This is a genomic window from Variovorax sp. GW821-FHT06D12 (genome assembly GCF_059419205.1).
Window position 1 is genome coordinate 329,136 of record NZ_JBWKRI010000003.1, and the last position, 54,890, is coordinate 384,025.

At 68.1% G+C, this 54,890-nt stretch carries 51 protein-coding genes (2 of these 51 cut by a window edge); 24 read left to right on the forward strand and 27 right to left on the reverse strand.

Translation table 11 applies throughout. The features are described from left to right. From AC07SQ_RS12260 to AC07SQ_RS12320, 13 genes are all read left to right on the forward strand, one after another. On the forward strand, nucleotides 1–232 hold the 3' portion of the coding sequence (locus AC07SQ_RS12260; RefSeq protein ID WP_495271066.1) for a nucleotide pyrophosphohydrolase. It extends 92 nt beyond the left edge of the window; only the last 232 of its 324 coding nucleotides appear in the window; the start codon falls outside the window, past its left edge; it ends in the stop codon at nucleotides 230–232. Nucleotides 233–349: 117 nt separating this feature from the next. Continuing rightward, complete coding sequence (urtA, locus tag AC07SQ_RS12265) at nucleotides 350–1,627, forward strand: urea ABC transporter substrate-binding protein (RefSeq protein WP_095946661.1); 1,278 nt, start codon at nucleotides 350–352, stop codon at nucleotides 1,625–1,627. 192 nt (nucleotides 1,628–1,819) lie between these two features. Continuing rightward, complete coding sequence (gene urtB, locus AC07SQ_RS12270) at nucleotides 1,820–3,367, forward strand: urea ABC transporter permease subunit UrtB (protein WP_495271065.1); 1,548 nt, start codon at nucleotides 1,820–1,822, stop codon at nucleotides 3,365–3,367. Next, entirely contained in the window at nucleotides 3,364–4,584 is a 1,221-nt protein-coding gene (gene urtC / locus AC07SQ_RS12275) for an urea ABC transporter permease subunit UrtC (RefSeq protein WP_495266732.1), read from the forward strand. The genes urtB and urtC overlap by 4 nt, the downstream gene beginning before the upstream one ends. Further along, the gene (gene urtD / locus AC07SQ_RS12280) at nucleotides 4,581–5,459 is read left to right on the forward strand and encodes an urea ABC transporter ATP-binding protein UrtD (RefSeq protein WP_495271064.1); all 879 of its coding nucleotides are present in this window, start codon (nucleotides 4,581–4,583) and stop codon (nucleotides 5,457–5,459) included. The genes urtC and urtD overlap by 4 nt, the downstream gene beginning before the upstream one ends. A 263-nt stretch (nucleotides 5,460–5,722) precedes the next feature. Further along, nucleotides 5,723–6,415 (forward strand): urea ABC transporter ATP-binding subunit UrtE, encoded by a 693-nt coding sequence (gene urtE / locus AC07SQ_RS12285; RefSeq protein ID WP_062472198.1) that lies wholly within the window; start codon nucleotides 5,723–5,725, stop codon nucleotides 6,413–6,415. Nucleotides 6,416–6,524: 109 nt separating this feature from the next. Continuing rightward, complete coding sequence (locus AC07SQ_RS12290; protein WP_495271063.1) at nucleotides 6,525–7,781, forward strand: MFS transporter; 1,257 nt, start codon at nucleotides 6,525–6,527, stop codon at nucleotides 7,779–7,781. A 73-nt stretch (nucleotides 7,782–7,854) separates the two neighbouring features. Continuing rightward, the gene (locus AC07SQ_RS12295) at nucleotides 7,855–8,532 is read left to right on the forward strand and encodes a hypothetical protein (protein ID WP_495271062.1); all 678 of its coding nucleotides are present in this window, start codon (nucleotides 7,855–7,857) and stop codon (nucleotides 8,530–8,532) included. Further along, nucleotides 8,529–10,079 carry an alkaline phosphatase D family protein gene (locus AC07SQ_RS12300; protein ID WP_495271061.1) on the forward strand — a complete coding sequence of 517 codons (1,551 nt, stop codon included), beginning with the start codon at nucleotides 8,529–8,531 and terminating at the stop codon, nucleotides 10,077–10,079. The genes AC07SQ_RS12295 and AC07SQ_RS12300 overlap by 4 nt, the downstream gene beginning before the upstream one ends. An 89-nt stretch (nucleotides 10,080–10,168) precedes the next feature. After that, nucleotides 10,169–11,179: an aldo/keto reductase gene (locus AC07SQ_RS12305; RefSeq protein ID WP_447741911.1), complete on the forward strand. Its 1,011-nt coding sequence runs from the start codon at nucleotides 10,169–10,171 to the stop codon at nucleotides 11,177–11,179. A 150-nt stretch (nucleotides 11,180–11,329) separates the two neighbouring features. Beyond that, nucleotides 11,330–12,268 (forward strand): VTT domain-containing protein, encoded by a 939-nt coding sequence (locus AC07SQ_RS12310; RefSeq protein WP_495271060.1) that lies wholly within the window; start codon nucleotides 11,330–11,332, stop codon nucleotides 12,266–12,268. A 34-nt stretch (nucleotides 12,269–12,302) separates the two neighbouring features. After that, nucleotides 12,303–13,667, forward strand: coding sequence for a cache domain-containing protein (locus AC07SQ_RS12315; protein ID WP_495271059.1), 1,365 nt, complete (start codon nucleotides 12,303–12,305; stop codon nucleotides 13,665–13,667). A gap of 5 nt (nucleotides 13,668–13,672) precedes the next feature. Continuing rightward, a complete protein-coding gene (locus AC07SQ_RS12320) occupies nucleotides 13,673–14,350 on the forward strand; it encodes a response regulator transcription factor (protein ID WP_062472162.1) in 678 nt (225 codons plus the stop codon). Between the two features lie 873 nt (nucleotides 14,351–15,223). On the opposite strand, the gene AC07SQ_RS12325 is transcribed toward AC07SQ_RS12320, so the two are convergent. The 3 genes from AC07SQ_RS12325 to AC07SQ_RS12335 all read right to left on the reverse strand — a co-directional run bounded on the left by AC07SQ_RS12325 (nucleotide 15,224) and on the right by AC07SQ_RS12335 (nucleotide 17,653). After that, complete coding sequence (locus AC07SQ_RS12325) at nucleotides 15,224–15,748, reverse strand: hypothetical protein (protein WP_495271058.1); 525 nt, start codon at nucleotides 15,746–15,748, stop codon at nucleotides 15,224–15,226. Between the two features lie 99 nt (nucleotides 15,749–15,847). After that, nucleotides 15,848–16,594 (reverse strand): hypothetical protein, encoded by a 747-nt coding sequence (locus tag AC07SQ_RS12330; RefSeq protein ID WP_495276259.1) that lies wholly within the window; start codon nucleotides 16,592–16,594, stop codon nucleotides 15,848–15,850. A 405-nt stretch (nucleotides 16,595–16,999) separates the two neighbouring features. Further along, nucleotides 17,000–17,653 (reverse strand): hypothetical protein, encoded by a 654-nt coding sequence (locus AC07SQ_RS12335; protein WP_495271055.1) that lies wholly within the window; start codon nucleotides 17,651–17,653, stop codon nucleotides 17,000–17,002. A 532-nt stretch (nucleotides 17,654–18,185) separates the two neighbouring features. Between AC07SQ_RS12335 and AC07SQ_RS12340 the strand changes: the two genes are divergently transcribed. Next, entirely contained in the window at nucleotides 18,186–18,836 is a 651-nt protein-coding gene (locus AC07SQ_RS12340; protein ID WP_495271054.1) for a DUF938 domain-containing protein, read from the forward strand. Between the two features lie 105 nt (nucleotides 18,837–18,941). Then, entirely contained in the window at nucleotides 18,942–19,499 is a 558-nt protein-coding gene (locus AC07SQ_RS12345; RefSeq protein WP_495271053.1) for a C40 family peptidase, read from the forward strand. Between the two features lie 22 nt (nucleotides 19,500–19,521). Here the strand turns inward: AC07SQ_RS12345 and AC07SQ_RS12350 are convergent, their stop codons facing one another. The 9 genes from AC07SQ_RS12350 to AC07SQ_RS12390 form a co-directional block, all read right to left on the reverse strand. Continuing rightward, complete coding sequence (locus AC07SQ_RS12350) at nucleotides 19,522–20,814, reverse strand: FAD-dependent oxidoreductase (protein ID WP_495271052.1); 1,293 nt, start codon at nucleotides 20,812–20,814, stop codon at nucleotides 19,522–19,524. Between the two features lie 106 nt (nucleotides 20,815–20,920). Next, on the reverse strand, nucleotides 20,921–22,291 hold the full coding sequence (locus tag AC07SQ_RS12355) for a DUF5666 domain-containing protein (protein WP_495271051.1): 1,371 nt from the start codon (nucleotides 22,289–22,291) through the stop codon (nucleotides 20,921–20,923). Further along, entirely contained in the window at nucleotides 22,288–23,130 is an 843-nt protein-coding gene (locus AC07SQ_RS12360; RefSeq protein WP_307586434.1) for a DUF6502 family protein, read from the reverse strand. Before AC07SQ_RS12360 ends, AC07SQ_RS12355 begins: the two co-directional genes overlap by 4 nt. A 119-nt stretch (nucleotides 23,131–23,249) precedes the next feature. Continuing rightward, the gene (locus AC07SQ_RS12365; protein ID WP_495276260.1) at nucleotides 23,250–23,774 is read right to left on the reverse strand and encodes a GspH/FimT family pseudopilin; all 525 of its coding nucleotides are present in this window, start codon (nucleotides 23,772–23,774) and stop codon (nucleotides 23,250–23,252) included. A 16-nt stretch (nucleotides 23,775–23,790) separates the two neighbouring features. Next, nucleotides 23,791–26,892, reverse strand: a complete 3,102-nt coding sequence (locus AC07SQ_RS12370; RefSeq protein WP_495271049.1) for a pilus assembly protein — start codon at nucleotides 26,890–26,892, stop codon at nucleotides 23,791–23,793. Between the two features lie 26 nt (nucleotides 26,893–26,918). Beyond that, a complete protein-coding gene (locus tag AC07SQ_RS12375; protein WP_495271048.1) occupies nucleotides 26,919–27,536 on the reverse strand; it encodes a pilus assembly PilX family protein in 618 nt (205 codons plus the stop codon). After that, on the reverse strand, nucleotides 27,533–28,663 hold the full coding sequence (locus AC07SQ_RS12380) for a PilW family protein (protein WP_095744135.1): 1,131 nt from the start codon (nucleotides 28,661–28,663) through the stop codon (nucleotides 27,533–27,535). Before AC07SQ_RS12380 ends, AC07SQ_RS12375 begins: the two co-directional genes overlap by 4 nt. Beyond that, the gene (gene pilV / locus AC07SQ_RS12385) at nucleotides 28,660–29,214 is read right to left on the reverse strand and encodes a type IV pilus modification protein PilV (protein ID WP_495313008.1); all 555 of its coding nucleotides are present in this window, start codon (nucleotides 29,212–29,214) and stop codon (nucleotides 28,660–28,662) included. Before pilV ends, AC07SQ_RS12380 begins: the two co-directional genes overlap by 4 nt. Further along, the gene (locus AC07SQ_RS12390; protein WP_354343251.1) at nucleotides 29,208–29,615 is read right to left on the reverse strand and encodes a type IV pilin protein; all 408 of its coding nucleotides are present in this window, start codon (nucleotides 29,613–29,615) and stop codon (nucleotides 29,208–29,210) included. Before AC07SQ_RS12390 ends, pilV begins: the two co-directional genes overlap by 7 nt. A gap of 230 nt (nucleotides 29,616–29,845) precedes the next feature. On the opposite strand from AC07SQ_RS12390, the gene AC07SQ_RS12395 reads away from it, so the two are divergent. Continuing rightward, the gene (locus tag AC07SQ_RS12395; RefSeq protein WP_307637248.1) at nucleotides 29,846–31,918 is read left to right on the forward strand and encodes a carbon starvation CstA family protein; all 2,073 of its coding nucleotides are present in this window, start codon (nucleotides 29,846–29,848) and stop codon (nucleotides 31,916–31,918) included. Nucleotides 31,919–31,935: 17 nt separating this feature from the next. Next, nucleotides 31,936–32,142 (forward strand): YbdD/YjiX family protein, encoded by a 207-nt coding sequence (locus tag AC07SQ_RS12400; RefSeq protein ID WP_062472123.1) that lies wholly within the window; start codon nucleotides 31,936–31,938, stop codon nucleotides 32,140–32,142. A 56-nt stretch (nucleotides 32,143–32,198) separates the two neighbouring features. Here the strand turns inward: AC07SQ_RS12400 and AC07SQ_RS12405 are convergent, their stop codons facing one another. Next, nucleotides 32,199–33,083: a LysR substrate-binding domain-containing protein gene (locus tag AC07SQ_RS12405; RefSeq protein ID WP_095946697.1), complete on the reverse strand. Its 885-nt coding sequence runs from the start codon at nucleotides 33,081–33,083 to the stop codon at nucleotides 32,199–32,201. Nucleotides 33,084–33,153: 70 nt separating this feature from the next. On the opposite strand from AC07SQ_RS12405, the gene AC07SQ_RS12410 reads away from it, so the two are divergent. From AC07SQ_RS12410 to AC07SQ_RS12420, 3 genes are all read left to right on the forward strand, one after another. Continuing rightward, nucleotides 33,154–34,206 carry a YeiH family protein gene (locus tag AC07SQ_RS12410; RefSeq protein ID WP_495271046.1) on the forward strand — a complete coding sequence of 351 codons (1,053 nt, stop codon included), beginning with the start codon at nucleotides 33,154–33,156 and terminating at the stop codon, nucleotides 34,204–34,206. Nucleotides 34,207–34,321: 115 nt separating this feature from the next. After that, complete coding sequence (locus AC07SQ_RS12415) at nucleotides 34,322–34,741, forward strand: SEL1-like repeat protein (protein WP_062472119.1); 420 nt, start codon at nucleotides 34,322–34,324, stop codon at nucleotides 34,739–34,741. A 52-nt stretch (nucleotides 34,742–34,793) separates the two neighbouring features. Then, on the forward strand, nucleotides 34,794–35,288 hold the full coding sequence (locus AC07SQ_RS12420; protein WP_495271045.1) for a hypothetical protein: 495 nt from the start codon (nucleotides 34,794–34,796) through the stop codon (nucleotides 35,286–35,288). 20 nt (nucleotides 35,289–35,308) lie between these two features. On the opposite strand, the gene AC07SQ_RS12425 is transcribed toward AC07SQ_RS12420, so the two are convergent. Genes AC07SQ_RS12425 through AC07SQ_RS12435 form a run of 3 tightly spaced genes read right to left on the reverse strand, consistent with a single transcriptional unit; the run spans nucleotide 35,309 to nucleotide 37,714 of the window. Beyond that, entirely contained in the window at nucleotides 35,309–36,139 is an 831-nt protein-coding gene (locus tag AC07SQ_RS12425) for an urease accessory protein UreD (protein ID WP_495271044.1), read from the reverse strand. Between the two features lie 22 nt (nucleotides 36,140–36,161). Beyond that, entirely contained in the window at nucleotides 36,162–36,689 is a 528-nt protein-coding gene (locus AC07SQ_RS12430) for a nucleoside deaminase (RefSeq protein ID WP_495271043.1), read from the reverse strand. Further along, nucleotides 36,686–37,714, reverse strand: a complete 1,029-nt coding sequence (locus AC07SQ_RS12435) for an ABC transporter substrate-binding protein (protein ID WP_495271042.1) — start codon at nucleotides 37,712–37,714, stop codon at nucleotides 36,686–36,688. The genes AC07SQ_RS12430 and AC07SQ_RS12435 overlap by 4 nt, the downstream gene beginning before the upstream one ends. 350 nt (nucleotides 37,715–38,064) lie before the next feature. On the opposite strand from AC07SQ_RS12435, the gene AC07SQ_RS12440 reads away from it, so the two are divergent. Further along, nucleotides 38,065–39,138, forward strand: coding sequence for an aromatic ring-hydroxylating dioxygenase subunit alpha (locus AC07SQ_RS12440; RefSeq protein WP_495271041.1), 1,074 nt, complete (start codon nucleotides 38,065–38,067; stop codon nucleotides 39,136–39,138). 11 nt (nucleotides 39,139–39,149) lie between these two features. Here the strand turns inward: AC07SQ_RS12440 and AC07SQ_RS12445 are convergent, their stop codons facing one another. From AC07SQ_RS12445 to AC07SQ_RS12465, 5 genes are all read right to left on the reverse strand, one after another. After that, nucleotides 39,150–40,649, reverse strand: a complete 1,500-nt coding sequence (locus AC07SQ_RS12445; protein WP_495271040.1) for a carotenoid oxygenase family protein — start codon at nucleotides 40,647–40,649, stop codon at nucleotides 39,150–39,152. Between the two features lie 12 nt (nucleotides 40,650–40,661). After that, on the reverse strand, nucleotides 40,662–41,099 hold the full coding sequence (locus AC07SQ_RS12450) for a DUF2141 domain-containing protein (RefSeq protein ID WP_495271039.1): 438 nt from the start codon (nucleotides 41,097–41,099) through the stop codon (nucleotides 40,662–40,664). 145 nt (nucleotides 41,100–41,244) lie between these two features. Further along, nucleotides 41,245–42,354, reverse strand: a complete 1,110-nt coding sequence (locus AC07SQ_RS12455) for an AI-2E family transporter (RefSeq protein ID WP_062472098.1) — start codon at nucleotides 42,352–42,354, stop codon at nucleotides 41,245–41,247. Nucleotides 42,355–42,515: 161 nt separating this feature from the next. After that, complete coding sequence (locus AC07SQ_RS12460) at nucleotides 42,516–43,223, reverse strand: GntR family transcriptional regulator (RefSeq protein WP_062472095.1); 708 nt, start codon at nucleotides 43,221–43,223, stop codon at nucleotides 42,516–42,518. A 4-nt stretch (nucleotides 43,224–43,227) separates the two neighbouring features. Continuing rightward, nucleotides 43,228–44,559, reverse strand: a complete 1,332-nt coding sequence (locus AC07SQ_RS12465) for a C4-dicarboxylate transporter DctA (protein ID WP_062472092.1) — start codon at nucleotides 44,557–44,559, stop codon at nucleotides 43,228–43,230. 235 nt (nucleotides 44,560–44,794) lie between these two features. On the opposite strand from AC07SQ_RS12465, the gene AC07SQ_RS12470 reads away from it, so the two are divergent. After that, nucleotides 44,795–45,442, forward strand: a complete 648-nt coding sequence (locus AC07SQ_RS12470; protein WP_495271038.1) for a nucleoside/nucleotide kinase family protein — start codon at nucleotides 44,795–44,797, stop codon at nucleotides 45,440–45,442. A gap of 12 nt (nucleotides 45,443–45,454) precedes the next feature. On the opposite strand, the gene AC07SQ_RS12475 is transcribed toward AC07SQ_RS12470, so the two are convergent. The 5 genes from AC07SQ_RS12475 to AC07SQ_RS12495 form a co-directional block, all read right to left on the reverse strand. Further along, a complete protein-coding gene (locus AC07SQ_RS12475; RefSeq protein WP_495271037.1) occupies nucleotides 45,455–46,357 on the reverse strand; it encodes a helix-turn-helix domain-containing protein in 903 nt (300 codons plus the stop codon). A gap of 41 nt (nucleotides 46,358–46,398) precedes the next feature. Next, nucleotides 46,399–47,703: an ABC transporter substrate-binding protein gene (locus tag AC07SQ_RS12480; protein ID WP_495271036.1), complete on the reverse strand. Its 1,305-nt coding sequence runs from the start codon at nucleotides 47,701–47,703 to the stop codon at nucleotides 46,399–46,401. A gap of 212 nt (nucleotides 47,704–47,915) precedes the next feature. Then, the gene (locus AC07SQ_RS12485) at nucleotides 47,916–49,127 is read right to left on the reverse strand and encodes a dihydrolipoamide acetyltransferase family protein (RefSeq protein ID WP_495271035.1); all 1,212 of its coding nucleotides are present in this window, start codon (nucleotides 49,125–49,127) and stop codon (nucleotides 47,916–47,918) included. After that, entirely contained in the window at nucleotides 49,128–50,141 is a 1,014-nt protein-coding gene (locus AC07SQ_RS12490) for an alpha-ketoacid dehydrogenase subunit beta (RefSeq protein ID WP_495271034.1), read from the reverse strand. A gap of 5 nt (nucleotides 50,142–50,146) precedes the next feature. Beyond that, nucleotides 50,147–51,388, reverse strand: a complete 1,242-nt coding sequence (locus AC07SQ_RS12495) for a 3-methyl-2-oxobutanoate dehydrogenase (2-methylpropanoyl-transferring) subunit alpha (protein WP_495271033.1) — start codon at nucleotides 51,386–51,388, stop codon at nucleotides 50,147–50,149. Between the two features lie 207 nt (nucleotides 51,389–51,595). Between AC07SQ_RS12495 and AC07SQ_RS12500 the strand changes: the two genes are divergently transcribed. After that, nucleotides 51,596–53,386 (forward strand): SulP family inorganic anion transporter, encoded by a 1,791-nt coding sequence (locus AC07SQ_RS12500; RefSeq protein ID WP_495271032.1) that lies wholly within the window; start codon nucleotides 51,596–51,598, stop codon nucleotides 53,384–53,386. A 97-nt stretch (nucleotides 53,387–53,483) separates the two neighbouring features. After that, a complete protein-coding gene (locus AC07SQ_RS12505; protein ID WP_495271031.1) occupies nucleotides 53,484–54,458 on the forward strand; it encodes a metallophosphoesterase family protein in 975 nt (324 codons plus the stop codon). Here the strand turns inward: AC07SQ_RS12505 and AC07SQ_RS12510 are convergent. Further along, nucleotides 54,427–54,890: the 3' portion of a DUF308 domain-containing protein gene (locus tag AC07SQ_RS12510; protein ID WP_495271030.1), read on the reverse strand. Its footprint extends 151 nt past the window's final position; the window shows 464 of its 615 coding nt (coding positions 152–615); its start codon lies beyond the right edge, outside the window; its stop codon occupies nucleotides 54,427–54,429. The genes AC07SQ_RS12505 and AC07SQ_RS12510 overlap by 32 nt on opposite strands.

The following is a 54,890-nucleotide window of genomic DNA, read 5'->3' on the forward strand; positions in this document are numbered from 1 at the left end:
CGCCGCGCTGTCGGTCGAGGCGGCCGAGTTGCTCGAACATTTCCAGTGGCTCACCGAGGCGCAAAGCCGGGCGCTGCCCGCAGACCAGCGCGCCGAGATCGGCACCGAGATCGCGGACGTCCTGCTCTACCTGCTGCAGCTGGCCGACAAGCTCGGCATCGATCCGGTCGAGGCGGCCAAGCGCAAGATGCTCGCCAACGCCGTGAAGTACCCGGCCTCGCCACCCGCCTGAGTACCTCCGTGTACGCCACCCGGCGTATTTCCCCTTTGTGGTGCGTTCCGCAGACTCCTCTCCATCGCCAGCCCCGCGCTGTCGACAAGGTTCAACCCACCCGGAGCAGGAGTCCACATGCAACGTCGTTTCACCCTCAAGGCGCTCACCGCCGCCGTCGCGCTGGCCAGCATCGCTGCTGCGCCCGTCACATCCGCATTGGCAGCCGACACCATCAAGGTCGGCGTGCTGCACTCGCTGTCGGGCACGATGGCCATCTCGGAAACCGTGTTGAAGGACACGGTGCTGATGGCCATCGACGACATCAACAAGAAGGGCGGCGTGCTGGGCAAGCAGCTCGAGCCCGTGGTGGTCGACCCGGCCTCCAACTGGCCGCTGTTCGCTGAAAAGACCAAGCAGCTGCTCGGCCAGGACAAGGTCTCGGTGATCTTCGGCTGCTGGACCTCGGTGTCGCGCAAGTCGGTGCTGCCGGTGGTCGAGGAAATGAACGGCCTCTTGTTCTACCCCGTGCAGTACGAAGGCGAAGAGCTCTCGAAGAACGTGTTCTACACGGGCGCTGCGCCCAACCAGCAAGCCATTCCGGCCGTCGACTACCTCATGAGCAAGGAAGGCGGCGGCGCCAAGCGCTGGGTGCTGCTGGGCACCGACTACGTGTACCCGCGCACCACCAACAAGATCCTGCGCGCCTACCTCAAGAGCAAGGGCGTGGCCGACAAGGACATCGACGAGAAGTACACCCCCTTCGGCCACAGCGACTACCAGACCATCGTTGCCGACATCAAGAAGTTCTCGGCCGGCGGCAAGACCGCCGTGGTGTCGACCATCAACGGCGACTCCAACGTGCCCTTCTACAAGGAGCTGGGCAACGCGGGCCTGAAGGCCAAGGACGTGCCGGTCGTCGCCTTCTCGGTGGGCGAGGAAGAACTGCGCGGCGTGGACACCAAGCCGCTCGTGGGCCACCTCGCGGCATGGAACTACTTCATGTCGATCAAGAACCCGACCAACACGGCGTTCATCAAGCAGTGGAGCGACTACGCCAAGGCCAAGAACATCGCCGGCCACAAGGACAAGCCGCTCACCAACGACCCGATGGAAGCCACCTGGATCGGTATCCACATGTGGAAGCAGGCGGTCGAGAAGGCCAAGTCGACCGACACCGACAAGGTGATCGCGGCGATGGCCGGCCAGACCTTCACGGCTCCCTCGGGCATCGTCTCGAAGATGGACGAGAAGAACCATCACCTGCACAAGAGCGTGTTCATCGGCGAGATCAAGGCCGACGGCCAGTTCAGCGTGGTGTGGAAGACGCCGGGTCCGGTGAAGGCCAAGCCGTGGAGCCCGTACATCGAAGGCAACGACAAGAAGCCCGACTACCCGGCCGGCAAGTCGATGTAAGTCTTCGACAAGTCCCTTGCCCTGCTCCCTCTCCCCCTGGGGAGAGGGCGAGGGGAGGGCAACGGCGGTCGATAGGGCCGCCGCGCTCGTTTGGATGGCCACCGGCCTTCACCCTAACCCTCTCCCCAAGGGGAGAGCGGGCAACACGAATTCATGATGCTTCGACGAACCCTTCACTGCGCATTCGCCGCCATGCTGCTCATGGCAACGGCCGCCCACGCGCTGACCGCCGACGAGGCCAAGGCCATCGCCTCCGGTGAATCCGAAGCCCGCATCGCCGCGCTCAACAAGGCCGTCCTCACCGCCGACGACAAGACCGCCGCGTTCATCCAGGCGATGTCCGACGACGCCGTGAAGTACACCGAAGACAAGGTCTTCGTGATGAAGGACGACAAGGGGTTCGACCCGGTCACCGGCACCGAGCTGAAGGTGCCCGACACCGCCGAGGACGTCGTCAACAACAACCTCATGCGCGGCGCGCTCGATGCCGCGCAGGCTGCACTCAAGCTCACGAGCACCGACGACGCGGTGCGCGCCGAAGCCGCGCAGGCGCTCTTCAAGGAGCCCGACGAATCCCGTCTCCCGATGGTCGAGAAGGCGCTGGCCGCCGAGACCAACCCGAAGATCAAGGCGCAGCTCGAACTCGTGCGCGCCGCCAGCATGCTCACCAGCGCCGACAAGGCCAAGCGCCTGGCCGCCGCCAAGGAGCTGGGCAACAACCGCAGCCCCGACACCAAGCTTCTGCTCAACCAGCGCCTGGCCGACGAGACCGAAGCCGACGTGAAGGCGGCCATCACCGCATCGATCGCCAACATCGACGGCGCGCTCGTCTGGGGTGACCGCATCAACGCCGTGTTCAGCGGCATCAGCCTGGGCTCGGTGCTGCTGCTGGCCGCGCTGGGCCTGGCCATCACCTACGGCCTGATGGGCGTCATCAACATGGCGCACGGCGAGCTGATGATGATCGGCGCCTACGCCACCTACGTGATGCAGGGCATCTTCCAGAAGTACATGCCCGAGGCGGCCTTCGGCTGGTACCTGGTGGCCGCCATTCCCGTGTCCTTCCTCGCCTCGGCGCTCGTGGGCGCGGTGCTCGAGCGTGGCGTGATCCGCTTCCTGTATGGCCGTCCGCTCGAGACGCTGCTCGCCACCTGGGGCATCAGCCTGATGCTGCAGCAGCTGGTGCGATCGCTGTTCGGCGCGCAGAACGTCGGCGTCGAAAACCCCGGCTGGATGAGCGGCGGCTTCACCATGCTGAGCAACGTCACGCTGCCGTGGAACCGCATCTGCATCATCGTCTTCGCGGCGCTGGTGCTGCTCGCGATGGGCTGGCTCATCGGCAAGACGCGCCTGGGCCTGTTCGTGCGCGGCGTCACGCAGAACCGCCCGATCGCCTCGTGCATGGGCGTGAACACCGCGCGCATCGACACCTACGCCTTCGCGCTCGGTTCGGGCATCGCGGGCCTGGCGGGCTGCGCGCTGAGCCAGATCGGCAACGTCGGCCCCGACCTCGGCCAAAGCTACATCGTCGACAGCTTCATGGTGGTCGTGATGGGCGGCGTCGGCCAGCTCGCGGGCACCGTGTATGCGGCGCTGGGGCTGGGCATTCTCAACAAGTTCATCGAAGGCTGGGCGGGCGCGGTGCTCGCGAAGATCGCGGTGCTTGTCTTCATCATCATCTTCATCCAGAAGCGCCCGCAAGGCATCTTCGCGATGAAGGGCCGGAGCGCAGAGGCATGAGCAAGGTCACATTGCCAACCAAGGGGCCGCTGCTGAGCGGCAAGGGCTGGACGGCCTTCTTCGTCGCGCTCATCGTCGTGTGCGCCGTGGCGCCCGTGCTCAACATGTGGGTGCCGGCCGACAGCCCGCTGCACATGAGCGACTACGCCGTGGCGCTGGTCGGCAAGATCATGTGCTACGCCATCTGCGCGCTGGCCATGGACCTGATCTGGGGCTACACCGGCATCCTGTCGCTGGGCCACGGCCTGTTCTTCGCGCTGGGCGGCTACATGATGGGCATGTACCTCATGCGCCAGATCGGCCGCGACGGCAACTACAAGAGCGACCTGCCCGACTTCATGGTGTTCCTCGACTGGAAGGAACTGCCCTGGCACTGGACCTTCAGCGGTAGCTTCGGCATGACGCTGCTGCTCATCGTGGCGGTGCCCGGCCTCATCGCCTTCGTGTTCGGCTTCTTCGCCTTCCGCTCGCGCATCAAGGGCGTGTACTTCTCGATCATCACGCAGGCCATGACCTTCGCGGCGATGCTGCTGTTCTTCCGCAACGAGACGGGCTTCGGCGGCAACAACGGCTTCACCGATTTCAAGCGCATCCTGAACATCCCGATCGCCACGCAGGAGATGCGCATGACGCTCTTCGCGCTCACCGGCCTCACGCTGCTGGGCTTCTTCCTGTTCGCCAAGTGGCTCATCGGCAGCAAGTTCGGCCGCGTGCTGCAGGCCATCCGCGATGCCGAGACGCGCGTGATGTTCTCGGGCTACAACCCGCTGCCGTACAAGCTCACGATCTGGGTCATCTCCGCCGTGATGTGCGGCGTGGCCGGCGCGCTGTACGTGCCGCAGGTGGGCATCATCAACCCGGGCGAGATGAGCGCGGCCAACTCCATCGAGATCGCCGTGTGGGCGGCGGTGGGCGGGCGCGCCACGCTGATCGGGCCGATCCTCGGCGCCTTCATCGTCAACGGGGCCAAGAGCTGGCTCACCGTGGCCTACCCCGAGTACTGGCTGTACTTCCTGGGCGCCTTGTTCATCGCTGTCACGCTGTTCCTGCCGAACGGCATCGTGGGGTTGGTGCGCCAGTGGTTGTCGCGCGAGAAGATGGAGGCTGCGGCGCCGGCCGCGAGGGAAGCGCGGCGCGAGCCCGCCGCCTCGCATGCCGAGCCCGACGCGACCGTGCAGGCGCCCCTGGTCGCCGATGTGAAGGGAGCCCGCGCATGACGCCCGACCTGATGGAAGCCGGCGCCGAGCGCGCCACACGCGCAGCCGGCCTGCACGCGGCCACGGGCCAGACCGAATCGGGCGGCCGCACCGCAGGCTTCAGCCGCATCGCCACGCCGGGCGAGGTCGACATCACGCACGGCCGCATCCTGTACCTCGAAGACGTGAGCGTGAGCTTCGACGGCTTCAAGGCCATCAACAAGCTCTCGCTGGACATCGCGCCGGGCGAGCTGCGCTGCATCATCGGCCCCAATGGCGCGGGCAAGACCACGATGATGGACATCATCACCGGCAAGACCCGGCCCGACTCGGGCACCGTGTTCTTCGGCAGCACCATCGACCTCCTGCGCCACCGCGAGGCCGACATTGCGCAGCTGGGCATCGGCCGCAAGTTCCAGAAGCCGACGGTGTTCGAGCACCTCACCGTGTTCGAGAACCTCGAGCTCGCACTGAAGACCGACAAGGGCGTGCGCGCGTCGATGCTGTTCAAGCTCGACTCGGCGCAGAGCGACCGCCTGGCCGAGGTGCTGGAAACCATCCACCTGGCCGACAGCGTGTCGCGCCTGGCCGGCAACCTGAGCCACGGCCAGAAGCAGTGGCTCGAGATCGGCATGCTGCTCATGCAAGACCCGAAGCTGCTGCTGCTCGACGAGCCCGTGGCCGGCATGACCGACGAGGAAACCGCTCGCACCGCCGAGCTGTTCCTCACGCTCAAGGGCAAGCACTCGCTGATGGTGGTGGAGCATGACATGAGCTTCATCCGCACCATCTCCGAGATCGTCACCGTGCTGTGCGATGGCTCCGTGCTCGCGCAAGGCACGCTCGACGAAGTGCAGGCCGACGAACGCGTGATCGAGGTCTACCTTGGCCGGTGAACTTGTCGCCGCGGCCAGAGCCGGCGGCATCAACGTCACGACCAGCGCCCGGTGTGCGGTGCGGCGTGGGCGGCCCCTCTGTGCCGCCGAGGCGCGCAGCGTTTCGCGGATCAGGGCTCGCAGCTGTTTGAGCGCAGCGAGTTCTGCGAGACCCCGCGAAACGCGAGCACCGCAGGGCAGCCCGAAGGGCCGGCACAGTGGGGCCGACCGCGCCGTGCCGCACACCGGGCGCCCCCGATAAAGACCAAGGAAGGCATCCCACCATGCTGACAGTCAAGAACATCCACCAGTACTACGGCGGCTCCCACATCCTCAGAGACGTGAGCTTCGAAGCCACGCTCGGAAAGGTCACGGTATTGCTCGGCCGCAACGGCGTCGGCAAGACCACGCTGCTGAAGTCGCTCATGGGCCTGGTGCCCATCAAGAGCGGCAGCATCGAACTCGAAGGCAAGCCGATCCACAAGGCCACGCCCTACGACAGGGCCAGGGCCGGCATCGGCTTCGTGCCGCAGGGCCGCGAGATCTTCGCGCGGCTCACGGTCGAGGAGAACCTGCGCATGGGCCTGGCCTACAAGAGCGGCGGCACGCCCATTCCTGCGGAGCTGTTCGAACTGTTCCCTGTGCTCAAGCAGATGATCAACAGAAGAGGCGGCGACCTTTCGGGCGGGCAGCAGCAGCAACTGGCGATCGCCCGCGCCCTCGCGCCCAAGCCCAAGCTGCTGATCCTCGACGAGCCCACCGAAGGCATCCAGCCCAGCATCATCAAGGACATCGGCCGTGTCATCCGCATGCTCGCCGACCGCGGCGACATGGCCATCGTGCTGTGCGAGCAGTACTACGACTTCGCGCAGGAGCTGGCCGACGACTACCTCGTGATGGAGCGCGGCGAAGTCATTGCGCGCGGCCTGGGAAAAGACATGGAAGCGCAGGGCGTGCGGCAGCTGGTCGCGATCTGAATTGCAAGACGGTACCGACGCGGCGCACGAGAGCATCTTCACAATTTAAGGGTTTACCCTAGAATCGGGCCTTGCCCGCGTCCGCCGGGCACCCCCCAGGAGCCCGGCCTTGAACGCCTCACCGTCCGCCCGCGAAGGCGCGGAAACCACCGCCATTGCACCGTCCGTCTCGTCCGCCCAGTTCCTGCGCGCGGTGCTCGCGCTCGGCGTCGGCGGCTTTGCCATCGGCACCGGCGAGTTCGTCATCATGGGCCTGCTGCCCGAGGTCGCGAAAGACATCGCCGTCACCATCCCGCAGGCCGGCCACGTCATCAGCGCCTATGCGCTGGGCGTGGTCATCGGCGCGCCCGTGCTCGCGGTGCTGGCCGCCGGCTGGGGCCGCCGCGCGCTGCTGATCGCGCTGATGGCTGTGTTCGCGGCCGGCAATTTCGCCAGCGCGTTGGCGCCCGGCTACTTGTCGCTCAACCTGCTGCGCTTTGCCACCGGCCTGCCGCACGGCACCTACTTCGGCGTGGCCGCGCTCGTGGCCGCCACGCTCGCGCCGCCGGGGCGCCGCGCGCGCGCCGTCGGCCTCGTGATGCTGGGGCTCACCGGCGCCACGCTGGTCGGCGTGCCCATCGCGGCGTGGCTGGGCCAGCTGTTCGGCTGGCGCGCGGCCTTCGTGTTCGTGGGCGTCATCGCGCTCGTCGCCGTGGCGCTGCTGCGCCGCGACGTGCCCGACATCGCACCCGCCGCCGGCGCCAGCCCCTGGCGCGAACTCGGCGCGCTCAAGCGCAAGCAGGTGTGGTTCACGCTCGGTATCGGCGCCATCGGCTTCGGCGGCATGTTCGCCGTGTTCAGCTACATCAAGCCCACGCTGATCGAGGTGGCCGGGCTGCCGCTGGGCGGCGTGCCCTTCGTGCTTGCGCTGTTCGGCCTGGGCATGGTCACCGGCAACCTCGTGGGCTCGCGGCTGGCCGACAAGTCGCTCATGCGCACCATCGGCGGCGTGCTCGTCTACGCGGCGCTGGTGCTCGCCAGCTTCACCTTCGCGGCGCACCACGTCGTGACGGCGGCCTTCACCGTGTTCCTGATCGGCACCACCGTCGCCATCGGCCCGGCCCTGCAGATCCGCCTGATGGACGTGGCCGGCGACGCGCAAACGCTCGCCGCCGCGCTCAACCACTCGGCCTTCAACATGGCCAACGCCCTCGGCGCCTGGCTCGGCGGCGTCGCCATTGCGGCCGGCCTGGGCTGGACCTCGACCGGCTGGGTCGGCGCGCTGCTGGCATTGGCGGGCGTGGGCATCTTTGCCTGGGCGGTGGCGAGCGCGCGTGCGGATGCGCGACGGCCGGTGGCTGTGGCTTGCGAAGGGTCGGCGGGCTGAGACGCCGTTCTGCAGTGGCGGTGCTGTAAGAGAAGGGCGCCAGAATCAGGCACGTTCCTGACGGCTGGAGTCCATGCAGATCCTTCGAGTGTTTGTGGCGGTGTGCCTCGCGGCGATGGGCGTCGCCATGCTGTGTGTCGCGCTGCTGTCGGCGCTTGATGCCGCGGTCATTCTTTTTTCTTACGACAAGGTCGAGGGTGTCGTCACCGGCGCCGGCAACACAGAGGTCCGGGTCGACTACGTCCGGCCCGACGGCCGACGGGCTGTCTTGTACGCACGCAGCGGCGGCAAGTTCGATGCACGCCCCGTGGGCAAGAAGGTCGCGGTCCTGCTGCCTCCGAAAGATCGGTTGGACGGCTCGCTCAAGCCGATCCTCAAGGACGACCTGAACCCCGTCGCTATGGAATTCATGTTCGCGGTGCTCTTTCTTGTAGGCGCACTGGTGATCTGGGAGGGACGCTCCGGCGGTGCTTCTTCGCAGTCGAGCGAAGACCTGCGCACAAGGGGCGTCGACACCCATCCGAAAGATCCCGAGCGGCCAGTGCGCCCGCAGGCGTCGATCGACTTCGAGCACGCGAGCGCCAACACCCGCGAGATGGATCTCACGCAGCTGGCGCGCCTGCAGGCGTTGATCGACCGCGAGTACACGAGCGTCGACACCCGGCAGAGGGAGCTCGACCGGCAAGCGCGCCTGCAGGCATCGATCGACCTCGAGATCGCCGAGCGACGCGCCAAGAAAGACGCCCGATGACCACTCCGCTTTTCACCCGCCGACGCCTGCTGCACACCGGCCTCGCCGCCGCCGCGCTCGGCCATCCCTTCCTGCACCTGCGCGCCCAGCCCTCGGCCACGCGTGACCCGTTCACGCTCGGCGTCGCCTCGGGCGCGCCGCGGCCTGACGGCATGGTGCTGTGGACGCGGCTCGCGCCCGAGCCGCTGCAGGGCGGCGGCATGGGCGACGCGCCCGTGGCGGTGCAGTGGGAAGTGGCCGAGGACGAGCGCTTTCGCCGCATCGTGACCAAGGGCATTGCCAGCGCCGAGGCCGACCTCGCGCACTCGGTGCACGTCGACGTGCAGGGCCTGCGCCCGGGCCGCCCCTACTGGTACCGCTTCACCGCCGCCGGCGTGCGCAGCCCCGTCGGCCGCACGCGCACCGCGCCGGCCGACGATGACGCCGCCGTGCAACCGCTGCGCTTCGCCTTCGCCTCGTGCCAGCAGTACGAGGAGGGCTACTACGCCGCCTACCGCGACATGGCCGCGCAGCCGCTCGACTTCGTCGTGCACCTGGGCGACTACATCTACGAAAGCTCGCGCGGCTCGCACAACGTGCGCCGGCACGAGGGCGGCATTCCCACCGACCTGGCCGGCTTTCGCAACCGCTACGCGCTGTACAAGACCGACCCGCACCTGCAGGCCGCGCACGCCGCCTTTCCCTGGCTCGTGACCTGGGACGACCACGAGGTCGCCAACGACTACACCGACGACGTCTCGCCGCGCACGCCCGACCCGGCGCAGTTCCTCGCCATCCGCGCCGCCGCCTACCAGGCCTGGTACGAGCACATGCCCGTGCCGGCCTCCATGCGCCCGCGCGGCGCGGGCGCGACCATCTACGGCCGGCATCGCTTCGGCCGCATGCTCGACGTGATGCTGCTCGATGGCCGCCAGTACCGCTCGCACCACGCCTGCCTCCCGGGCCGCAGCACCAAGCCGTTGGTCGACTGCGCCGACCGGCTGGCCCCGGAGCGCAGCCTGCTCGGCATGCAGCAGGAAGCCTGGCTCGCGAACGAACTCGCAACGCCGCCGGCGCGCTGGACCGTCATCGCCCAACCCACCTTGCTCGCCGAAGCCGACCGCCAGCGCGGCCCCGGTCACGGCTACTGGATGGACGGCTGGGACGGCTACGCCGCCGCGCGCACGCGGCTGCTCGACGCGCTGACCGCCAACCCGTCGCGCGGCGGCGATGCGCTGGTGCTCGGCGGCGACGTGCACGCCTTCTGGGCCGCCGACCTGCGCCGCGAGCCGCAGGGGCCCGTGGTCGCGACCGAGTTCGTCGGCGGCGCCATCACCTCCGAAGGGCCCAGCGCCGCCAGCGTGGCCCACATGCGCGCGAAGAACGAACACCTGCGCTACGGCCGCGCCGACAAGCGCGGCTACGGCCTCATGACGCTCGACGCGCGCGGCTGCGCGGTCGAGTTCCGCGCGGTCGAAGACGAGAAGAACGCCGACTCTGCCGTCGCGGCCATGGCCCGCTTCTCGGTCGAACGCGGCGCGCCCGGCGTGCACCTCGAATCCACCTGAATCTCCAGCGCCTGCAGGAATGCGCGGCCGTGCCTATGATGGCCGCCGCCTCTTTCCCTCCCTCTCCCACCTTCTCGGAGCGAGCCTGCATGAGCATCCCCACCACCCGCCTGGGCCGTACCGGCCTCACCGTGTCCCGCCTGGCCCTGGGCACCATGACCTTCGGCCTGCAGACCGACGAGGCCGTGTCGCACCAGATCCTGGACAAGGCCGCCGACGCCGGCATCAACTTCCTCGACACCGCCGACGTGTACCCGCTGGGCGGCACCATCGAGACCACCGGCCGCACCGAAGAGATCATCGGCAACTGGCTCGACAAGCAGGGCCCCGCGGGCCGCCGCCGCTTCGTGGTCGCCACCAAGGCCGTCAACAAGGTCGGCCCCAACCCCTGGGACCAGGGTGCCTCGCGCAAGCATTTGCTCGACGCCATCGACCTCTCGCTCAAGCGCCTGAAGACCGACCACGTCGACCTGTACCAGCTGCACATGGACGACCGCGAGACGCCGCTCGAGGAAAGCCTCGAGGCGCTCGACGTGATCGTCAAGTCGGGCCGCGCGCGCTACATCGGCGTGTCGAACTTCCTGGCCTACCGCCTGGCCCGCGCGCTGGGCAAGGCCGAGCTGCACCGCTTCACGCGCTTCGTGTCGGTGCAGCCGCGCTACAGCCTGCTGTTCCGCGAGATCGAGCGCGAGCTGCTGCCGCTCGCGGCCGAAGAGGGCCTGGGCGTGATTCCCTACAACCCGCTGGCCGGCGGCCTGCTCACCGGCAAGTACAAGCCCGGCGCCAAGCCCGAGGAAAACACCCGCTTCACCCTCGGCACCGCCGGCGGCATGTACCAGGACCGCTACTGGAACGACCGCAGCTTCGACACCGTGACCCAGCTGCACGCGCTGGCCGACGAAGCCGGCGTGCCGCTGGCCACGCTGGCCGTGGCGTGGGTCATGGCCAACCCGCTGATCACCGCGCCGCTGCTGGGCGCCAGCCGCCCCGAGCAGCTCGACGCCACCGTGGCTGCCGCCAGTTACACGCTCGACCCGGCGCTCAAGCAGAAGCTCGACGCGCTCACCGCCGAGTACCGCAAGGGCGACGCGCCCCGCTGAGCGAACGGGCGTGCGGGCGCCCCGGATGGCCTGCGCGCAGTACGTGCTTGGGCCATGCGGGAGAATCGCGCCCGGCATGAGCACATCCCACACCCCCTCCCGGCGCGCCGCCCTGCGGCCCCCGGCAACGAACGAACGGCGGCCCGCAGCATGGCGCAGCTGATGTCGCTGCTGGTGCAGAACGCGATCCTGGTGGTGTTTGCCGCCAGCTTTGCCGCGCGCCTGGGCCTGCCTGTGCCGGCCGCGGCCGTGCTGGTCGTCACCGGCGCGCTGCTGGCGGCAGGCGACGTGTCGGTGGTCGGCGTGGTGCTGGCCGCCGTGGTCGCCAACCTGCTGGGCGACGGCGCGTGGTTTTATGCCGGGCGCCGCTTCGGCTACCGCTTCATGCGGCTGCTGTGCCGCATCTCGCTGTCGCAGGACTCCTGCGTGCGGCGCGGCGAATCGCTCATTTCCGACTGGGGCGGCATGTCGCTCGTGGCCGCCAAGTTCGTGCCCGGCGTCTCCGTGGTGGCGCCGCCCATGGCCGGCGCGCTGGGCATGTCGGTGCGGCGCTTTGTCGGCTTCGACATCGTCGCCGCGCTGGTCTGGACGGGCCTGTTCCTCGGCCTGGGCTGGCTCTTTCGCGACCAGATCCAGCAGGTGCTCGCCGTGCTGGCCCAGGCCGGCGGCATCGCCACCGCCGCGCTGGGCGTGGTGCTGCTCGTGATGCTCGCCGTGCGCTACTGGCGCCGCCGCGCCTTCGCGCGGCTCACCGGCATGCCGCGCATCAGCGTCGACGAACTGTTCGACCTCATGAGCGGCGACGTGCCGCCGCTGGTGATCGACGTGCGCGGCGAAGCCGGCGTGCAGGTCGACCCGCGCCGCATCCCGGGCGCGCTGTCGTACACCCTCAAGGCGCTGCAGCAGCGCAACCTGGACCTCGCCATCGACCCCGACCGCGACGTGGTGCTGTACTGCAACTGCCCCAACGAAGTCTCGGCCGCGCAGGCCGCGCGCGTGCTGCTGGCGCGCGGGGCGCGGCGGGCGCTGCCGCTGACGGGGGGGCTGGATGCGTGGGTGGCTGCGGGGCGGCCGACCAGCGTGCATTGACCGCACCAGGACGAACGAGGCACCCACCCCGACGATGAACCTGCGCACCAAGATCGTCGCGCTGGCCGTTGCGCCCCTGCTGGTCGCGCTGGTGCTCGTGGCCCTGGCCGTTCGTCACCAGGAGCACGACCTGGCCCAGCGCGAGCGGGCGCTCATCGAGCGCAGCTACATGGCCCAGCGCCGCAGCGAGCTGCGCAGCTACGTCGACCTGGCCGTGAGCAACCTGCTGCCGCTGTACGAGTCGGGGCTGGACGACGAGGCCACGCGCAACGAAGCCCTGCGCCGCCTGGCCACGCTCAACTACGGCGACGACGGCTACTTCTTCGTCTACGACATGGACGGCAACTCGCTCATGCACTCGCGCCAGCCCGAGCTGGTGGGCCAGAACCTGTGGAACCTGCGCGATTCGCATGGCCGCTTCACCATCCAGGAGCTGATCAAGGGCGCACGCGACAAGGGCGGCGCCTACGTCGAGTACGAATGGCGCAAGCCCTCCAGCGCGCAGATGGCGCCCAAGCTCGGCTATGTCACCGCGTTGCCGCGCTGGAACTGGATGGTCGGCACCGGCCTGTACCTGGACGACATCCAGTCGACCATGGACACCCTCGACCGGCAGATGAACGCGAACGTCACCGCCACGTTGCTGTGGATTGCCGGCATCGCCGCGCTGTGCCTGGGCGTGGTGAGCGCGGCCGGGTTATTGCTCAACCTCAGCGAGCACCGCACCGCCGAAGCCAAGCTGCGCCTGCTCGCGCGCCGCGTGGTGCAGTCGCAGGAAGAAGAGCGCGGCCACCTCGCGCGCGAGCTGCACGACGGCACCAGCCAGACGCTGGTGTCGGCCAAGCTGCTGATCGAGTCGGCGGTGGAGCAACTCGACCGCGCGCACCAGTCGCCGCCGCCCGCGCTCGGCAAGGCGCTGCAGCGGCTGAACGATTCGCTCACCGAGGTGCGCCGCATCTCGCACCGGCTGCGCCCCGCGCTGCTCGACACCCTGGGCCTGCCCGCCGCGCTGGAGCGTCTGGGCGCCGAGTTCGGTGAAGAAGGCGGCGTGGACGCATCGATCATGGTCGAGGGCGAACCCTTCGAGCTGTCGCAAGAAGCCAAGACCGCGCTCTTTCGCGTCACGCAGGAAGCGTTGACCAATGTGCGCAAACACGCCCGTGCGCAGCAGGTGCACATCGCGCTGAGCTTCGACGAAGAGGCCGTGCGCCTGGAGATCAGCGACGACGGCGTCGGCTTCAACGTCGAGGCCATGCAGCTCGACCCGCAGCGCGGCATCGGCCTGCGCAACATGCGCGAGCGCATGGAGTCCATCGAAGGCCGGCTGCGCATGCGCTCGGGCCGGGGCCACACCTCTATCGTGGCCGAAGTGCCCGTGCGGCGCGCAAAGCCAGAATAGCGGCCATGAAAGAAGACCCCGCCGCCGCTGCTGCTCCCGTTGTCGTGCGCCTGTTCCTGGTCGACGACCACCCGCTGGTGCGCGACGGCCTGCGCGCGCGCCTGGGCGCCATGCCCGGCCTGGAGATCGTGGGTGAGGCCGGCAGCGCGGCCGAGGCGCTGGCACTCATCGGCCCCGCGCAGCCGCACCTCGTGCTCATGGACGTGGGCATGAAGGACATGAACGGCATCGAGCTGGCGGCGCTGCTGCTGCAACAACAACAGCCGCACCAGCAGCCCGCGCCGCACATCGTGATGCTCAGCATGTACGACAACCCCGAGTACGTGCAGAAGGCCCTGCAGGTCGGCGCGCGCGGCTACGTCCTGAAAGACGCGCCGGCGGCGGAGATCGTGGCGGCCATCGAGGCCGTGTCGGCGGGCGGCACCTTCTTGAGCCCGGCCGTGTCGAAGAAACTCTTTCGCAACCAGACCCCGCGCCCGCTGCTCACGCCGCGCGAGAGCGAGATATTGAGCGCGCTCGGCCGCGGCGAATCGAGCAAGCAGATCGCACGCGACCTCGGCCTGAGCGTGCGCACCGTGGAGGCGCACCGCCAGAGCATCAAGCGGCGCCTGGGCATCGAAGGGCAGGCGGAGCTCATCAAGTACGCGGTGGAGCACGCGCGGGAGTTCGGCGGGCAGGGCTGAGGCGCTGCTGTCGATGCGGGGCTCGGCCCCTGCTTTCAGGGCCTGACTGTCAGGGCTTTGTGAATCGCCGCTTCCGCAGCGCGATTACTTGCGCGAACCGCGCATTCCTCGGCGAAATTGCTCTGTGCGCCGGGCGGGACTTCTCTACAGTGAATGCCCCTGTGATGAAACGACCCGCCATGTGGGCGAGGAGGGCAGCACACACCACACCACGGACCACTGACTGATTGTTGAGTGAATGAATGAACCGCTTCGCCTCACGGCGGGCCATCGATGCAGATCGATCGATGCGAACGTGAGGCACAAAAGGCGACGGCCACGGTGCGCGAACACCATGACCGTCTAACCAAATGACGTGCAACAACTTTGGAAAGAGAGCACACCAATGGCTGATCGAATTATGGCCCGGGCTCCCCGGCTGACCTCTCCCCACGCGACCACCCCGAGCGCAGCAGACTTGCTGGAATGCAAGCTGGAACAACTGAACTCACTGCTGTGGTGCTGCCACGGCGCCGGCGATGGATGGTTCGAAGATGCAGGGGCAGGACATCGGGACAACCTGCTTTGGATCGCTTCGGATTTGGCGCGGGATGCGGCGGCGTTGTTTCAGGAGAGTGGGGGAGGGTGAGGGGTTTAGCCCTGGTATTGGATATCGGGGCAGAGCGCTGAACTGTTCGTGATGGTTCGCAACGATTGGACCATCCGGCTGCAGAGTAGCCAATGCTGTTTTTCAGCTCTTGGAAAAACGGTCAACCAAGAAATCTGGCAGCGAGCTAAGAGTCGTCGAATCCGTCGTTCGAGAACGAATAGTCAACGTCTTAAGCGAGCGCCGGCGCAAGGGGGTGGCCCTTGTAACGCCCTCTCGATGGAAGATTAAGCGTACCTTGCGGCGAGCTTGAGAAATTGACCGAACGCAAATAGAGCCTTATCGACCTTTCGGGCATTCTCACCCTCAAAAGTGCGCAGAAAGGGAAGGTACTCGTCTTCATAAGCTGCGTACTTCTGTCGATTCGTGCTACCTATCTCAATGATGTGACCAGTCTTCATGTATTGCATTGCTCGAAATGTGTGCTGATCGAAGATTGGCCATTTTTCCGGCTCCAGGCAATGTAGGTAGAAGATGTTCCAAATCGCACCACCGAGCTCCTTGTGATTCAAGTAGCGGGCGCGTCGATCCCCAGTGAAAACCAACGGGTAGTTTTCTATGATGCTGGTAGTCTTTGACTTGGATATGGAGGTTCCGTTTTTCCACTCGAAAAGATCTTGGCGCGATTTCTCTGTTAGTGGATTTCCAATGTTCTTTGTGTACTTTTCGTCAGCGGGGTAGTCGTATTTGGTTGCCCAATGCGCCAAGAAAGATTCATTGTCTTTTGTACTGATCTCAAAGGAAAAATGCATGAGAAGGGGGCTTGTAAGACCAATTTCAAAAAGGAGAGACGTCACTCGAATTTTTGGGCGTCATGCTCTTGATGGAAGAATCAAACGTCGTGGCGCTTTTTATCGAGCTTGAAGTCGAGGCTTGGTTGCTAGGTATAGCCATGATGACGTGTGCTTTAGCAAGGCAGTTCGACGCGCTCCACGAAGTTCCGTCGCGGATTTCAGTAAGGGAATTACCCCAAACAGGCCGAACTGAGTTGATAGCGCGGTTAGACCAGCGATGGGCTCGACTAAGGCCCCTGCGGTGACTAGCGCTGAAACTGCCACCTCCTTGGAGAAGAGTGTCTTGAGGCTGGCTACGCCAAGCTCCGACTTGAGATCGGAAAGATCATGTTTTAGATCACTACGAAACTGACGCTCAAGCTCTCGAAGATCAGTGATGCTCTTTGCTTCCTTCGTAACGCGCTTGACGTGAGCGTCTAGTGTTGCGAGGTATCGGCGACGCATGGCTGTGTAGTCTGTGCTGCTGCTCTTGGCTTCGCGCCTCCGGAAGTCGATTAAGTTCTTGAGCGGGACGTCGCGAGCGTCAAGAACTTCAAGTGATATTGCAACCAATCGGTCGTAGGCTGGTGCCACTTGACTAACGTCAAGACCGAGAACAGGCACTGTGCCCAGAGCACTTGCATGCGCCTCGGAAAGCCAAGAGTACGCATCAGTACGGTCGGTTATCTTTTGTATTTGTGTGCCAGCGCAGCTGTCAGCGAGAAGGGACATCATTAAGAATCCGAGTGCCGCTGGGACGTCATAGTCCATATGGCCGGCTTCGAAACTCGCAAGTCCTTCTTCCTCCAGCATGCGCCAGGTCATGTGGAGAAACTTATCAGGGTAGATCGAGTAACGCCCGCCTCGCCACTCGACCGGGGTCCTGGCCATGATCGTGGCGAGTTGCCCTGTGCTCAGCAGCTTCTTGAGTGCTGCGTGGGCTTCCTGCTGTTCCTTATTGCTGGGACGCCGAGACCTCACCACCAAGTCCGCAGCCTGTTGAAGCATTCGGTCCTTGGGGCCGTGCGGTGAAGGTCGTGGTGCGCGAGGGACTATCGTCTCAACCGAGTCCCAGAGTAGGAGCGCGTTCTTGAGAATAGTCGGGTTGCCAATCTCGGTGTGCGGGTAATACAGAGCCTTGAGCATATCTTCCTGTGCGCCCAACGTTGGACATGACCGGCAGACAGTAGGCGAGGGAAGCCTGCCGATAAGATGTGTTCGTCGATCGGCCTATTTGGGCTTTTTTCGCTCCTTGACCACGATTGGGTTGAGTGCGAGCCTCATCTGAGTTGAAGGCGGGATCGCCTCCCGAAGATAAATGCACATCTGATTCAAGTGGTCCAAAGCGGCATCCGCATGGCGCGCAAACTCGAATATGTTCACGATCGCTGTACTCGGGAGAGATGCCGCCCCGCCCACGGTAACTGGGTAGCGAAAAACATAAGACCCGGGGTCCACTGCATCTAGTTCCCCGATCCAGTCCCACACTTCCCCCTTTGTAGCTAGAAGTGATGGGGAGAGACGTTGTTCCAGAACTTCAAGTATCGGGCTGGCCATGTCGATCAATCGCGTGAGCGAGTGCTCTCGCCAAAGCCTAGGCACCATATCTAGAAGTTCGGAATCGGACACGCTGATTCGAGCCGCGCGATAGATCATCGCCTTCAAGTACAGCTCCAGCGCGTGACGGTAGATGAAGATGATGGGGCAAGCGGCGTAGCCCACCTCGTCGTGTTCGCGGCGATCCTCCAAATGCATCAGGGCCTGCGCCGCATTTCGATAGCAGTGTGCGTACGCAACTATGTCTTCCATTGGCTCTGCTCCCCAGTTCAAAACGGCGTTGCCGCGTGTTCCAACTGGAGTGCCGTAGAAGCGAAACACGCCCATGATGCGCGTCCTAACGCAAGGTATCTCGAAGAACTGGCGGGACAAATTGGGCGCTGCAAGAAATTCGGGTCATGCTTCCTTTCTATGAGTGGCCGGTAGCCAGGGCTTACGGCCAACGCACCGTGCAATACGCGGTCGAAAAAACTGTGAAACCTAGCAGCCCGTCTCGGCCTTCAGACGACTTCGAAGCCAGACTGTAGAGCGCATTCTTCAGAAGCACTATAGCCTGTGCCCGAAGCTAGATCGTGCGCGAGGCGGGCAGCGCACAATCCATTGAAATTGCTGCGCATGGTGCACGTCTGACCGTCTTGGGGCTTGACGGCAAACCTCATCCTCGGGCGAGAGCGACGTCAAGTGGCTACACCTGCCAGTGATATCGATCGGCAGAATTGGACCGAAACGAGTCGAGGCCCCGGCGTCTTGAGAAGGGTCATTTCCGCGGCATCTCCGATATTGTTGAAGTGTGAGAAAAGAGGAATTGAAGGAGGTTTGCCTTGATACCCTCAACCATATCAACCCAATGTCTCTTTCAATGCCCCACCTTCTCTCAAGCCCAGCCGCCGACCGCAACAAGCAACCCATCCTCGATGCCCTGACCCGCATCCTCGGTGAGCGCGGCACCGCCTTGGAAATCGCCTCCGGCACAGGCCAACACGCCGCCTGGTTCGCCGCCGCCATGCCCTCATGGACCTGGCAGCCCACCGACGCAGACGCCCGCTCGATCCCCGCGATCGCCAGTCGCGTCGAGCACGCCGCGTTGCCCAATCTGCGCCCACCGCTGCTGCTCGACGTGATGGCGTCGCAGTGGCCGTCGCAAGGCCCCGCGTTCGCTCAAGAAGGCAAAGAAGAGGAAGAAAAGTTCGACGCCATCTACTGCGCCAACATGCTGCACATCGCACCCTGGCCCACCTGCGCCGCGCTCATGGCCGGTGCCGCGCGGTATCTGCGTGCCGGCACCGGCGTGCTGATCACCTACGGGCCTTACTTCGAAGACGAAGCACAGCACGGCCCCACGGCACCGAGCAATCTGGCGTTCGACGAAGACCTGCGCACGCGCAATCCCGCCTGGGGCATTCGCCGGCTCGACGACGTGGTGGCAGAAGCGCGCCGTGTCGGCCTCGCATTGCGCGAGCGGCACGCGATGCCTGCGAACAACCTGCTGCTGGTCTTCGGCTTCAGCTGATGGCGATGAAGGGCGAGGGCGTTGTCGCCCGCCAAGGGGCTCTGCATTGCGATCCGGCCCACTCGCGCTAGAGTCGGGCCACGTCCACAAGACCGGCCTGCGCCCATGCTCGACACACCATTGCCGACGCCTCCTCATTTCCCCGCATCGCTGTCGCTGCTGCAGCAGCGGCTCCTGTTCCGACTGATCCCCGCCGTCACCGCCTGCCTCCTGGCCGTCGGCTGCGCGAGCCCGCCGTCGACGCGTGCGCCCGGTGGTTCGGTTCCGAGCAGCAACATCCCGCCGTTGACGTCGGAGCAGTCGAACAGCATCACGATCCATGCGCTGGGGCTGGTCGGCACGCCGTACCGCTATGGCGGCAACTCGCCCGAGGGCGGGTTCGATTGCAGCGGGCTCATCGGCTACGTGTACCGACACAGCGTGGGGCAGGTGCCGCCGCGCACGGTGTCGCGCATGGCGGGCTTCGGTCGGCCGGTGCCGATGTCGGAGCTTCGCTCGGGCGATCTGGTGTTGTTCGGCTCGGCGTCGCCGACGCATGCGGGCATCTATGTGGGCGACGGGCGTTTCGTGCACGCGCCGTCCACGGGCGGCGAGGTGCGGCTCGACCGGCTCGACGGCGTGTACTGGTCGCGCCAGCCGACGCAGGCGCGCCGGCCCGGCTGATCCGGCGAACCCGGCTCGCGCGTTACGCGCGCGGCGACCGCACGTGTTCCGGCCGCACGCCGATGCCCACGGCGCGCGCGGGCAGGGTGCGCAGCCACGGCCAGCGCCCCAGCAGGCGCAAGGCCCAGGGCATGGGGCGGGGCGCGGTCGATGCAGCCGCCTTGCGGCTGAGCACGGGCATCAGCACGCGGTCCTGCACGAGGCGCTGCGCGGCCTGCGTGACGCGCACGGGCCATTCGCGGCGGCGCTGCAGCTGGGGCAGCAGGTTGTCGATTTCCTTGTCGGTGGCGCTGCCGGCCAGTGAGGCGGCCAGCAGGTTGGCGGCGGCCACGGCGTCCTGCACGGCGAGGTTGATGCCGACACCGCCCACGGGCGACATGGCGTGCGCGGCGTCGCCGATGCACAGCAGGCCGGGGCACGACCACGATTCGAGCCGGTCGACGCTCACTGCGAGCAGCTTCACGGCCTCCCAGTCGGGCAGGGCCTCGGGCAGGCGCGTGGCAAAGAAGGGCGCGATGCGCGCGATCTCGGCATGGAAGGCGGCAATGCCGCGCGACTGCAGTTCGGCGCTGCCGCCCTTGCGGATGACGAAGGCGCACTGCCAGTAGTCGCCGCGGTTGAGCGTCACCAGGAGGTGGCCCGCGGCGATGTGGCCGCCGGTGGCTTCGGGGTCACCGGGGCGCTTGGGAAGGCGCATCCACAGCACGTCGATGGGCGCGCCGTAGCTGATGTGCGGCAGCGCCGCCGCGTCGCGCAGGGTGGAGTGGCGGCCGTCGGCGGCCACGATGAGGGAGGCGTGCAACTCGATGTCCTTCGGGCCGCCGCTGTCGGGGCGCCGGGCGCCGACGCGCACTTTCACGCCGTTGACGCGGCCCTTGTCCTGCAGCAGACCGATGGCCTCGGCGTCGGTCCACAGCTCGAAGCCGGGGTAGCGCCGCGCCTCGTCGCACATGAAGTCCAGGAACTCCCACTGCGGCATGAGCACCAGGAAGCGGGCGTGCGTGGGCAGCCGCCTGAAGTCGGCAATGGTCACGCCGCGGCCTTCGTAGGTGCCGCGCAGCTCTTCGATGCGGTTGTGCGGGCGTTGCAGGAAGGCGTCGAGCAGGCCGAGTTCGTGCAGCACTTCGAGGGTGGAGGGGTGCACGGTGTCGCCCCGGAAGTCGCGCAGGAAGTCGAGGTGTTTCTCGAGCACGACAACGGGCACGCCCGCGCGCGCAAGCAGCAGGCCCAGCACCATGCCGGCCGGGCCGCCGCCGGCGATGCAGCAGCGGGGCGACGTGGTGGGAGCGGGCGCAGAGGTGGTGTGGGTGTCCATGGCTCCGATCGATCCGGTCGCGCCATGGGTGGCGTGGCCTGTGGGGTGCGCGGTGCGCGCACCCTCGGTGCACGCACTGCGCGGCCGGACCGCCGGGGCCCGGACCTCAGGGCTGCATGAAGCTCACGCTCTGGGCGATGAGCACGCCGTCGACCACGCGGTCGCCGACGACGGTCACGCGCTTGCCGTTGCCCAGGTCGGTGGCGGTGCCGTTTTCGAAGATGGTACCGGAGCCGCTGGCATCCACGCGCTGGCCGCGCACGGTGAAGTCGGCGGCCGACACGTAACCGCCGATGGCGCCGATCACGGTGAACGACACCGGACCGCCGGTGCCGGGCACGTGGCGGATGCGCAGTTTCTTGACCACGAGCACCTGGCCCGAGAGGAAACCGTCGACCTCGACCTTCACGCCGTTGCCGATGGAGCCGCTCGGCCCGCCGGTGATCTGGGCGTTGCGCGCGTCGATCTTGTTGCCCAGCACGCGGAAGTCGCCCAGCGCGGCGAAGTCGGTGACCACGCCGGCCAGCTGCAGCGCGATGCCGTCGGCCGAGGGAATGGCGTACCAGCCCTGCACCTGGGTGGCGGTGAAGCGGCCGGCGGCCGGCGCCGCCGTGCCGCGCACGCGGACGATGGCGCCGTTGGCCAGGCTTGCGGCGTCGATGCCGGGGCCGAAGGCCGCGCCGCCGAAGTCGATGGTCAGCAGGCCGAGGGTGAACTGCTGGCCGCCGCGGTCGAGGTTCTGCACGGTGCCGGTCACCAGCGGGGCGGTGGTGGTGGGCGCCACCTGCACGCGCGTGGCGCGCAGGATGCCCGGCGCGGCGGGCAGGCCCCACACCTGCACCACGGCGGTGTCGACGAGGTCGGTGGCGCCCTTGGCGTCGCCCCAGACGGTGGCGTTGTCGGTGGTCACGCGGGTGCCCATGACGGTGAAGCTGCCGTCCTTCAGGTCGATGGCCGACACGGCGCCGCGCAGCTCGGCGGCCGAGACGACGGTGGCGGCGATGCCGCTGGTGAAGTTGGCGTCGACCTTGCCGGCGATGCGCGCGCTCATGCCGATCTGCAGCTCGGTGGTGTCCTCGAGGCTGAAGGTGGCGCTGTCGGTGTTGTAGCGCAGGCCGTTGAGGATCACGCTGCCCAGGCCGTCGGCCGCGCCGATGCCGGCGGCGTCGGCGGTCACCCCGGTGCCGCCGGAGCCCACGCCCGAGCCGTCGCCGTTGGTGTTGCCGGCGGTGCTGTCGCCGCCGCCGGTGCTTCCGGTGCTGCCGTTGCCCGTGCCGCTGCCGGAGCCGGCGTCACCCGAGCCGCCGTCGCCGCCCCCACCGCCGTTGCCGGTGGCCGTGGTGCCGGCGGTGCTGAAGCCCGGCGTGCCGCCGCCTCCACCGCCACCGCCGCCTCCCCCGCAGGACAGAAGCAGGGCCATGGCGCCGGCCATCAGCAGGCCGCGCACGAGTCGCAAGGAGAGGGGAGGCGTGTTCATCGGGGGGACTCGTTGTGCTGGGGCGCGCCGGGGGGGGGCGCGCCTTCTTCGTCTTCGTAATACGTGTAGATGCCGACGCGGATGCGCGCCTTCGCGGTGGCCTCGGGGGGCACGCGGTCGACGGCTTCGGTCATCTCGCGGGCCAGCTCGTGGTGCAGGCCGGCCCAGCGTTCGCGCACGAGGCGTTCGATGGCCGTGCAGTCGGCCAGCGTGAGCCCGCGCGCGTACACGGCGCGCTCGAGCATGCGGGGCGTCTCGCCCAGGGTGTTGGAGACGGCGGCCAGCAGGTGGTCGCGGCCGTTGTCGCCCAGGAAGGCGAGCATCGACTGCAGGTCTTCCACCGGCACGAAGCCGTCGGCCGTGAGTTCGGCGCTGCCGTCGCTCTCGGCCACCATCTGCAGGCGCACCAGCTCGTCGAGGATGGTGCGGTGGTGCACGTTGCCCCGGCTGGCCAGGCGGGCCACGCGCTCGAACGACGGCCCGTCACCCTCGGTGACGACGGGAAGGCGGCGCAGGGTGTCGTCGTCGGTGGTCATCTGTAACCACAACGTAAAAGTCTTGGCAGCCGCTGACAGCTCGGTGTGGGGCAGCGGGTCAACGGTGGCGCGGACCTTGGCGGTGACGACCTTGCGGTTCAGCCCGGTGGTGACCGAAATCTGGCTGAGGTTGGGTTTGGTCACGCCCTGGGCGCGCCAGGTGCGCTGGGCTTCCTCGATGAGCAGGTCGCGCAGCAGGGCTTCGAGGTGCGGGTGCTTGACGCCCATGCCCAGCGCCAGCCGGACCACGGGCCTGAGGATGCGAGCGCAGGCGGCAAGGGCCCAGTCCAGCCGGTGTTCCATGAATGCGGGAGCGTTGTTCCTGGTGAAGGTCGTCAAGGCAAGAGAGGCGGGACCGGCGCCCGGGCTTGCCACAGGGCCCTATTGTCGTTCGTCCGGCGGACCCCCTCGGCCGGCCCGGGTCAGGTCGCGGCGCAGGTGCCGCCGCTGGACCGGGTGACGGTGGTGCGTCCCGTGGCGCTGATGCTCACGGCGCGCGACTGGTCGGCGCTCGGGGTGGCGCGGCAGATGGTGATGCGGCTCTGGCCGGCGCCCAGGCCGGTGGCCTGGAACACGACGGCACTGGCGCCGCCGGCCTCGCGCAGTCGGTAGCCGCTGGCGGCCGCGGGCTCGACGCGCAGCACCTGCGTGTCGCTGCGCACGATCCAGCCGGCTTCCCATTGCCCGTTGGTGCTGCAGCTGGTGCCGTTGGCCGAGGCGCACAGGGTGACGGGGGCGTTGCGCTTGATGGCCTCGCTGCGCGCCAGCTGGCTGCCCGCGACCAGCGCGGTGCTGTAGCTGCTCAGGCGGGTGGACAGCCGGATGCCGTCGAACGAGGGCACGGCAATGGCGATCAGCACCACCAGCACGGCCAGCGTGACCATCAGCTCGATGAGCGTGAAGCCGCGCGGCCGGGGGCGGGCCTGCCTGGGGTGGTGGTTGCGCATGCGCGGGTGCACGGCGTTACTTCTGGATGAACCAGTAGACCCGGCCCTTGGGCTGCTTGAAGGCGGCCTTGGGCGCGGTGCCCTTGGGGCTGAGGAAGGAATTGGGACTGGCGCCGATCACCACGTCGCGGATGCTGCCGTTGTCGAGTTCGACCCGGCCCACGACTGGCGTGGGCGCGAGGCCGCCGCCCACCACGTTCTGGAAGCGTCCGAGGGGGCTCTGGGCCGCGGCGTTGACGTACGAGACGTTGTAGACCCGTGCGGTGCCCAGGTCGGCCTTGCACGTCAGCGTGTTGGGGACGGTGGGCGTGTGGGTGTTGAAGGTGGTGACGCCATAGGCGGTCACCGAGCCGGTCACGACCTGCTCGCCGGCAGCGAGGGCGAGGTACCAACCCTTCTTGGTCGCAAGGTCCGCGGACGTCGGGTCGTCGGTCGTGGTGATGGCCTGCAGCGAGGCATGGCACAGCAGCTCGTTGCTGGTGCCGGTGCCGCAGCGGGTGAGGACGGCCTCGCTGCTCAGCCAGTTGTCGTCGGTGGGCTTGTCCACCAGCATGTAGAAGCGATTGGCCACGCTGAGGGCCGAGGTGTAGCGGCGCAGCGGCTTCTCGCGGTCGCCCGAACCCAGCAGCACGACGTAGGAGCCGGTGTCCTCCAGCACGTCGGGGCCGAACATGAACTTGCGGTTGGGCGTGCAGGTGGTCACGGTGTCGCAGCCGAGCGAGGCGATCTTCTTTAATTCCCAGGCGGACGGTGCTGCGGTGCCGATCTTGATGCGGTAGACGTTGCCGCCCAGGTCGGCGGCGTAGGCGATCTTGGCGACGCCGAGCGCGTCGGTGACCACCGTCACTTCGCCGACCACCGGGCGTTCCGTGGTGAACACCTTGCGTTGCGCGCCGGTATCGGCGTCGAGCACATAGATCCGGTTGCCCTTCACGCCGCTGCCGCAGGCCTGGGTGGCGCTGTTGGTGTCGACGTCTTCGCACTTGTCGTAGCCGCCGCCGAAGATCAGCAGCGGCGAGTTGCCCGACGCGTAGCCGCTGGCCTTCAGCACCTTCGGTGCCGACCAGGTCTGGCCGATGCCTTCGAAGTCGCTGTCGCAGTCGGTGTCATTGGACTGGTTGGGGCAGCCGCGGCGCCATTTCAGGGAGGGCGCAGCCGGGTCGGACACGTTGAAAGCGTACATCTGCCGGCCACCGCGGCGCATGCTGGCAAACAGCCAGGCCGTGTTGCCCTGGCGGTAGGCGGACACCGCGCCGTCCATGCCGTAGGCCTTGGGGGCCACAGTGGTGCCGGTGGGCACGGGCATGCCGGGGAAATCGATGCGGACGTTGTTGTCGTACAGCCGCTTCAAGCTGCCATAGAACTCGGGCGGAACAAAAGACCACAGCTCGGCGCCCGCGGCAGCCGTGCCGATGGCTCTGCTGCGGTTGCCGTTGATGGCTCGCAGCGCGCCGTCGTTGCCGCCGTAGAACACCACCACCTGGGGCGCCGTGGCGGTTCCGTAGTCGATGGCGACCGGCCGTGAATGAACCACGTCGCCATGCACGGAGGGACGCATGCCGCCGGTGGTGACCAGCGTGCCATCGGCCCGGGCCCTGTCATCGCCCTTGTTGTCGAGGCCGCGCACCCAGTCGATCAGCTTGTCGCGGTCGGCATCCACGGCGACGCCCAGGTCGCCCTTGGTGATGGCGCTGTTGCCGGTGGAGAAGTTCGTGAGTGTGCTGCAGCCGGTTGCGGCGCAGGTTTTCATGTTGCGGCTGGCCACGGTCAGGCTGCGCAGCATGTAGCCCTGCGCACCTTTTTCCACCACATCGCCGTCGGGGCTGTCGGACAGCTTGTTCTGACCCAGGCAGCCGCCCGAGGGACGGTCCGCGGGCAGGAGGAAATCCCAGTAACTGCCCCCGCTCCCCTTCGCGGGTGTCCAGAAGCTCTGGGCGCAGGGGTCCACGAAACCGGTGTTGTTGTTGATCGCGTTGCCGTCGACGGCATCCTGCAGGAGAAGTTGGCCGCCGCTGTCCAGTCCCAGTTTGTATTGCTTGAGGTTGCCGTACCAGCGCGGGCGCGCGCTGCGATCGGGGCGGAACATGCCGACGAACACCTGGTTCAGGTAGGTGCCCTGCGTGTTCACGCTCACGGGCAGGCTCACCGAGGAAAAGACGCTGTTGACCGCCTGGATCTTGCTGAAGATCTTGGCGAGCGCATCGATGAGCGCAGTATTGAGATTGGTGCTGCCGGACAGGTCGAAGTACTCACCGTCGGACCTGTCGGCCATGCTCCGGAGCAACGCCGTCCAGCCCGGGCCTTGGCCGCCGGTCGCGCGGACGGCCTCGATGGTGTAGACCTTCACGCGCATGCTGTCCCTCAGGAAGCGTGCCCATTCGTCGGCGGGGTTGTCTTGCGAGCCGCTGACGCCCAGCACGATGGGGGTCGTGTCGCCACCGGCCGCGCGCAGGGCCTCGGTCGAGATCTGGATGTCGTTGGTGTTGTCCTGCGCCGCGCCGTTGCTGATGTAGATGATGAAGGTGCCGGTGCAGTTCTCGGTGCTCGGCGGGATGTAGCGGGCGCCGTTGAACGAACTGAGCGCGTTGCCCGCCAGCGCATAGATCTGGTTGGACGCGGCGGTCCCGCGTGTATTGCCCAGATAGTCGGCCTTGAGCTTGTTGTTCCCGGCGATCGGCGCGCCGCCGGACAGGTAGCGGTAGACCTCCGCCATCGTCTTGCCGGCCTTGCCGCCGTTGGACTTGTCGGCGGTCTTGTCCAGGCTGGCGAGCATGCTGGTGTACGTGATCTTGGTGTCGCCGTCCAGCGTGCGCACGGCGGCGCGCACGTAGCCGCCGTCCGAGTTGGAGTTGCCGCCACCGGTCTCCGTGAACATCATCAGGCCGATCTTGAACTGGTTGGGGTCAAGGCTCCTGAAGGCCGTCTTGAGCGCGTCGAGTTCGGCTTCGAAAGGCTGGTTCCAGTTGGCCGTGTTGTCCAGCACGAACAGCACGTTGGGCATCTGCCCGGCCGCCTGGTTGTATTCCACGAAGAGATCGATGTCCTCCGCCTGCGCAGCCTGCATCGGCAACGCAAGCAGCACGGCGGCCCACAGCGTGGTGAGTAGTTTCCTTGTCATGGCGGGGACCCGTTCATCGTCGTGGTTCAAGAGGCGGCCGGCGCGGGTTCGGCTGGCGCGACCGGCGGCGGCGCGCACAGCGCTTCGAACTGCGCCTTGTTGAGCAGCGCCCGCACGCCCTGGCGCACGGAGGTCGAGATGCCGGTGGCGCCGGGGGTGGTGTCGGTCACGGTGGTACTGATGTCCCACACGGCGTTGTACTGGTCGGGCAGGGCCGCAAGCCCGGAGCCGCTGCTGGACGCGCCGCCCGTGATGCCGCCCGGGCCCGTGCTGCCGCCGCCGCTGCTGTCGACGGCCTTGGTGGCGCGCACGCACACGGGCGGGGCAATGGTGACCTTGTAGTCGTCCACGCCGTCGTTGTTGATGTCGACCATGCTCACGGTGCCCTGCGGCGGCGCGAGCGACGGGGTGCCGTCGCTGCCGGGCACCAGCAGGCTGGCCGCGACCTCCTCGATCGCGCGGTTGGCGGCGGCCACGGCTTCGTTGCGGGTCTGCAGGTTGCCCACGGCCTTGAGGTTGGCGCCGCTGAGGTTGAAGGCGGCGGTGACCACGAGCGTGATCAGCAGCAGCATGATCATCCCGATGATCAGGGCGGCGCCGCGCTGGGTCTGGGTGGAGCGGCCGGCGTGCACGCGTGGCTTCATGGCGTTTCCCTCCGGCCGGTGACGTTGGTCAGGCGCACGGTGGTCGCGAACGCGTGCCGCTTGTAGTGGTCGTTGAACGGCGCGAGCGTCGCAGCGCCCATCTGGTACCTGCGCGTGTCGGTGTGGCCCGGCGAGATGGTGGTGGCGCGCGCGAGCACATACAGCTTCACGGCCACCGCGTTGACCAGCTGGTCGGCGGTGCAGGTCGCGCCGCAGTGCACGAAGGCGCCGTCGGGGCTGCCGTCGCCGCGGTTGGACGGGGTGGACTTGTTCGCCGGATCGGCCCAGGCGATGGCCTGGGTGTAGTTGACGGCGGCGCCGGTCTTGCTCAGCGTGTCCAGGCCGAGCTCGACGCGAAAGCCCTCGACGCCTTCGATCAGCGCCGTGGGCGGCTGCTGCGCGAGCGTGCCGCCCACCAGGTCGAAGCGCGAGCGTGCCAGCGTGGGAATTCCGTCGTTTTCGGCCTCGGCGTAGTCGCGCACGTAGTAGATGTCGGCCACCAGCTTGCGCTTGGGCGAGGCGCTGGTGCAGTCCTTGAGGAACATCTGGTCGAAGGCGCCGGTCGAGAGGTCGAACGACGAGGGCTTTTGCGTGCCGCACAGCGACGACTGGAAGTACATCGCGCCGGCCACGTCGGCGTCGCAATGGGGCGTGCCGGGCAGGCAGGTTTCGGCATGGCGCACCACGAGGATGTCGGTGCCGGTCTTGTGGTGCGTCAGCAGATCGGTGCAGGTGGCCGGCACGCTGCTGTAGACCTGCACGGGCAGGTCGAGCAGCTGGCGCTTGTAGTCCTCGGTCCAGTTCGCCGCCGAGTAGGCCAGGCACGGGTCGGGCACGTTGCCGGTGGGCACGTGCGTGGGCGCGGCGCTGACCGTGAGGTCGTCGAACTCGGGCATGTAGTTTTCCCAGAAGCCCGCGTGCGAGATCTCGTTCTCGAGCACGAAGATGCTCAGGCGTCCGGTTTCGATCTGGCGGTTGACGCGTTCCATCTCGCGCTGGGAGCCGCTCACGTTGAGGAACAGCGTGAGCAGCGCGGCCATCACGATGAGCATGATGGTGATGGCCACCATCAGCTCGATCAGCGTCAGCCCGCGCTGGGCGCGGCGTGCGGTGGGGCGCGGGTTCATGAGAGCGATCCGATGCGCACGAGCGTGGTCACGGTGCGGCGGCACAGGTCGTTGATGCACTTGGTGCCGGTGTCGTAGAGGTCCTTGCCGCAGGCCACGCCGGCCGGCGGCGCCGAGATCGGCCCCAGGCCCTGCCAGGCGACCGTCACGAGGTACTCGTTGTTGCCCATGTCTTCCACGCAGCCGCGCCCGCCGATCACGGTGCCCAACTTGTCGTTGCCCGAGAACTCGGCGGCGCCCTGCAGCGCGTTGCACCACTCCTTGGCGTCGATCTGCTGGCGCGTGCCGGTGCCGGTGGGGCAGGCATCGGTGCCACCCAGCGGTGCGCTGGTGGCGTAGCTGGCCGCCACGCGGCGGTTGATGGCGATGCGGTTGGCCATGTCGTTGAGCAGGATCAGCGCCTGCGAGCGCTGGTACGACTCCATCTCGGAGGCCTGCAGCCGGGCCTGCAGCCCTACGAGGCCGAACAGGCCGAAGGCCAGCACGAGCAGGGTGACCAGCACTTCGATCAGCGTGGCGCCGCGCTGGCGCTGCAAGGCGGGGCTCACCATTTGTTGGGCGGCGTCTTCACGCCTTCGCTGGTGAGCCCGAGGTTGCCGTCGCCCACCTGGCTGCCGATCGGCGTGAAGGTGATCGTGAAGGCGGGCGGGAGGCCGGCTTCCTGCAGCGTGACCTCGTAGCTGTAGTTGCTGCTGACTTCGGCGGGCAGGCTGTAGCCGCTGGCGGTCAGCGCCGTCGTGTTCGCGTAGCTGCGGTTGGCAATGAGGAACTGCTGCTGCCGGTTGGCGATGTCCATCATCTGCGCCTGGGCCGCCGAGCGCTTCGATCGCACGATGTACTGCCGGTAACTGGGCAGCGCGATCGACGCCAGGATGGCCACGATGACCACCGTGATCATGACCTCGATCAATGTGAAGCCGCCGCTTGTGCGCGCCTGCGAATGCTGGGTCATCGTGGACTTGTCAGAGATGTTTCACATTGTTAGTGAATGTGAATTTATCACATCTAATGTGAGCGCAACGGTTTTGCGGCGCTTCTGATGGCTGTCGGGCGGAGGCGATTTGGGCGCGGATAGGGGTTATCCATTAGGCAATTCCACCCGGCCAGCCCGCGCAGTCCGACGGATGCGGCCCGGCGGCGGGCGGGGAACACTCGCCCGGTTCATATCGAGGAGACATCCGCATGCCCAACATTCGCCGCCATCTGGTGTGGCTGGCCGTGGCCGTGCTCGGCGCTTTTGCGCTGGGCACCGTGGCCCTGAGCCGGGGAGAGAGCATCAACGCCCTGTGGGTCGTGACCGCCGCGCTCTGCACCTACCTGATCGCCTACCGCTACTACAGCCTGTTCATCGCCGACAAGGTGCTGGGGCTGGATGCCAACCGCAAGACGCCCGCGCACCGCCACAACGACGGCCTGGACTACGTGCCGACCGACAAGAACGTGCTGTTCGGCCACCACTTCGCGGCCATTGCGGGCGCCGGCCCGCTGGTGGGCCCGGTGCTCGCCGCGCAGATGGGCTACCTGCCCGGTTTGCTGTGGGTGCTGGCGGGCGTGGTGTTCGCGGGGGCGGTGCAGGACTTCATCATCCTGTTCATCTCCACGCGCCGCGACGGCCGCTCGCTGGGCGACCTGGTCAAGCAGGAGATGGGCGTGGTGCCCGGCATGATCGCGCTGTTCGGCACCTTCATGATCATGATCATCATCCTGGCGGTGCTGGCCCTGATCGTGGTGAAGGCGCTGGCCGAATCGCCGTGGGGCAGCTTCACGGTGGCCGCGACGATTCCGGTGGCGCTGTTCATGGGCGTGTACCTGCGCTACATCCGCCCGGGCCGCATCGGCGAGGTGTCGGTGATCGGCTTCGTGCTGCTCATGGCGGCCATCTTCGGCGGACAGTGGGTCAGCCAGCACCCGGTGTGGGGCCCGGCCTTCACCTTCGACGGCAAGGCGCTCACCTGGATGCTCGTGGGCTACGGCTTCGTGGCCGCCAGCCTGCCGGTGTGGCTGCTGCTGGCGCCGCGCGACTACCTGTCGACCTTCCTGAAGATCGGCACCATCATCGCGCTGGCGATTGGCATCGTGGTCGTGATGCCCACGCTGCAGATGCCCGCGATCACGCAGTTCGCGCAAGGCAACGGCCCGGTGTGGTCGGGCAGCCTGTTCCCGTTCCTGTTCATCACCATCGCCTGCGGCGCCGTCTCGGGCTTCCACGCGCTGATCTCTTCGGGCACCACGCCCAAGATGCTCGACAACGAGCGCCACGCGCGCTTCATCGGCTACGGCGGCATGCTGGCCGAATCGTTCGTCGCCGTGATGGCGCTGGTGGCGGCCTCGTGCATCGAGCCGGGCATCTACTTCGCGATGAACAGCCCGGGCGCGCTGGTCGGCACCACGGTGCAACAGGCCGCCGCCACCATTTCGGGCTGGGGCTTCGTCGTCACGCCCGAGATGCTGCTGCAGACGGCCAAGGACGTGGGCGAGACCACCATCCTCGGGCGCACCGGCGGCGCGCCGACGCTGGCCGTGGGCATGGCCCACATCCTTCACCAGGTAATCGGCGGGCAGGCCATGATGGCCTTCTGGTACCACTTCGCGATCCTGTTCGAGGCGCTCTTCATCCTCACGGCGGTGGACGCCGGCACGCGCGCCGGCCGCTTCATGCTGCAGGACCTGCTGGGCAGCTTCGTGCCCGCGCTCAAGCGCACCGACTCGCTGCCGGCCAACCTGATCGCCACCGCGCTGTGCGTGGCGGCCTGGGGCTACTTCCTGTACCAGGGCGTCGTCGATCCGCTGGGCGGCATCAACACGCTGTGGCCGCTGTTCGGCATCTCCAACCAGATGCTGGCCGCGGTGGCGCTGATGCTGGGCGTGGTCGTGCTGTTCCGCATGAAGCGCGAGCGCTACGCCTGGGTGGCGGCGGCGCCCGCCGTGTGGCTGCTGGCCTGCACGCTGACGGCGGGCTGGCAGAAGATCTTCTCGAGCGATCCGAAGATCGGCTTCCTGTCGCACGCGGCCAAGTACGCCGACGGCCTGGCCAACGGCGTGCTGATCGCGCCGGCCAAGACGCCCGAAGCCATGTCGCGCATCGTCTTCAACGACCGGCTCGACGCGGCGCTGTGCGCGCTCTTCATCTTCGTGGTGCTGAGCGTGCTGGTCTACAGCATCAAGGCCTGCCTGGCCGCTCGCGCGGCCCACCGGCCGACCACGCAGGAGACGCCGTTCGAGGCGATGGGCGCGGCCTCGTCCGCTGCCCACTGAACGAACGCAAGAACGCCATGGGCCTTGCCATGCCGGAAGCCGGGCGCTACATCGCCCGCTCGATCAAGCAGTCGCTGCGGCTCATGGTCGGGCTGCCCGACTACGACGTCTACCTGACGCACATGGCGGCCACCCACCCGGACCGGGCGCCGATGAGCTACGAAGAGTTCTTTCGCGAACGGCTCGAGGCGCGCTACGGCGCGGGCAAGGGCCGCTGCTGCTAGCGGCAGCCGGCTGACAACAACGACAAAGGGCGCACACGGTGCGCCCTTTTTTCATGTCACGAGGCGTCGAGGATCTGCGCCATCCGCAGCGCCGCCGGCGAGAGCGGCCGGTTCTTCAGCGCCAGCCGGTACAGCGGCCGCGACAGCACCGCGCCCGGCAGCTTCAGCTCGCGCAGCGTGCCCAGTGCGAGCATGTCGGCCACCACCACGCGCGGCAGCATCGAGATGCCGACCCCGCTGGCCACGGTGCGCGCAATGGCTTCGTTGCTCGCCATTTCCATCCACGGCGGCGCGTCGATGCCGTGCGCCGCGCACAGCGCCTCGGTGGCCTGGCGCGTGCCCGAGCCGGGCTCGCGCAGGATCCAGTTCTGCCGGCCCAGCAGCGCGGCCGTCACGCCGCGCCGGGGCAGCGCGGCATCGGGCGGCGCGACGATGGCGAGCGGGTCGGTGGTCCATTCACGCACCTCGACGCGCTCTTCGTCCACCCGGCCCTCGACCAGCGCGAGGTCGATGCGGCATTCGAGCAGCTGCTCGCACACCCACTGCGTGTTGCCGACCGTGACGCGCGGCACCACCGCTGGGTAGGCGGCGCAGAAGGCCGCGATCTGCGGCGGCAGCCAGTAGCTCGCCACCGTGGTGCTGGCGCCCAGCGTGAGGCTGCCGCGCTGCACGCCGACGCGCGCACGCACGTCGTCCAGCGCCGCGCGCTCCATCGCGAAGATGCCACGCGCATGCGTGAGCAGCGACGCGCCGGCCTCGGTGAGCCGAAAGCCCTTGCCCGCGCCGCGCTCGATGAGCGTCAGGTCGAGCTGGTGCTCCAGCTCGCGGATGCCCTTGGACACCGCCGGCTGGCTGATCCACAGGCCCTCGGCCGCGCGCGAGAAGCTGCCCGCCTCGGCCACGGCGACGAACAGGCGCACCAGGTGCAGGTTCAGGGTCATAACTTAACTTCATGCATCGGTGAAGTTTATGTCTTTGACTCATGAGGTGTCGATTCCTAAGCTCGGGTCCATGTCCTCCCTTGCCGCCTCCTTGCCCGGTTTCTCCTTCGTTCGCCGCTGCGGCCCCGGCGTCTTGCTGTCTGCACTGCTGGCGGCCGCCGCCGCGCTGCTGGCCGAATGGCCGCCGATGGTGCACCTGGGCCTGAGCGCGCTCACGCTGGCCATCGCGCTGGGCATGGTGGCGGGCAACACGGTGTTCCCCTCGGTGTCGCAGCGCGCCGGCGCGGGCGTGGACTTCGCGCGCAGCGCGTTGCTGCGCGCGGGCATCGTGCTCTACGGCTTTCGCATCTCGCTGAGCGACATCGGCGCCGTCGGCTGGCCCGGCGTGCTGATCGCGATGGCGATGGTGGCGCTGACCTTCGGCCTCGCCGTGCGCATCGGCACGCGCTGGCTGGGGCTCGACCGCGAGACGGCCGCGCTGATCGGCGCGGGCAGCGCCATCTGCGGCGCCGCCGCCGTGATGGCGACGCAGCCTGTGGTGCGCGGCGAAGAGCACAAGGTGTCGATCGCCGTCGCCACGGTGGTCGTGTTTGGCACGCTGTCGATGGTGGCGTACCCGCTGGTCTATCCGTACCTCGGCCTCACGGAACATGCCTTCGGTCTCTTCGCGGGCTCCACCATCCACGAGGTGGCGCAGGTGGTCGCGGTCGGCGAGGCCGTCGGCCCGGGCGCGGCCAACGCGGCGGTGGTCGAGAAGATGCTGCGCGTGATGATGCTGGCGCCGTTCCTCATGGGCCTGTCGTTCCGTGTGGCGGCCTCGACGCCGGGCACGGCGAGCCTGGGCGCGTGCTGGCGCCAGGTGCGCGTGCCATGGTTCGCGGTGCTGTTCATCGCCGTGAGCGCCGTGCATTCGCTCGACGTGCTGCCCCGCGCACTCGTCGCTGGGCTCGTGCAGCTCGACACACTGCTGCTGGCCACCGCCATGGCCGCGATGGGCCTGCGCACCAGCGCCGCGAGCCTGCGCAAGGCGGGGGCGCAACCGCTCAAGCTCGGGGCGCTGCTGTTCGTGTTCCTGACCGCCGGCGGCTATGCGGTGAACGCCGCCGTGCTGGCGATGTTCTGAACGAATTTCGCGCAGGGCTCAGGCGGCGCCTGAGGCGTCCTGCGTGAATTCCAGTTTCTCCTGCGCGCGCCTTCGCGGGACCATCGGTGCCACGCAACCCGTGGAGAAAAAACCGATGTCATCCGAACTCAACCAGATCGCCAGCTGGTCGCTGCGCTGGCGCATTGTCCTGTCAGGCGTGCTGTGCCTCGTCGCCGCCATCGCCGCGGCCAAGCCCTTCGACGCGAACGTCGACCTGCAGACCGAGCAGCGCTACCAGCTCGCCCTCGAAGCGCAGGCCGCACGCGACTACCGCACGATGCTCGAGCAACTGCGCCAGGCCGCCACCGAAGGCCACCCCGAGGCGCAGGAGATGCTGGGCATGGTGCTGCTGACGGGGCCCACGCTGTACGGTTCGGCCGTGAAGGCCGACCGCTGCGAGGCGCGCACGTGGATGCTGCGCGCCGCCGGGCAGGGCAGCGAAACGGCCCGGGTGCAGCTGGCGTTTCTCAACAGGCTGCGCAGCGCGCCGTCCGGAAAGATCGCCTGCGGTTGATGGCGGGGGCTGTGCGGCCATACTCGGCGCTCCTTCACGAGCGCGCCGTTGCATGCCCACTCCTTCTCTCGCGAACCGACGCATGCGCACCGTGTCCTGGATGCTGTCCGCGCTCGCGCTCGCCGGGTGCACGGCAACAGGCAACAAGCCCGACGCGACCGTCACCCGGACCGCCGACGGCTACGAGGTCACGCTCTACGCCACCCGGGGCCTGATGGTGCATGACCCTGTGTCGCTGATCTTCCACCGCAGCTACGAACTCGAATCCCGCATCCGGGTGCCGTCGATCGAAGGGCGCGTCGACGCAGCCGACGCCTCGGTGTACGAGGTGAGCGAATTCGACAAGGCGGCCGAGAAGAAGGCGCCTTCCACGCACTCTGTCGACCTCCGGCTGCGGGAGCACTACGAGAAGGAGCGCAGGCCGCGTCTCACGGGCGCGCTCGTTTTCTCGGGCAATACGCTGACGGTCGACGTGCAGGCAGTGGGGCAGGGCAGTTCGACCCCGTACCCGTTCAACGGCACCTACCGCCTGAAGACACGAAAGTAGCGGCGATTGCCGCCTGCTCCTCAGGTCGCCCAGATGCGCGGCGTGGCCGCCGGCAGTTGCCACAGCTCGCCGCGCCACGCCTGCCAGACCTGCCGCAGCAGCTGCATCGCGGGCTCGACCACCGGTGCGAGCACGCGCAGCACCACCACCTCCGCATGCGGGCTGGTCGCGCCCGCGCTCTCGTGCAGTTCGTGCACGTCGAGCAGCTCGCGCGCCTGCGCCAGCAGGGCTTCACGCCGTGCCTTGGCCATCGGCGAACCCGCCACGACGAACAGCGAGGCAAGGCAGCGGTGGCCGCCCAGGCCCAGCGGGCTTTGCAGCAGGCGGTGGTCGCTCGCGTCGATGCGCCCGCGCTCCAGCCACGCGCCGGGCGCTTCGATGTGCTGCAGGTAGGTGCCGCGTTCGAAGGGCTGGTTGGCGTTCGGAAGGCCGAGCGCGCACACGTCCCAGCCGATCATCTCGGCGCCCGGTGCGACTTCGAGCGTGAGCCGGTTCTCGGCCTGGCAGCCGCTGTAGCAGATGGCTTCGAGCGGCAGCCATTCGAGCCGTGCGCCCGGTGCGAGGCGGATGCGCGTGCGCTGCAGAGCGGTCTCGCCTTCGGAGCGGTAGAAGCGCGAAGCGCCGGGCGTGGTGATCAGGCCGTGGCTGCCGTCGGCGGCCTCGATGTCGATGTCGAGCGTGTCGCCGCCCACGAGGCCGCCCGGCGGATGCACCAGCACGTTGTGGCACACCGCATCGCCCTCGGGGTAGAGGCTCTGCAGGATGCGCAGCGGGCCGTCGTGGCGGAAACGGGCGACGCTGCGGTCGACTTCTTTTTGGTAGGCGAGGTGGAGACGGGCGTGCCAGGGCATGCGGGGAGTCTAGTGCGCCGGCTCAGGTCTTCCAGGCGCCGTCGTGCGCGGCAGCCGCTTCATCGATGAGCGCAGGCCCGATGCACTCGATCGGATGCGGCGAGGCACGGAACACGTCGCGGCACGACAGCTCCGCGTCGCGCTGGTCCTGCCGCTCGCCGCGGAACACGCGCAGCCGCTGCGCGTCGATGCCGAACACCACGCGGCCGATGTTCGACCAGAAGATCGCGCCCGCGCACATCACGCAGGGCTCGCCCGAGGCATAGAGCGTGGCGCCGGCCAGTTCCTCGCGCGTGAGGCCACGGCCAGCCAATGCGCGCAGCGCGTTCACTTCGGCGTGCGCGGTGCAGTCGCCGGTTTCGGCGTTGCTGTTCGCGGCCTCGGCCAGCACTTCGCCGGCGGCCGAGACGATGACCGAGCCGAAGGGCCGGTTGCCGCGCCGGCGTGCGGCATGCGACCACACGATGGCCTTGCGCAGGTAGCGGCCGTCGCGCTCGTCGAGCGTGGTTTCTTCGGGGAGGGTGGGAATGGAAGGGTCAGGAAGGTTCATGCCTTGGGTGCGGGAAGAAGGCGCTCGCTGCGCGCGGGCAGCATCGAGCTATTGAAGAGAGCGTCGGCCGAGGGCCGCGTCTTCAGGCCGAAGGTGTCGGCCACCTCGTCGACCTGCTGTTCGAGCGTGAGCTTGCGGATGTCGCCCAGCCCGTGGCCGCGCGTGTCCGCCGCGCCCACGTACTGGGCCGTGAGGCCCCAGCGTTCGAGTTCGACCTTCTCGTCCAGGATCGGTTCGCGCTGGCGCATGGCCGCGATGCTGGGCACGGGGTTGGCAAAGGTCTCGACGATGGCGCGGTTGGTCGCGCGCAAGAAAGCCGCCACCACCTTCGGGTTCTGCGCGATGAGGTTGCTGCTCGCCAGGATCGCGTTGCCGTACAGGTTGACGCCCGCGTCCGAATACTTGAGCACCGAGAGCTCGTCGGCCTTCATGCGCGCAAAGAGCGAGACGGCCGAGTCGTGGAAGTAGGTGGCGGCATCGACGTCGCCGCGCACCATCACGTTGTCGCGCGCGCTGAAGTCGGTGGTCTGCCACTGGAAGGCGTCGCCGCGCATGCCCTGTTTGCGCGCCACCATCGGCCAGGCGCGGCGCGTGGACTCGACGGCTGCGGCTGCCACTTTCTTGCCCGTGAGGCTCTTGAAGTCGGTCGTCACGCCGCGGTCCTTGCGCCCGATGATCACGAACGGTGCACGGTTGTAGTACTGGTACACGGCCTGCACCACCGGCGTGCCCGGGTTCTGTGCGTTGAACTCGACCAGCGAGCTGATGTCGCCCAGGCCCAGCTGGTACACGCCGCTGGCGATGCGGGTGATCGACGCGACCGAGCCGGCGCCGGTGTCGATCGTCACGTCCAGCCCTTCGTCGCGGTAGTAGCCCTTGGCCTGCGCCAGGAAGAAGGGCGCGGTCTGGCCGTTGATGCGGAAGTCGAGCGTGAACTTCAGCGGTGTGAGCTTGCCGCCCTGCGCGAACACGGCAGGGGCGGCGAGGGTGGCGGCAGCGGCGGCAAGAAAGGATCGGCGTTGCATGGTGGGGCCTCGGAGTCGGTGGTCTTGACGGATGCCTCCCACCGCAGGCGGGAGGCGCCTCAAGAGCAATTTCCGGGCGGGCGCACGGGGATGGTGCGTGCGCTGCTGAACGCTTCTACTCTTGCTCGCTGTCTTGCATGAGGCATGCCAGGGTGCGGCGCTCGGGCATGGCAGCGTGGGGGTTGGACGCGCGACAAGGGCGCGCCACAATCCGGGCGCGCTAATTGCAAGTCGATCGGCGCAGAGTAGAAGCGTTCAGCCTCGCGCATGCCTTTCATCAGGCATGCCGACGAAGCAGGAAATTGCTCTTTCACGTTCGTTCCCCCACGCAACAACGAAGGAGTTCGCCCATGCTCGTCACCCGACAACCCGTCTTCCGCAAGTTCTGGCATGCCGTCATGCCGCTCACCGAACTGGCCCACGGCCCCAAGCCTTTCCGGCTGCTGGGCGAAGACATCGTTCTGTTCCTCGACGCCGACGGCCAGCCGGCCGCGCTGCGCGACCGCTGCTGCCACCGCACCGCGAAGCTTTCGAAGGGCTGGTGCGTGGACGGCGAGGGCAAGGCCTGCGGGCAGGGCGCGATCCAGTGCGGCTACCACGGCTGGACCTACGACCGCAGCGGCCAGGTGGTGCGCATTCCGCAGTACGAGCCCGACCGCAAGATTTCTCCCGAGTACAAGACCACGGCCTACCCCTGCACCGCGCGCTACGGCTACGCCTGGGTGGCGCTGGAAGAACCCATCGCCGACATCCCGGCCATTCCCGAGTTCGACGACCCGGGCTATCGCACCATCTTCCAGTTCTACGAAGAGTGGCAGACCAGCCCGATGCGCGCGCTCGAAAATTCCTTCGACAACTCGCACTTCAGCTTCGTGCACCGCGCCACCTTCGGCGTGGCCGCAAGCCCGAAGCCCAGCAAGTACGAGCTGGTGGAAAACGAGTCGGGCTTTTACGCCGAAACGGTGATCGAAGCGACCAACCCGGTGAAGTTCCATGCGATCAGCGGCGTGACCGACGCGATCACCACGCGCCACATGCGCAACGCCTACTTCCTGCCGTTCGCGCGCCGCCTCGACATCGAGTACCCGAGCGGCATCCGCCACATCATCATCAACTGCTTCACGCCCATCGACGACGGGCGCATGCAGTTGTGCCAGTGGCTGTTCCGCAACGACACCGAGGCCGACTGCGCGGCGCAGATGCTGATCGACTTCGACGAGGAGATCACGCGCGAGGACAAGGACATCCTCGAATCGACCGACCCCGACGCGCTGGTCGACACGCGGCGGCGCGGCGTGGAGTACTCGATGGAGTCCGACCGGCCGGGCATGCTGATCCGCAAGCACCTGATGCAGCTGCTGGCCAGGTACGGCGAGGCGGAGGTGCACCGGGGCATGATGATCCCGATCGCGAAGGCCGCCTGAACGGGCGGCGCTCAGGCCTTCACGAAGGCGCCGTGCAACCCCAGCGGCAGCGCGTAAGGCAGCGTGGCCTGTGCCACCGGCCCGGCGGCCAGGTGGTCGGCGGCGAAGCACGACAGCACCGTCCGTTGCCGCCCGAAGTCCAGCGCCGTGCCCAGCACCCAGCCGGGCCTGGCGCCGTCGGGCACGAAGACGTGCTCTTCCACGATGGCCTGCGCGCCGTAGCTGAAGCGCTGGCTGCGTCCGCTCTCGATGTCGGTGCGCGCGACGGCGCCGAAGCCGGGCACGTCGGCGCGCGTCTGCGTGGCGTGCACGACCTGGCGGTGGCGCAGGCCGACGCGGCGCGGGTCGATGCGGGGGAACTCGGCTTCCAGCGGCAGTTCCCGCTGCGTGGCCTTGCCAGTGCCCAGGTCGAGCGTGGCGACGGTCAGGCGCGGTTCGTTGCGGCGCACGCGGCGCGCGCGCATCACCTCGCGGTTGCTGGTGAACACCGACTCGGCGTTCTGCGTGCGCACGTAGTCGATGTGGATGCGCGCACCGCGCGGCGTGTCTTCTTCCCACGCATTGCCGACGTGGAACAGGAAGCCGGCCGGCAGCTCCAGCAGCTGGCGCTTGTCCCAGTCCTGCTTGTCGACCACCAGCGCGCGCATGCCGAGTTCGGGCCGCCAGACGTGGGCGTCGAGAAAGCTCGCGCCGGCCTCCTTGCGCTTGCTGTCGTACACCAGCGGCGGCATGAGGAACACCAGGTGCCGCGCGGTCACGGCGAAGTCGTGGACCATGGGCAGCTCGGGCACCGGCACCACGGCCGCGCGGCGCAACGCGCCGCCGGGCGCGATCTCGTACAGCGCCAGCAGGCTCTGGCCCGAGCTCACGCCGAAGTTCCACACGGTGCCGTCCGGGTCGACCTTGGGGTGGGCCGAGAAGGGCATGCCCGCGAGGTCGGGGCGCCAGGTCTTCACGCCCAGCGTGTCGAGGGTGCGCGCGTCGATGCGCGTGGCCGAGCCGCCTTCCCACAGCGCCAGCACCTCGCCCTGCATCGGCAGCACGCTGGTGTTGGCGACGTTGATGGCGTCGGCCGAGGTGGGCGGCTCCACGCCCGGCGGCATGGTGCCGAAGGCTTCGGTGAGGTGGCGGCCGGCCTTCACCTCGGCCACGCGCTTGGGCGTGGCGACGTAGCGACCCTGGTGGCGCACGTCGGCCCCTTCGATGACGAAGCGGTGCACCATGCCGTCGCCGTCGAACCAGTGGTGGTAGCGCTCGCCGCCCAGGTCGTGGCCGGCCGGGCCGATGCGAAACAGCGTGCCGGCGACGGCGTCGGGGAAGCGCCCGCGCACGGTGGCGCGGGTCAGGGGCAGGTCGCCCGGGGGCGTGGCGAAGCCGATCTTCCAGGGTGCGTCGGCGGCTTCGAACTGGGCTTGCCAGTCGTCGGTGGTGCCGGCCGCGCGTGCGAGCGGGGCGAGCAGGGGCAGGGCGCCGGCCGTGGCCAGCAGGCGCAGGAGTTCGCGTCGTTCCATGGCCGTGTCTCCTCAGCGCAGGTGGATGACGGCCTGCGCGTCGGCGTCGATGCGCAGCGCCGCGGCCTCGAAGTCGGGCGCGCCGCGGTTGCCCTTGGCGTCGTTCGAGAAGCCGTAGCGTTCGATCGGCATGCCTACGAGGTTGGTGTCCAGCTTGCCGTTGCCGTTCTCGTCGGCGAACACGCGCAGCGCGTAGCGGCCCGGCGCCAGGTCGGTGAAGACGAAGCGGGCCTTGCCTTCGCGCAGGGGTGCGGTCTGCGAGGCGACGGCCTTGCTCTCGGCGTAGCTGGCGGCGTCGTTGTACAGCGCGACGTAGAGCGTGGCGCCGGCGGCCGGGCCGTCGGCGATGCGCAGGTTCAGGTCGGCAGCCAGGGCGCCGAGCGGGGTGAGCGCAGCGGCGGCGATCAGGCCGCGCGTGGCGGGGCGGGAGAGGAAGGCGGGAAGGTGCATGGCAGGCCTCGTGGTGAGTGGAGGGCCCGACGATCCCGCAGTCGCCGGGCGGTGCCCAGCGTCATGCGACGGAATGCGTGATTGCGCGCGCGAAATGCGCGCAGAAGGAGCGAACGCCGCGGCCCGGGAAGGGCCACGACCGGTGTCAGGCCTTGTCCTGCCCGTCCTTCGGAGCCTGCGCGGCCTCTTCGACCGCGTGCCCCGTGCCCACATGGCCCGAGTCCGCAAAGAGGCTCCAGGCCGCCATGAACAGCGCCGCGATCACCGGCCCGATCACGAAGCCGTTGATGCCGAAGATCGCCATGCCGCCGATGGTCGACATCAGCACGATGTAGTCGGGCATCTGCGTGTCCTTGCCCACCAGCACGGGGCGCAGGATGTTGTCGACCAGGCCGATCACGAACACGCCGATGAAGATCAGCACGCCGCCTTGCCAGAAGTGCCCGGTGGCCAGGTAGTAGATGGCCACCGGCCCCCAGATCAGCGCCGCGCCCACGGCCGGCAGCAGCGACAGGAAGGCCATCAGCACCGCCCACAGCAGCGCGCCCTGCACGCCCAGGAACCAGAAGGCCAGCCCGCCGATGGTGCCCTGCGCGATGGCCACGGCCACGTTGCCCTTCACGGTGGCGCGGATCACGGTGGTGAACTTGTTCAGCAGGTAGTGCGTGTGCGGCTTGGCCAGCGGCAGCGCGTCGCGCATGGTCTTCGACAGCGAAGTGCCGTCGCGCACCAGGAAGTACAGCAGGTACAGCATCACGAAGAAGCTCACCACGAAGTCGAAGGTGTTCTGCCCGATGGCCAGCGCCTGGCTGGCGATGAGCTGGCTGGCCTGGCCCGCGATGGCCGAGACGCGCGCCTGCCAGGCCGCCATGTCGCCCAGGTTGAAGCGCTCCACGATGTTCAGCAGCCACTGCGGCGTGGCGTTCAGGATCTGCTGGAAGTAGGCTGCGAAGTTGATCTGGCCCGAGCGGATGCTCTGCGTGATCAGCGCGATCTCCTGCACCAGCGACACGCCCACCATCGCCAGCGGCAGGATCACGATGAACAGGCAGATCGCCAGCGTGGACATCGCGGCCACGTTGCGCCGGCCCGGCATCTTCTTGAGCAGCCACTTGAACAGCGGCGTGAACAGGATCGCCAGCGCCACCCCCCAGAGCACCGCGCCGAAGAACGGCATCAGCACCCACAGAAAGGCGACGGTGACGGCGGCAAGCAGGGCGAGGAAGACGCCGCGCTGGAGTTGGGGAGAGTTCATAAGTGTCTCGGACTGTAGCCGAGCCGGAACCCGCCGCCGTGTCAGCCGGCGCGCCCTTGTGCGGCGCAACAGGGTTGCCAAGGAAAAACGCCGCAGGCGCAGAACCGGCGGCGGGTGTCAGCTATGCAATCGATAGCTGATCGTGGCACAAATGCACAGCTTCAACGCCTGGCCGCGCGCGGCAGCGCCACCGGCGCCAGCGTGGCGCGCAGGCGGCTCGGCGCATCGGGCTCGGCGGTGGCGTCGACCTCCAGCGCCCGTTCGACATTGCCGATGTGGTCGAGCATGAGCTGGCGCGCCTGCTCGATGTTGCCGGCCTCGAGCGCCGCGACGATGGCGCCGTGCTCCGCGCACGACTGCCCGGCCTCGTGCTTCGACTGGTAGAGCGTGGCCGCCAGCGTGGTGCGCGCCGTGAGGTCGCGCAGCACGTCGACCAATAACTGGTGGCCCATCTGCTCGGCCAGGCAGACATGGAAGTCGGCCAGCAGGAAGGCGCGCGTGGCGGCGTCGGCGCCTTCGATGGCGCGCTGCTCGTCGGCGATGTGGTCGCGCAGCTTGCGGATCACCTGGCCCAGCGGCCGGCCTTCGCTCGCGGCCAGGATGCCGGCCTCGACGATGCGGCGCGCCGAGAAGGCGTCGCGCGCCTCCTCGGCCGAGGGCTCCACCACGTACCAGCCGCGGCGCGACTGCACCTCGACGAAACCGCGCGCCTGCAGCTGCATCAGCGCCTCGCGCACCATCGTGCGGCTGACCGAGAAGTTCTCGGCCAGCGCCTGCTCGCCGAGCCGGTCGCCGGGCGCGAGCTTCTGCGCGAGGATGGCCTCGACGACGCGTTCGGCGATGGCGGTGGGGCTGACGTCGGCGGGCATTTTTTCAGTGGGCGGTGGAAGCGGCGGTGCCGGTGTTTACCACGGGCGCCTCGGCCAGCGGTTCGTCGTCGGGCGAATAGGTGCCGTCGAGCACGGCATGGGCACGTTCACGGTCGATGTCGCCTTCCCACGCGGCGATCGCCACGGTGGCCACGCAGTTGCCGATCAGGTTGCCCAGCGCGCGGGCGATGCCCATGAACCAGTCGACCGACAGCACCAGCACCAGGCCGATGGCGGGAATCGCCGGAATCGCATGCAGCGTGGCGGCCAGCACCACGATCGCCGAGCCCGGCACGCCGTGCGCGCCCTTGGAGGTGACCAGTGCGATCGCCAGGATGGTCAGCAGGTCGGCCATCGAGATCGGCGTGTTGGTGGCCTGCGCAATGAACACCGCCGCCAGCGTGATGTAGATCGAGAACGCGTCCAGGTTGAACGAGTAGCCCGTGGGAATCACCAGGCCCACCGTCGAATCGCGGATGCCCATGCGGCGCAGCTTGGCCATGATCTGCGGCAGCACGCTGTCCGACGAGGTGGTGGCGAACACGATGGCCAGCTCTTCGCGCAGGTAGCGCAGCAGCTTCCACAGGCTGAAGCCCGACATGCGCATCACCAGCCCCAGCACCACGAACACGAAGACCAGCACCGCGCCGTAGAAGAGAGCGACCAGCATGCCCAGCTGCTTGAGCGAGCCGATGCCGTACTTGCCGACCGTGAAGGCAATGGCGCCCAGCACGCCCAGCGGCGCCAGCTTGATGATGATCCCCATGATCTTGAACAGCACCAGCGAGAGCGCATCGACCACGGCCGCCACCGGCGCGCCGCGATCGCCCAGCAGCGACAGCGCGCAGCCGAACAGCACCGCGAACAGCAGCACCTGCAGCACGTCGCCCGTGGCGAAGGCGGCCACCACCGTGGTGGGAATGAGCTTCATCAGGAACTCGACCGTGCCGCCGCTGGTGAGCTTGTCGGCGTTGGAGGCGTAGGCGCTCATGGCGCTGGCGTCCAGCGCCTTGGGGTCGACGTTCATGCCCACGCCCGGCTCGAACACGAAGGCCAGCACCAGGCCCATCGCCAGCGCGATGGTGGTCAGCACCTCGAAGTAGATCAGCGCCTTCACGCCGACCCGGCCCACGCGCTTGAGGTCGCCCGCGCCGGCGATGCCATGCACCACCACGCAGAAAACCAGCACGGGAATGATCATCTTGATCAGCTTGATGAAGCCGTCACCCAGCGGCTTGAGCTTGGCGGCGAACTCGGGCGCAAAGAGGCCGACGAGCACGCCGATCACCAGTGCGATGACCACCTGTCCGAAGAGCGATTTGGCAAAGCGAGGCATGGAAATCTCCTGTCGTTGTCGTGTCGAGGTTTTGCATGCAAGGATCGCTTTTTCTTGCATACAAGAACTGTAGGCAAGAAGATTGCAGGGGGTTCAGAGGGTATTCCCGGGGCGTTCCGGCTGCCTGCGGGGGCTCGGGCGTGAACCTTCCAGCTTTGAAGCGCCGTGCGCCATGTGCAAAGAACGAAGGCGCCATCGGCAAACTCCGGGGAGGCGCGGGCGATACGCTGCAGCCATGAATGCCATGCCGCAGCCCTTCTTTCTTCCTTCAGATTCAGTCGCACGCCTGCATGCCCTGATGGCCGGCGGCCAGCGTAAGCTGCTGGGGCTGGTCGGTGCGCCCGGCGCAGGCAAGTCCACGCTCGCGATGGCGTTGCACCAGGCGGCTGGCGCCGACTGCGCGCAGGTCGTGCCGATGGACGGATTTCACCTCGCCAACGTCGAGTTGCAACGGCTCGGCCGTGCCAACCGAAAGGGCGCGCCCGATACCTTCGACAGCGCCGGCTACGTCGCCCTGCTGCAGCGGCTGCGCAATCAGCGCCCCGACGGCGACACCGTCTACGCCCCCGAGTTCCGCCGCGAGATCGAGGAGCCGATCGCCGGCGCCATTGCGGTGCTGCCGTCGACGCCCCTCGTCATCACCGAAGGCAACTACCTCCTGCACGACGCCGGCCCGTGGGCGGGGGCGGGGGCGATGCTCGACGAAGTCTGGTACGTGGACATCGACGACGCGGTGCGCGAGGAACGCCTGGTCGCGCGCCATCGGCAGTTCGGCCGCGATGCCGAGGCCGCGCGCGACTGGGTGGCCAGCACCGATGCACCGAACGCACGGCTGATCGCGGCAACGAAGGCGCGCGCTCACCACGTGTTCACATGGCCTTGAGCCCCGCAGCCCTCAGCGAGGGTCCGCAAACGCCTTGCGAAACGCGGAAGGCGTCATTCCCTTCACCGCAAGGAAGCGGCGGTTGAAGTTGGCAACGTTGTTGAACCCGACGTCCTGACAGATCGCGGCGATCGGATCGCGCGCATGCGCCAGCAGCTGGCACGCCCTGGACACGCGCAGCTGGATCAGGAAGTCCGTGAACGTGTTGCCCGTGCGCCGATGAAAGAGACGCGAGAAGTGGCTCTTGCTCATGCCGAAGTGCCGAGCCACCCGCGGCATCGAGAGGTCTTCGGCATAGCGGTCGTTCATGAAGCCGATGATCGCGTCGATCTGCGCCATCGAGTTGGCGTCCTCCGCCGCATCGGTCCAGGGGTTGGAGAGCAGCCGGTAGTCCTTCCACTCGCCGAGCACGCAGAGGAACTCGAGGAAGACCGAGAACCTCGATATGCCCTGGCTGGCGCGGATGCGGCCGAAGTAGTCGCCGGCGAGCGCCGACATGTCGAAGAATTCGATGCCGCGTGCAGACCGGTCCAGAAGGGGCAGCACGTCCTTGAGTTCCGAGATCGATTCGGACGCCCGGTCCAGCGGCCCCCGGTCGAAGACGATGCAGTGATCGCGCAGTGCCACGCCGCCGGCGGGTGCGTTCGTCGAGATCCAGTTGTGAGGAAGCCTCGGGCCGGTGATCACGAGGTTGCCCGGCTCGAAGGTGCCGATGTAGTCCCCCACGAACATCTTTCCGCAGGTGGACACGACCAGGTGGATCTCGTAGTCGTCGTGGTAGTGCCACCGGATGAGCGGCGAGGGCGTGCCGTGGCTCACGCAGCGCACGAGCCTGTCGAGATCGGACGAGGGGCTGTAGCCGAGCTCTGCGTTGCGGCACAGCGGATCTTCCCTGGACGGGTGAGACTTCTCCATGCGCTTTCCGGTCGCCCGTTGCATTGGCTTCAAAGCGCCGGCTACTTGTAGTAGCCGGCCTTCTTCATCTCTCGCTCGGCGATGCTCTGCGAGGTCTTCAGCGCCTGGTCGACCGTGACCTTGCCCGACAGCGCCGCGCTCATCTGCTGGCCCACGCCGGTGCCGATGGCCTGGAACTCGGGAATGGCCGCGTACTGCACGCCGACGTACGGCGACTTGGGCAAGGTGCTGTCGCTGAGGTTGGCGCTGTCGATGGCCTTCTTCTCGGCGGCGGCGAACCTGGCGACCTTCTGGAACTCGGGGTTCGCGTAGGTCGACTTGCGCGTGCCGGTGGGCACGGAGGCCCAGCCGTTCTCCTTGGCCACGAGGTTGACGTACTCCTTGGAGGTCGCCCACTTCACGAAGGTCTGCGCGGCGGCGCCCTTGGTCGAGCTGGCGGGAATGGCGAGGTTCCAGGTCCACAGCCAGTTCGCGCCCTTCGGTGTGACCGCCACCGGGGCCTGCGCGAAGGCCACCTTGTCGGCCACCTTCGACTGCTTGGGGTCGCTGATGAACGAGGCCGCGATGGTCGCGTCCACCCACATGCCGCACTTGCCTTCGTTGAAGAGCGCCAGGTTCTCGTTGAAGCTGTTGGCCGAGGCGCCCGGCGGGCCGTAGGCCTTCATCAGGTCGACGTAGAAGCCGATCGCGTCCTTCCAGGGCTTGGTGTCGATCTGCGGCTTCCACTGCATGTCGAACCACTGGCCGCCATGTGTGTTCACGAGGGTGGTGATCGGGCCCATGTTGTCGCCCCAGCCCGGCTTGCCGCGCAGGCACATGCCGTACAGGCCGCCCTTGGGGTCATGGATCTTGCCGGCCAGCTCCTTCACCTGCGCCCAGGTGGGCTGCTCGGGCATCTTGAAGCCGACCTTGTCGGCCAGGTCCTTGCGGTACATGAGCATCGAGCTCTCGCCGTAGAAGGGCGCGGCGTACAGCTTGCCTTCGTGCGACAGGCCGGCGCGGATGGCGGGCAGCAGGTCGTCGGCGTCGTAGGCGGCATCGGTGGCGATGGGCTGCAGCCAGCCCTTCTTCGACCAGATCGGCGCCTCGTACAGGCCGATGGTCATCACGTCGAACTGGCCGCCCTTGGTGGCGATGTCGGTGGTCACGCGCTGGCGCAGCGTGCCTTCCTCGAGCGTGACCCACTTGAGCTTGATGTCGGGGTTGGCCTTTTCAAAGAAGGGCGTGAGCTTCTGCATCTCGATCATGTGGCCGTTGTTGACGGTCGCGATGACCAGTTCGGTGGCCGAGACGGAAAAAGCGAACGCCGAGCCGGCCAAGCCTGCAAGCAGTTTCGTATAGGTCATGAGGTGTCTCCCATCGGGTTTGAAATCGGCGATTCCGATCTCCCCCAAGGATCGCGAGGATGGTCCGATTCCTGTAACGCGTCGACTTGCCCGAATTGATACTTCGGTGCTTTTTGGTCTAGCGATTTTCCCTAGCGGGCCGGGCGGGCCGATGAGGCCGACGCACTGCGCAGACGCCGGTTCATGCCGCATGCGGTGCACATGGCCGACAGCTACTCGATGAAAAGCAGCGCCGGGCACTCGAGCGACGCCCGCACGGCCTGCACGAATTCGGCCGCCAGCTGGCCGTCGACCACGCGGTGGTCGAAGGAGGAGGACAGGTTCATCATGCGGCGCGCAACCACCGCGCCGCCCAGCATCACCGGGCGCTGCACGATGCGGTTGACGCCGACGATCGCCACCTCGGGCGCATTGATGATCGGCGTGGAGGCGATGCCGCCCAGCGCGCCCAGGCTGGTGACGGTGAGGGTCGAGCCGCTCAGCTCGTCGCGCGTGGCCCGGCCCGCGCGCGCGGCGTCGGCCAGCCGGGCGATCTCGGTCGCGCTCGACCAGAGGTCGCGCGCCTCCGCATGGCGCAGCACCGGCACCATGAGGCCGGCCGCCGTCTGGGTGGCGATGCCGACGTGCACCGCGCCGTGGCGCGTGAGCACGCCCGCCTCGTCGTCGAAGCGGGCGTTGATCTGCGGGAAGCGCGGCACCGCCAGCACCACCGCGCGCACCAGCAGCGGCAGCAGCGTCAGGTGCGCCCGCTCGCCGCCCCAGCGTTCGTTGATGCGGGCGCGCAGCAGCTCCAGCTCGGTCACGTCGACCTCCTCGACGTAGGTGAAGTGCGGAATGCGGCGCATCGCGTCCTGCATGCGCTGCGCGATGCGGCGGCGCACGCCGGTCACGGGCACGGCCTCCTCGTCGTGGCGCTCGGCGTAGCGCGCGGCATCCGGCGCCGGCGGACCGGACCGGCGCAGCAGCCAGGCGTCGAGGTCCTCGTGCAGGATGCGGCCGTCCGCGCTGCTGCCCGGCACCTGCCGCAGATCGATGCCGAGGACCGCCGCCCGATGGCGCACCGCGGGTGAGGCCAGCGGCTTGTCGCCCGAGGGGCGCGCGCGTTCGGCCGGTGCCGGTGCAGGCACCGCTGCAGGCGCTGCCGCCGATACGACCGGCGCCTTCTCCCGCGCCTCCCCGCCGTCCGCTACATCGATCCGGATCAGCTCCGCGCCCACCGCGATTTGCTGCCCCACCTCGCCGCCGAGCGCGACCACCCGGCCGGCGACCGGCGAGGGAATCTCGACGGTGGCCTTGTCGGTCATCACGTCGGCCAGCACCTGGTCTTCGGCCACCGTGTCGCCGGGCTGCACGCGCCACGCCACCAGCTCCACCTCGGCAATGCCTTCGCCCAGGTCCGGCACCTTGATCGTGAGCGTGCCCATTCAGTTCTCCATGGCGCGACGCAAGGCCGCACCGACGCGCGCCGGGCCGGGGAAGTAGGCCCACTCCTGCGCATGCGGGTAGGGCGTGTCCCAGCCGGCCACGCGCCCGATCGGCGCTTCCAGGTGGTGGAAGCAATGCTCCTGCACCAGCGCCGTCAGCTCGGAGCCGAAGCCGCTGGTGCGCGTGGCCTCGTGCACGATCACGCAGCGGCCGGTCTTCTTCACCGAGGCGACCAGCGTCTGCAGGTCCAGCGGCCACAGGCTGCGCAGGTCGATGATCTCGGCGTCGATGCCGGTCTCGCGCGCGGCCGCTTCGCAGACGAAGACCATGGTGCCGTAGCTGATCACCGTCAGGTCGGCGCCGGGGCGGAACACGGTGGCCGACTCCAGCGGCACCGTGTAGTAGCCCTCGGGCACCTCGCCCAGCGGATGCGCCGACCAGGGCACCAGCGGCCGGTCGTGGTGGCCGTCGAAGGGGCCGTTGTACAGCCGCTTGGGCTCCAGGAAGATGACCGGGTCGTCGTTCTCGATCGAGGCGATCAGCAGGCCCTTGGCATCGCGCGGATTGGAGGGCATCACCGTGCGCAGCCCGCAGACGTGCGTGAACAGCGCCTCCGGGCTCTGGCTGTGCGTCTGGCCGCCGTAGATGCCGCCGCCGCAGGGCATGCGGATGGTGATCGGCGCGGTGAAATCGCCCGCCGAGCGGTAGCGCAGGCGCGCCGCCTCGGACACGATCTGGTCGTAGGCCGGATAGACGTAGTCGGCGAACTGCACTTCCACCACCGGGCGCAGGCCGTAGGCGCCCATGCCGATGGCCGAGCCGACGATGCCGCCCTCGTTGATCGGCGCATCGAACACGCGCGAGCGGCCGTACTTGGCCTGCAGGCCTTCGGTGCAGCGGAACACGCCGCCGAAGTAGCCCACGTCCTGGCCGTAGACGATCACGTTGTCGTCGCGCTCCAGCATCACGTCCATGGCGGAGCGCAGGGCCTGGATCATGGTCATCGAGGCCATGGCCGTCACCCCTCGGACGCCAGCTGTTCGCGCTGGCGCTTCAGGTGCTCGGGCATGTCCTTGTAGACGTCCTCGAACAGGGCGGCGTCGCCGGCGACGTGGCCGTCGGCCATGGAACCGAAGCGCTCGGCCTCCTTCACCGCGGTGTTCACCTGCGCCTGCATGTCGGCCTGCGTCTGCGCGTGCTCCTGCTGCGACCAGGCGCCGATCGCCGTCAGGTGCTGCGCCAGGCGCGCGATCGGGTCGCCCAGCGGGAAATGCGCCCAGTCGTCGGCCGGGCGGTAGCGCGACGGGTCGTCCGAGGTCGAATGCGCGCCGGCGCGGTAGGTGACCCACTCGATCAGCGTCGGCCCCAGGTTGCTGCGGGCGCGCTCGGCCGCCCAGCGCGAGGCCGCCAGCACCGCGAGGAAGTCGTTGCCGTCGACGCGCAGCGAGGCGATGCCGCAGCCCACGCCGCGCGCCGCGAAGGTGGTCGCCTCGCCGCCGGCGATGGCCTGGAAGGTGGAGATCGCCCACTGGTTGTTGACCACGTTCAGGATCACCGGCGCGCGGTAGACGTGCGCGAAGGTCAGCGCCGTGTGGAAGTCGGACTCGGCGGTGGCGCCGTCGCCGATCCAGCCCGAGGCGATGCGCGTGTCGCCCTTGATCGCCGAGGCCATGCCCCAGCCCACCGCCTGGATGAACTGCGTGGCCAGGTTGCCCGAGATCGAGAAGAAGCCGGCCCGCTTCATCGAATAGCACACCGGCAGCTGACGCCCCTTGAGCGGGTCGCGCTCGTTGGACATCAGCTCGCAGGTCAGCTCCAGTAGCGTCACGTCGTCGCGCGCCAGCAGCAGGCCCTGCTGGCGGTAGGTGGGAAAGCACATGTCGCCCTGCTGCAGCACCAGCGCGTGGCCGGTGGCGATGGCCTCTTCGCCCAGGCACTGCATGTAGAAGGAGATCTTCTTCTGCCGCTGCGCGATCAGCATGCGGGCGTCGAAGGCGCGTGTTTTCATCATCGCGCGCAGGCCGCGGCGCAGCAGCTCGGGGTCGGCCGGCGGCGCCCACGGGCCGACGGCGCGGCCTTCGTCGTCGAGCACGCGCACCAGCGTGTAGGCCAGGTCGCTGGTGTCGGCCGGCGATGCGTCGACCGGGGGTTTTCGCACCTCGCCGGCGCGCGACAGGTGCAGGTAGGAGAAATCGGTCTCGTGCCCCGGCCGCCCGGTGGGCTCCGGTACATGCAGACGAAGAGATGTGCCTGGGCTCATCGCGTTGTCTCCGCGCTCGATGGCATCGCGCGCCACCACAGCCTAGCGAATTTCGGGCGCGGGCGCAGCCGGTCAAGTGCGTGTTTCGCAGGCGACCGGGGCGCAGGGGCGGGGAGGGGCGCGCGGCCCGCGCCGGCACCCGTGTCTTCCCCCTTGCCTTTCCCGGCGCGCCTCTGCACTGTCCGTCCACCCTGTGGCCCGCGGCGCATGAACGACCTGGAACCTCCACCTCCTCTTTCCGAACCCGGCCGCGGTGCGCCGCGGGCGAAGGCCGCCGATGCGGCCGGGTGGCGCCGCTGGCTGCCGGGACTGCGCACGCTGCGCGGGTACGAACTGGCCTGGCTGCGGCACGACATCGTGGCCGGGCTGGTGCTGACCACGATGCTGGTGCCCGTCGGCATCGCCTACGCACAGGCGTCGGGCGTCCCGGGCATCCACGGCCTCTACGCGACCATCGTGGCGTTGCTCGCGTACGCCGTGTTCGGCCCCAGCCGGATCCTGGTGCTGGGCCCGGATTCCTCGCTGGCGGCCCTCATCCTGGCCGTCGTCCTTCCGCTGTCGGGCGGCGACCCGCAGCGCGCCATCGCCCTGGCGGGCCTGATGGCGATCGTGTCGGGCGCGGTGTGCATCCTCGCGGGCGTTGCGCGCCTGGGCTTCGTCACCGAGCTTCTTTCCAAGCCGATCCGCTACGGCTACATGAACGGCATCGCGTTGACCGTGCTGATCAGCCAGCTGCCCAGGCTCCTGGGTTTTTCGGTCGAGGGCGACGCACCGCTGGCGACCCTGAAGGCCATCGCCGTGTCGGTGATGGAGGGCAAGACCCACGCGACCACGCTCATGGTCGGCGCGGGCACCCTGGCCGTCATCCTGCTGCTCAAGGGCCGCCGGCGTGTGCCGGGCATCCTGATCGCCGTGGTGGGCGCGACCGTGGCCGTCGGCGTGCTGGGCCTGGCGACACGCGAGGGGGTGCCGGTGCTCGGCGCCCTCCCGCAGGGCCTGCCGGCATTCGGCATCCCGTGGGTCACGGCCGCCGACATCGGCCCCGTGCTGATCGGCGGCTGTGCCGTCGCGCTCGTCTCGTTCGCCGACACCAGCGTGCTCTCCCGTGTCTATGCGGCGCGCACCCGCACCCACGTCGACCCGAACCAGGAGATGGTGGCGCTGGGCGCCGCCAACCTGGCGGCCGGATTTTTCCAGGGCTTTGCCGTCAGCAGCAGTTCGTCGCGCACCCCCGTGGCCGAGGCCGCGGGCGCCAGGACGCAGCTGACCGGCGTCGTCGGCGCACTGGCCGTTGCCCTGCTGCTGGTGGCGGCGCCCGACCTGCTGAAGAACCTGCCCACCAGCGCACTGGCCGCGGTCGTGATCGCATCGGCCATCGGCCTGATCGAGATTGCCGACCTGCGGCGGATCTACCGCATCCAGCGCTGGGAGTTCTGGTTGTCGATCGCCTGCACGGTCGGCGTGGTCGTGCTGGGCGCCGTCGAGGGCATCGGCCTGGCCATCGTGATCGCGGTCATCGAATTCCTGTGGGATGCCTGGCGCCCCTATTCCGCGGTGCTGGGGCGCGCTGATGGCGTCAAGGGCTACCACGACATCACGCGCTATCCCGATGCGCGCCTCATTCCGGGCCTGGTCTTGTTTCGCTGGGATGCGCCGCTGTTCTTCGCCAATGCCGAGCTGTTCCGCGACCGGGTGGGCGACGCCATCGCGTCGTCGCCCGTGCCGGTGCGGTGGCTGGTCGTTGCGGCGGAGCCCGTCACCAGCGTGGACGTGACCTCCGCCGACATGCTGGCCGAGCTGGTCGACAGCTTGCGCGACGCCGGCATCCAGCTGTGCTTCGCCGAGATGAAGGACCCCGTCAAGGACAAGCTGAAGCGCTTCGGGCTCTTCGCGCGGCTGGGCGAAGCCGCGTTCTTTCCGACCGTCGGTGCCGCCGTCAGCGGGTACCTCAAGACCCATCCGGTGGAGTGGGTCGACTGGGAAGACGAGGGGCGCTGAGCCCTTGCGGCCCGCGGCATGCGCCTCCCATGGATGGGGGAGGCGACGTTTCGAGGCGGCTCCTAGCATCCGCGCACCCACAACGAGGAGCCTCCCGATGAAGATCGCCTTTACTTCCTGCTTCAGTGCCCAGACCTTCAAAGAACAACCTGTCTGGACCCAGGTGGGCGCGTCCGGCGCCACGCACCTGGTGCTGCTGGGCGACTCGGCCTACTACGACGCGGACGGCTCCAGCATGGGCGCGGTCAAGGCCATGGGCGCGAACGACTTCGCGATCCACGCCTTCGGCCGGCTGCGCGACCAGCTGAACCAGAAGGAGTTCGCCAAGCTCGTGCGCAAGACCGACCTGCAGATTCATCCGATCTGGGACGACCACGACTTTCTGTGGAACGGCGCCTGCGGCGCGCAGATCGAGGGACAGCCGTCCTACCGGCATTTGCTGGACCCGACCCGCGCGGCGTTTCAGGAATACCGCAAGGCGCTGGATTCGAACGATCCGAAGACCTTTCCCAAGGCCGGCGATCCCTGGGCATCGGGCGTTCCCGAACCCGGCTACCGGCCCCTCATGCTGAGCAATGTCGGCGATGCGGATGGCCCGGTGATGCTGCACCTCACCGACGGCCGCAGCTACAAGACCAAGGGCGGCGAGGACGCCGTGCTCGGCAAGAAGCAGATGAACAAGCTGAAGAAGGCCATCGAAGACTCGGACGAGAAGACCGTGCACCTGATCGCCAGCGGCCTCACCTTCGAAGCCCGCCACGGCGAGACCTGGATGGATTGCGCGGCCGAGCACGCCGCGATCCTCAAGCTCGCGGAGAAGCGCCGCATCCTCATCCTCAGCGGCGACGTGCACGAGAACCGCTTCGCCGTGCCGTGGCCGGCGGGCCCCTGGAGCCTGTTCGAAGCCACGTCCTCCGGCGCCGCGCTGCGCACGGCCGTCACCGTCGGTGCGCTGCAGCGCAACTGGGGGCTGGTCGACATCACGAAGGACCAGGTGAAGATCGAGCTGTCGCAGCTGAACATGGACACGCGCCGCCGCGTCATCGACCGCCAGAAGTGGAAGATGCTGTAGGCGTGGCGGTGAGCGGGTTCACGGGCCGCTCCTGCGGCTTGCGAAGCAGGATCACGAGTCCGGAGATCAGGAAGTACACCGCGCCCACCGTCGCATAGCCCGCGAGCGTCTGCAGGACCGGGGCATCGGTGCCTTGCCGTGCGACGAAGAGGCCGCCGGCCAGCGCAGACTGCGCGCCGCTCAGCATCATCACCCACTGCCCCCGATGGCTCTTTCGGCGGCGAACGGCCGTCGCCAGCTGCAGCAGGCCCGACACGATGGCCCAGGCGCCGAAGATGGCCAGGCCGATCTGGAGCCCGAGCACCAGGGAGGCCACAACGGCCGCGGTGACCAGTGCGCTGATCCACGCGTTCAGCATCTGGCTGGGGTTGGCCCGGGGGCCGCCCGTCATCCGGGCGTCCACCAGGTTCGCCAGCGCGTCCCACGCCGGAT

What these genes read in the sequence shown, in the direction of transcription:
- AC07SQ_RS12425 (WP_495271044.1), bottom strand. Translation starts at nt 36,139, where the DNA reads ATGCCCTGGCACGCCCGTCTCCACCTCGCCTACCAAAAAGAAGTCGAC.
- AC07SQ_RS12410 (WP_495271046.1), top strand. Translation starts at nt 33,154, where the DNA reads ATGTCCTCCCTTGCCGCCTCCTTGCCCGGTTTCTCCTTCGTTCGCCGC.
- AC07SQ_RS12335 (WP_495271055.1), bottom strand. Translation starts at nt 17,653, where the DNA reads ATGGGCGTGTTTCGCTTCTACGGCACTCCAGTTGGAACACGCGGCAAC.
- AC07SQ_RS12460 (WP_062472095.1), bottom strand. Translation starts at nt 43,223, where the DNA reads ATGCCCGCCGACGTCAGCCCCACCGCCATCGCCGAACGCGTCGTCGAG.
- AC07SQ_RS12445 (WP_495271040.1), bottom strand. Translation starts at nt 40,649, where the DNA reads ATGGAACGACGCGAACTCCTGCGCCTGCTGGCCACGGCCGGCGCCCTG.
- AC07SQ_RS12320 (WP_062472162.1), top strand. Translation starts at nt 13,673, where the DNA reads ATGAAAGAAGACCCCGCCGCCGCTGCTGCTCCCGTTGTCGTGCGCCTG.
- AC07SQ_RS12465 (WP_062472092.1), bottom strand. Translation starts at nt 44,559, where the DNA reads ATGCCTCGCTTTGCCAAATCGCTCTTCGGACAGGTGGTCATCGCACTG.
- AC07SQ_RS12495 (WP_495271033.1), bottom strand. Translation starts at nt 51,388, where the DNA reads ATGAGCCCAGGCACATCTCTTCGTCTGCATGTACCGGAGCCCACCGGG.
- AC07SQ_RS12455 (WP_062472098.1), bottom strand. Translation starts at nt 42,354, where the DNA reads ATGAACTCTCCCCAACTCCAGCGCGGCGTCTTCCTCGCCCTGCTTGCC.
- AC07SQ_RS12480 (WP_495271036.1), bottom strand. Translation starts at nt 47,703, where the DNA reads ATGACCTATACGAAACTGCTTGCAGGCTTGGCCGGCTCGGCGTTCGCT.
- AC07SQ_RS12400 (WP_062472123.1), top strand. Translation starts at nt 31,936, where the DNA reads ATGGGCCTTGCCATGCCGGAAGCCGGGCGCTACATCGCCCGCTCGATC.
- AC07SQ_RS12330 (WP_495276259.1), bottom strand. Translation starts at nt 16,594, where the DNA reads ATGACCTGGCGCATGCTGGAGGAAGAAGGACTTGCGAGTTTCGAAGCC.
- AC07SQ_RS12420 (WP_495271045.1), top strand. Translation starts at nt 34,794, where the DNA reads ATGCCCACTCCTTCTCTCGCGAACCGACGCATGCGCACCGTGTCCTGG.
- AC07SQ_RS12365 (WP_495276260.1), bottom strand. Translation starts at nt 23,774, where the DNA reads ATGCGCAACCACCACCCCAGGCAGGCCCGCCCCCGGCCGCGCGGCTTC.
- AC07SQ_RS12500 (WP_495271032.1), top strand. Translation starts at nt 51,596, where the DNA reads ATGAACGACCTGGAACCTCCACCTCCTCTTTCCGAACCCGGCCGCGGT.
- pilV (WP_495313008.1), bottom strand. Translation starts at nt 29,214, where the DNA reads ATGGTGAGCCCCGCCTTGCAGCGCCAGCGCGGCGCCACGCTGATCGAA.
- AC07SQ_RS12355 (WP_495271051.1), bottom strand. Translation starts at nt 22,291, where the DNA reads ATGAACACGCCTCCCCTCTCCTTGCGACTCGTGCGCGGCCTGCTGATG.
- AC07SQ_RS12505 (WP_495271031.1), top strand. Translation starts at nt 53,484, where the DNA reads ATGAAGATCGCCTTTACTTCCTGCTTCAGTGCCCAGACCTTCAAAGAA.
- AC07SQ_RS12475 (WP_495271037.1), bottom strand. Translation starts at nt 46,357, where the DNA reads ATGGAGAAGTCTCACCCGTCCAGGGAAGATCCGCTGTGCCGCAACGCA.
- urtC (WP_495266732.1), top strand. Translation starts at nt 3,364, where the DNA reads ATGAGCAAGGTCACATTGCCAACCAAGGGGCCGCTGCTGAGCGGCAAG.
- AC07SQ_RS12350 (WP_495271052.1), bottom strand. Translation starts at nt 20,814, where the DNA reads ATGGACACCCACACCACCTCTGCGCCCGCTCCCACCACGTCGCCCCGC.
- AC07SQ_RS12340 (WP_495271054.1), top strand. Translation starts at nt 18,186, where the DNA reads ATGCCCCACCTTCTCTCAAGCCCAGCCGCCGACCGCAACAAGCAACCC.
- AC07SQ_RS12360 (WP_307586434.1), bottom strand. Translation starts at nt 23,130, where the DNA reads ATGGAACACCGGCTGGACTGGGCCCTTGCCGCCTGCGCTCGCATCCTC.
- AC07SQ_RS12390 (WP_354343251.1), bottom strand. Translation starts at nt 29,615, where the DNA reads ATGACCCAGCATTCGCAGGCGCGCACAAGCGGCGGCTTCACATTGATC.
- AC07SQ_RS12395 (WP_307637248.1), top strand. Translation starts at nt 29,846, where the DNA reads ATGCCCAACATTCGCCGCCATCTGGTGTGGCTGGCCGTGGCCGTGCTC.
- urtD (WP_495271064.1), top strand. Translation starts at nt 4,581, where the DNA reads ATGACGCCCGACCTGATGGAAGCCGGCGCCGAGCGCGCCACACGCGCA.
- AC07SQ_RS12405 (WP_095946697.1), bottom strand. Translation starts at nt 33,083, where the DNA reads ATGACCCTGAACCTGCACCTGGTGCGCCTGTTCGTCGCCGTGGCCGAG.
- AC07SQ_RS12370 (WP_495271049.1), bottom strand. Translation starts at nt 26,892, where the DNA reads ATGACAAGGAAACTACTCACCACGCTGTGGGCCGCCGTGCTGCTTGCG.
- AC07SQ_RS12470 (WP_495271038.1), top strand. Translation starts at nt 44,795, where the DNA reads ATGAATGCCATGCCGCAGCCCTTCTTTCTTCCTTCAGATTCAGTCGCA.
- AC07SQ_RS12375 (WP_495271048.1), bottom strand. Translation starts at nt 27,536, where the DNA reads ATGAAGCCACGCGTGCACGCCGGCCGCTCCACCCAGACCCAGCGCGGC.
- AC07SQ_RS12485 (WP_495271035.1), bottom strand. Translation starts at nt 49,127, where the DNA reads ATGGGCACGCTCACGATCAAGGTGCCGGACCTGGGCGAAGGCATTGCC.
- AC07SQ_RS12415 (WP_062472119.1), top strand. Translation starts at nt 34,322, where the DNA reads ATGTCATCCGAACTCAACCAGATCGCCAGCTGGTCGCTGCGCTGGCGC.
- urtA (WP_095946661.1), top strand. Translation starts at nt 350, where the DNA reads ATGCAACGTCGTTTCACCCTCAAGGCGCTCACCGCCGCCGTCGCGCTG.
- AC07SQ_RS12310 (WP_495271060.1), top strand. Translation starts at nt 11,330, where the DNA reads ATGGCGCAGCTGATGTCGCTGCTGGTGCAGAACGCGATCCTGGTGGTG.
- AC07SQ_RS12440 (WP_495271041.1), top strand. Translation starts at nt 38,065, where the DNA reads ATGCTCGTCACCCGACAACCCGTCTTCCGCAAGTTCTGGCATGCCGTC.
- urtB (WP_495271065.1), top strand. Translation starts at nt 1,820, where the DNA reads ATGCTGCTCATGGCAACGGCCGCCCACGCGCTGACCGCCGACGAGGCC.
- AC07SQ_RS12435 (WP_495271042.1), bottom strand. Translation starts at nt 37,714, where the DNA reads ATGCAACGCCGATCCTTTCTTGCCGCCGCTGCCGCCACCCTCGCCGCC.
- urtE (WP_062472198.1), top strand. Translation starts at nt 5,723, where the DNA reads ATGCTGACAGTCAAGAACATCCACCAGTACTACGGCGGCTCCCACATC.
- AC07SQ_RS12300 (WP_495271061.1), top strand. Translation starts at nt 8,529, where the DNA reads ATGACCACTCCGCTTTTCACCCGCCGACGCCTGCTGCACACCGGCCTC.
- AC07SQ_RS12450 (WP_495271039.1), bottom strand. Translation starts at nt 41,099, where the DNA reads ATGCACCTTCCCGCCTTCCTCTCCCGCCCCGCCACGCGCGGCCTGATC.
- AC07SQ_RS12490 (WP_495271034.1), bottom strand. Translation starts at nt 50,141, where the DNA reads ATGGCCTCGATGACCATGATCCAGGCCCTGCGCTCCGCCATGGACGTG.
- AC07SQ_RS12315 (WP_495271059.1), top strand. Translation starts at nt 12,303, where the DNA reads ATGAACCTGCGCACCAAGATCGTCGCGCTGGCCGTTGCGCCCCTGCTG.
- AC07SQ_RS12380 (WP_095744135.1), bottom strand. Translation starts at nt 28,663, where the DNA reads ATGAACCCGCGCCCCACCGCACGCCGCGCCCAGCGCGGGCTGACGCTG.
- AC07SQ_RS12345 (WP_495271053.1), top strand. Translation starts at nt 18,942, where the DNA reads ATGCTCGACACACCATTGCCGACGCCTCCTCATTTCCCCGCATCGCTG.
- AC07SQ_RS12305 (WP_447741911.1), top strand. Translation starts at nt 10,169, where the DNA reads ATGAGCATCCCCACCACCCGCCTGGGCCGTACCGGCCTCACCGTGTCC.
- AC07SQ_RS12325 (WP_495271058.1), bottom strand. Translation starts at nt 15,748, where the DNA reads ATGCATTTTTCCTTTGAGATCAGTACAAAAGACAATGAATCTTTCTTG.
- AC07SQ_RS12295 (WP_495271062.1), top strand. Translation starts at nt 7,855, where the DNA reads ATGCAGATCCTTCGAGTGTTTGTGGCGGTGTGCCTCGCGGCGATGGGC.
- AC07SQ_RS12430 (WP_495271043.1), bottom strand. Translation starts at nt 36,689, where the DNA reads ATGAACCTTCCTGACCCTTCCATTCCCACCCTCCCCGAAGAAACCACG.